We start from the raw sequence: 57,671 nt of genomic DNA, 5'->3' as shown, positions 1-57,671 counted from the left end.
TCATCACAAAAGCTCGTGCCAAATGGCATGAGCGTGATGAATGTAGAATGATATAGATTATATAACTTGTAGTATTTTATGCTACAAGTATTGTGATTTAACAAATTAATGTCCATCTTATATAAGGATGTGAGATGATGAGTGTTTTAACAGAAAGTGTTTTAAGAAGTAAACTGAGAAATGAAAATTTAACAGAATATGTTGTGGAAAAAGGAGCAATAATAACTCCGTCAGCAAGACAATATTTACAAGATAAAAATATAAAATTAGTTTATAAAGAAGAACAAACTAAAGAAAGTAATCAGAATATTCAAAGGGAAGAAAAAATATTTAACCCTAAATATGTTCAGATAAATGGTGGAGTTTTTGAAAATAAACCGGAACATATGACTCAACTAAATGGTAATAAATTAGTAGAAAAAGATCACAGAAGGATTATACTAAGAGGAAAATTAGATAGCCTTCAAGCTAAAATATTACAAACTCAAATTCAATGTAAAAACCTAAATGAAAAAAAGGTTCTAAAGGATTTAGAAGATATTTTAGCTTATGCAAGAAAAATATTAGAAGTAGAAGTAACAGAAAAAGAATTACCAGAAGTTGCTTTGATTGGGTTAAATTCAGAAGAATTAAGAGCTGTTTCTCATAACCCTAAAAAATATTTTAACATAGACCATATAATTTTCCCAAGTTATGAAATGGGAGATATAGTTGTAGCTTTAAATGCATTAAGAGCAGAGAGTAGAGAAGTTGAAATTGATGCATTAAAAGCATTTAAAAACCAAGATGGAGAACTATCTAGAAATGATATAGCACTAGCTTTGAATAGATTAAGTAGTTGTTTTTATATAATGATGTGCAAGTATGTTTCTGGAAAGTACAAATAAGAGGTGACAATTTTGAGTACAGTAGATTTAAATGTTAATTATATTATAGATGAAGTAATTAAAAGACTACAAGGTGGAGAAGAAGATAACACAGTGCTTGTAGAAGCTTCTGGCCGTCATGTTCATCTTTCACAAGAAGATGTAGAGACTCTTTTTGGAAAAGGTTATCAACTGACTAATAAAAGAGAACTATCTCAACCAGGCCAATATTTATGTGAAGAAAAGGTTACTCTTATAGGACCTAAAGGAACATTACAAAATGTTTCTGTTTTAGGACCAGTAAGAGGAAAGACTCAAGTAGAATTATCAAAAAGTGATGCTGTTTCTATAGGAGTAAATGCTCCCGTTAGAATGTCAGGAGATATTAAAGGCACTCCTTCTATAATTCTTGCTACACCAAAATCAGTATTGAGAATAGAAGAAGGTGTTATTGCAGCTAAAAGACACATACACATAACACCAGAAGATGCAGCAAAGTTTGGGGTAAAAGATCAAGAGGAAATTAAAATTAAAGTAGGCGGAGAAAGAGGATTAATGTTTGAAAATGTTGCTGTTAGAGTAAGTAGTAAATTTAGAACAGCTATACATCTTGACTATGACGAAGCAAATGCTTGTGGTTTCACAAAAGGACTTCGTGCAACAATAGTTAAGTAGAAAGGATTAATTTATGAAAGGCTTAAACGAAGTAGATAATCTAATTAAAGCCGTTGAAAAGACCATTAAAAAGCCGGTAAAAGTAAAAAGAGACGATGAACTTTATGTTGGTGTAGATTTAGGTACAGCTTATATTGTAATAGTTGTGCTGGATAAAGAAAGAAATCCTGTTGCATGTGAAATGGAGTTTGCACAGGTAGTTAGAGATGGTCTTGTGGTTGACTTTATTGGAGCTACTAATATAGTTAGAAAATTAAAGAAAAAGATAGAAGATAAACTAGGAATTGAACTTACAAAAGCTGCTATAGCTGTTCCGCCGGGAACCAGTGAAAGAGATGTTAAAACTCATAGTTATGTAGTTGAAGGTGCAGGCATGGATGTTGTATCTGTGGAAGATGAACCTACAGCAGCAAATGCGGTATTACAAATAGACAATGGAGTTGTAGTTGATGTTGGTGGTGGAACAACTGGACTTTCCATATTTGAAAATGGAAAAGTTATATACACTGCTGATGAACCTACAGGTGGAACTCAATTATCTTTAGTTATATCAGGAGCTTACAGAATTCCATTTGAGGAAGCTGAAAATAGAAAGAAGGATCCTGAAAATTATAGAGATATATTTCCTATGGTAACACCAGTAATTCAAAAGATAGCTTCTATTGTTAGCTCTCATATAAGAGGATTTAATGTGGAGAAAATTTATTTAGTTGGTGGAACTTGCTGCTTAAAGGGAATTGAAGACATTATTCAAAAGGAAACAGGTATAGAAACAGTGAAACCAATTAATCCTTTCTTAGTTACTCCTTTGGGTATTGCAATTAACTGCGTTAAATAAGGGAGGTATGTTGATGTATAGTGAAGAATTAGTTGAACTTATAACAAAAGAAGTTATGAATAGACTGAAAATATTATTAGAAGAAAATAATAAATCAAAGAAGAAATTATTAATTCTTGAACATTCAAAAGACTTATGTCCTATATTATCTGGAGCTTTAAATGACAATAATTTCACCATAGATTGTTTAGACAATATGGGTGATATTGAAAGTTATGAAGGAATAATATTACAAAATATTTCCAATAGTGAATTAGCTAATCTTTCTTTAACGATTCAAGGGTCAATGAAAGAAAAAGTAGCAATTGAAGCAGCTTTAAAAGGCTTAAACCTATATGCTATGGAAAAAGGGGTAGAATATAAAAAATATGCTGCCACTGCTAATAGAGTTTTATTCAATACATTTAAAGATCATGAAGAAAAACTAAAAAGCTATGGGGTTAATTTTGTAGGACTAAAAGACCTTTTATCTACTTTAAAAAGTGAGAATGTCAATGTTTCTCCAAAGAGTGAAAGAAATGATGAATCAGAAGTTTCAGTTCAAATTAAAGATGAAGCAAATAAATCAATTAAGAAAAAACTAATATCTGAAACAGATTTAAGAAATTTATATAAAGATGGAGTAAGGGAAGTAGTAATTCCTAAGAAATCTATAGTGACACCACTAGCCAAAGATTTTGCTAGAATAAATAAATTACTAATAAAATTTGAGAGTTAAGGAAATTTATTAGGAGAGGAAAGGTATTTAATTATGATTATTGGAGAAGTAGTAGGAAATCTATGGGCTACGAGAAAAGATGAAAATCTTAGTGGATTTAAATTTTTAGTTGTAAGAAAACTAGATTCTAAAGGCGAAAAGACAGACAATACAATTGTGGCTGTAGATAGCGTTGGCGCAGGAATAGGTGATCAAGTGCTTATTGTTTCTGGTAGCTCTGCAAGATATGTAATTGGAGATAAGAAAGCACCAATAGATGCAACAATAGTAGGAATAGTAGATTCACTAGAATTAGTATAAACTAATTACATTAACATAAATACACATTACATGGAGTTGATTTTATGAATAAATCTTTAGGACTAATGGAATTTAATAGTATTGCAAGAGGAATAGAAGTGGCAGATATTATGTTTAAGGCATCTAATGTTGAGGTTGTGACATTAAGGCATATATGCCCAGGGAAATTTATGATTATACTTTGTGGTGATGTAGAAGAAGTAAAAGAAGCTATTGAAACATCAAAGGAAATAGTAAATAAAAATATTGTAGCAAGCTTTGTAATTGCTAATGCTCATAAAGAGCTAATAAATGGACTGAAGAAAAGACCTCCTATTGATAATTTTGATGCTGTGGGCGTTATGGAAACTGCTAATGTTACCTCTTCATTAATTTCCTTAGACCTTGCATTAAAATCAGCTTCCATTAAACTAGTAAAACTGGTTATTGGTAATGGTATTGGTGGAAAATCTTATTTTGTAGTTACAGGCTCTGTAAGCAGTGTAGAAGAAGCTATTAAGATAGCTGAATCTATAATTGAACCTAAAAAGATAATTCATAAGACAATTATTCCGTCTCCTAGTAAAATTCTTTTAGAAAATCTATAAAAATTATATAAGGAAAGAGGATGGCTATATGGATATAAATGAAATTATAATGTACATTATGGTAATATTCATGGTTGTAGGAGCTGTGGACAAAATCCTAGGAAATAAATTTGGATATGGAGAGCAGTTCGAAGAAGGACTTATGGCTATGGGAGCTTTAACTTTAGCAATGGTAGGAATTATATCATTAGCTCCAGTTTTGGCAAACTTATTAAAGCCAGTAGTTGTTCCACTTTATAAAGCTCTTGGAGCAGATCCATCAATGTTTGCTACAACATTACTTGCTTGTGATATGGGTGGATATCAATTAGCACAGCAATTAGCAGAAGCAAAAGAAGTTGCACCTTTTGCAGGATTAATATTAGGTTCTATGATGGGACCAACAATAGTATTTACTATACCTGTTGCATTAGGAATTATAAAAAAAGAAGATCATAAATTTTTAGCTAGAGGTGTACTTGCAGGTATAATAACAATTCCAATAGGATCTTTTGTTGGAGGGCTATTAGCTGGATTATCTCCATTAGTAGTTCTTATGAACTTAACACCTATAATAATAGTTGCAATTCTTATTGCTATAGGATTAAAATTAATGCCAGAAAAAATGATAAAAGGTTTTACATACTTTGGAAAGTTTGTAACAGCTGTTATTACTGTAGGATTAGCTGCTATAATAATTGAAACAATAACTGGTATAGTTGTGATTCCAGGAATGGCTCCACTTTCAGAAGGAATAAAAGTAGTTGGAGACATTGCGATAGTTCTTGCGGGAGCATATCCATTAGTGCACTTTATAACTAAAGTGTTTAAAAAGCCATTAATGAAATTAGGTTCATTATTAGGCATAGGGGAAGTAGCAGCTGCTGGTATGATAGCTTCATTAGCTAATAGTATTCCTATGTTTGGTATGATGAAAGATATGGATAATAGAGGAAAGATAATAAACGTTGCTTTTGCTGTAAGTGCTGCCTTTGTATTTGGGGATCATTTAGGCTTTGCAGCAGGTGTTAATAAAGATATGATTGCACCTATGATAGTTGCTAAATTAATAGGTGGTGCTTCAGCAGTAGCTTTAGCTTGCCTTATGACACCAAAAAATGAAGTAAGTAAATAAGATGTTTTAAAGGAGATGTTATATTATGGAGAACATAAATGAACAAGCAATTGAAGAGATAATAAGAAGAATAATAACAGAGAAACTAGGTCAAGTGGCACCTGAATTTGAGAAACATGTAGATCCAAGTGGCATAATGTCAATAAAAACTAGCACTGTAAAACCAGAAAAATTCGATACTGGTAAAGAAGGTGACAAGGTTTACTTAAAAGATGTAGTAACACTTGAAGAAAGTCCAAGACTAGGCTGTGGTGTTATGGAAATGGATCAAACTAGTTTTGCTTGGACATTAAAATATGATGAAGTGGATTATATAATTGATGGAACTTTAGAAATTGATATAGATGGAAGAAAAGTTGTTGGTAATAAAGGTGATTTAATTTTCATTCCTAGAAATTCTTCAATTAATTTCACAGTTCCAAATCATGCTAGATTTGTATATGTAACTTACCCAGCAAACTGGGCAGAACTTGAGTAAAATAAAACTTATTTTAAATAATATAAAAATGCTTATAGACTATGTCTATAGGCATTTTTATATCTATAGGAAATTTTAAAAACTAGAGATAGAAGTAATTTATAACTTTTATCTTAACACTTATTATTAATGATTATAATTTTATTGTAGTTTTTTATTAGTTGTTATCCTATGGTTATTTTAATTAATAATAAAATACAATATAAGATTATTTTAAGTTGTCATCGTTATCTTCTAATATTTCACTATGTTTACGAATAGGCTCACTTTGAGCTTCTGCTATATTATTTTCTAATTCTTTATTTTTAGAGATATTTTCTTCAAGTTCCTCATTATATTGTTTACTTAAAATTTCTTCATTACAGCAACTTCCAGAGTTATTATTAGTTTTTATAGGATATTTTAAAATATGATTTTCATTATTAGGAGACTCATATTTTTTAATATCAGGTATCATTATGTGTTCTTTTGCCTTTTTAAAAACATTACTTTCAACACTAACTTTTGAAGTATTATCAGGACTATTAACATCCATTTGTTCTTGAAGTTTATTATCACAACATTGTAGATCTTCTTCGTCAAAAGATTTAATTATTATATTTTTACCATTATTAAATTTTTCATCAATGCAATCACAAAGTTTTTTATTATGCATTTCAGAAAGTTTATCTGAAACTACTTTTGCTACTGCTGCCACACCAATAACTGTAAGTGCGGTTTTCATAACCTTTCCAAATTTGCTATTCATTATTTTCACTCCTTTAAAAGTCATTACACTATGCTATTAGTAGTTTGTATACTTTTCTATTTTTTATGTAATAAAATATTTTTATACACCTACTTTATTTATAATTATCCTATAGACTATTATTGTTAGTTTTACCTTTTATACCTATCAATAGTATTACCAAAATATATAATCTTAATAATGAATAATTAATTTTCTATTATAGAAATAAAATATATTAAATTTTTTCTTTCTGTATTATCTAAATACTCTAATGTGAGTTTTTTCCCTTTTAAAGCTCCAGCTACCATAAGGTGACAAAGAGCTATGCCACTATCGATTTTATTAATATGATCAAGGGTTTTTGCTATTTTGCCTCGTTTAATTCTATACATATGAATGGCATTATCCTTTTTAAAAAACCTCCAAGGTTGACTGTTAATAGCAGATGGTGCATGTCTTACTGCATTCATTATTTCTAGCCAATCTTCAGTTAGGTTGCAATCTATAATTTCACTTAGAGCTTTTCGTTTTGCGCTAGAAGCTAATTTTGAAGATATATCAGTTTCTCTATTAGGATTAAAGCCTATAGTATCAATTAAGTTATCTTCTAACTTCTTTGGTGTAACATCTCCGTAATGAAGGGGATAACCAAAGGAAATAACTATAACTGCTACATGATTATTGGGTATTTTAATTACATTATTAAGAAGTTCTTTTTTTATAAATCCTCCAATCCAACAAGTACCCAAATTTAAAGCAGTTAATTTGAGTACTAGGTGCTCTAAACTATAGCCTATGTTTTCCATATAGCCTGGTTTTTCTTCAGAGGTAACAACTAAATAATGAGGGGCCTTAATCTTACCGTAGCTTCCAATTATACCTTTTGATATGTCTTGAAATTTTTTGCCCTCTTCTACAATATGAATTTTCATATCTATGTCTGATAATTTAGGGAGAATATGAGTATATTCTTCAACTTCTTTTAGTATAGAAGGTGCTAGGGGCTCTAGCTTATATTTTCTAATAGAGCATCTTTTATAAATTGCATCGAACAAATTATTATCAATCACAGTATTACTCTCCTTTTATAAGCTTTAATTTTTTCATAATATCTTCTAAATGAAGAATATAGCTTTGAATACTACTTATGTTATTGCTGTATTTAAAATTATTTTGAAGTATATCATTAAAGTATATAAGCTCTAGTTCATTTAGAGATTTTTTAAATTTAATCTTACTTTCTCCATCTAAAGAATTGTATCTAAGTAAAATTTCATCATTAAATTCACTGATATTATTATTTAATCTTTCAGCCTTTTTTATATAGTTTTTCCTTCCGAAGAAAAAGAATACTATACAAATCAAAATATAGAATATTGTTATATACATAAAAAGTTCCTTTCATTAGGTATTTATGAGAAGAAAATAAGAATTAGTTATTATATAGCTTCTAACGTTCTCTATTTAAATATATTTCTTATCATAATTGATTATGGTGCATATTAATAAATATACAATACTTAAAGTAAATTTTATCATAATCGTTAAAAAGTATAAAGCCGTATTATTTACAAATATTACAAAGCAAATAAACATATAAAAGAAAAATATATTAGAATATATTATCATAAATAAATCATTAACTATTATATCTGTAGGTATAATTCGATAAAGAAGAATAATAATGCTATAATAAAGCTTTTTAAGTAAAAGATTTTATAAATCTAGTAAAATAGAAACTAATAATTAATAATTTATTAACAATATATTTAAAAAAAGGATATTATAATCATATATAGAAATATTTATAATAAGAGAGTACTTGGAGGTGTTTATATGAGTAAACTATATTATTGTGTTGATTGTAAGAGATTGGTTAAAAATTCAGAAAAGTGTGATTATTGTAATGGCAGTTTTTTAAAAGCAATAACAAATGGAACACCAGTAAATGTAATAGGAACTAAACAAAAAGGAAAAGTGTTAAAAGTAGAAGATAGTACTGTAAAATTGATTGTTATAGATGAAGCTAAAAATAAACTTATAAAAGAGTATAAAGCAGAACAATTAAGAAAGGTACTATAATAAGATATTTTGCATATAATATAAAAAAAGAAGTATTTGTAGCTTGTATTTAACTTATGCATAGACTGTAACAGCTATGACAATTTGTTAAATTAAGAGCTATGAATACTTTTTTTATTATGTCTTGAGCTGTAGAATGATATCTATAATTTTAAAATAAGAATTGTCATAAAATTTGATAAATTGTTATTAAAGTATTAGAATGATTTAGGGGTTAGTACAGAGGAGGGGAGATATGAAAAAAATTAATGGAATAATTTATGCTATGCTTTCTTCAGTAGGTTTTGGCCTTATGCCTATATTTACAAAGATTGCTTATAATAATGGGTTAAATCCTATAACAGTGGTTACTCTTAGATTTTTAGTAGCTAGCATTTTATTACTAGGGTATTTTATTATTTGTAAAGTGAACTTTAAGATTAATAAAAAGCAGCTTATAATACTTATGATTATTGGTGTAACAGGGTATTCTACCACGGCTTTAACTTTATTTTTATCATATAATTATATTACAGTAGGTTTAGCTACTACTATGCATTTTATATATCCAGCTTTAGTAACTTTATTGTCTTTTATAATTTATAAGGAAAAGTTAAATAAACATAAAATAATATCCTTATTATTATCTTTAATAGGAATATATATATTAGTGGGCATGGATATAGGTGGGATAAGTCTTAAAGGAAGTTTCTTGGCATTATTTTCAGGATTAAGCTATGCAGCTTGTGTTGTTAGTATGGCAAGCAAAGCTTTAGAGGACTTAGATAATAAAGTTATAACCTTCTATCTTGCGTTATTTTCAGCAATTGCAATGATTTTATATGGAGGAGTAAAGGGAGAGCTTATAACAACTTTGAATATATATTCTACCTTAGCGGTATTAGGAGTGTCCGTAATCTCTACAATAGTAGCTATTATATTATTTCTTCATGGTGTTAAGATAATAGGAACTTCAAATGCAGCTATATTGAGTACTTTTGAACCTATTGTTGGAGTAATTATGGGAATTATAATATTTAAAGAAACTTTAACTATAGAACTCTTTGTTGGAGGAATATTTATAATAGCATCAGTTATAATACTTTCACGTTCGGTAAAGGATAACTCAATGGAAGGAAAGGAAGAAAGCTTAGAAGAAGTAGGTATAACAAAATCACATATCGAGAATTAACTAAATAACTAATAATTTTTAAGTTGAAAACAAAATAAAATAGATGTTTATAACAGCCCAATATAAACATCTATTTTATTTTGTCATGAAATTGTCATAGTTTTTGTTTACAGTAAACTAAAGAGCATTTTTATTGCAACAGCTAAAGACATGGTTACAAATATAGGCTTTATTATTTTAGAGCCTTTATTAATGGCAAGTTTTGTACCTGCTTGTGCACCCAATATCATAAATATTGCTACTACTGATCCAATCTTATAATCAATAGAGTTACTTATAGCGAAAGTAATTAGTGCGGAGATATTACTTGCAAAGTTTAAACATTTGCTATTAGCAGAAGCATGTAAAAAATCAAATTTATAAATTTTTATTAATCCAAATACTAAAAAAGAACCTGTACCTGGACCGAAAAATCCATCATAAAAACCAAGTAAAAATGCAAAGCATATACCAATTATTATATTTTTCTTTGTAAGACCAGAAAAATTATCTTCACTACCTATATTTTTTGAAAACAATGTGTATATTCCTATGCCTAAAACTAAAGCTAATACTAAGGGATAAAGGAATTCTTGATCAATTAATAATACGGTTTTAACGCCTAATACAGAACCTATTAAAGTAAATGGTACAAGGAACTTTAATAGCTTAAAGTTAATAAAACCAGATTTCCCGAACTTATAAGCACTAGTAAAAGAACCGGTAGTAGAAGCAAATTTATTAGTTCCAAGGCTAAGATGTGGAGATACTCCTGCCATTAAGTAGGCTGGCAGACTTATAAGTCCTCCACCACCTGCTATAGCATCAATAAAGGCAGCGGCAAAACAAGCAATAGATAAAAAAATTAATTTAGCTAACATATTAACACCCCTAACAATATATAATCCATGTAATATTATAAAGGGTATCTATGATATTTAGAAGGGGATTTCTAAAATACTATCATATTAGCTAGTTATTTTCTTGCATATGTCTAAAATAAATATTTTTCACATTAGTATTATACATAAAGAAGTTAAAATTATAATTAAATAAAGATTATCATTTGAATTTATTAATATTTATAAGGAGAGATAAAATGAGCAATAATAATGAACATATAATAAGCTTTAAAGAAATATTCAAAACTACAATAATAGATTTATTAGTTATGTTAGGAATTTCAGCTTTCAGTACTGTTATATTAGACTTTATACTAAGAATATTTGGGTATTTTATTGCGGAAAAAATTCAAACTATATTGGTATTATACTTAATTACATATATAATATATAATGTTGTAATGACATTAAAAAAGGATGGAATGACTTTTGGACAAAAAGCTTCAAAGTTAAAATTAGTAAAAAGTGAAGAAGAGAACAATAATTTACAATCAATCGTTGATAATGAAGAGTAATTATTAATAAATTATAAGAGAATTCAAGAAGAAATCAGCTTTAGCAAAACTAATTTTTAAAGTGTCCATTGATAATTCCTAATTTCTTAAGTTATGTATTAAAGAATAGGAGAAGATACTAGTGAGAAAAAGAAAAGAATATGAATTTTTAATAGAAACTACAGAATTTCCAGGTAAGGGCGTTGCCTTTCATGAAGGAGAGAAAGTAGCTATAAAAAATACATTACCAGGACAAAAGGTAAGAGCAAAAGTTACTAAGAAAAACTCTAATGGAGTAGAAGCTAAACTAATAGAAGTTTTAGAGGATGTAGATTATAAAATAACTCCTCATTGTGAAATATCTAATCAATGTGGTGGATGTAGCCATGCATTTTTATCTTATGAAAAACAACTAGAACTTAAAAGTGAACAGATATTAAAGCTTTTAGATAATGCAGGTATAACTGAATATGAATTTCTAGGGATTGAAGGGAGTCCAAAGGAACTAGAGTATAGAAATAAGATGGAGTTTACCTTTGGAGATATGGAAAAAGGCGGAGAACTTACTTTAGGAATGCATGTTAAAAATCAAAATTTTAGTATAATAACAGTAGATAGATGTAAAATTGTAGATGAAGACTTTAGAGCTATATTATATACAACTCTAGAACACTTTAAGAAAACAGATCTTCCATATTATAAAGTCTTAAAGCATGAGGGATATCTAAGAAACCTAGTGATAAGAAAGGCAATAAATACAGAGGAAATTCTTGTAAATATAGTAACTACAACTCAGAGAGAATATGATTTTACACCTTACATAGAAGAGTTGAAATCTTTAAAACTCACAGGAAAAATCACAGGAATAATACATACATTAAATGATTCTTTATCCGATGTAGTTCAAGCAGATAAAGTGGAAATACTTTATGGAAGACCATATATAATAGAAAATTTATTAGGATTAAACTTTAAAATAAATCCATTTGCCTTTTTCCAAACTAATACAAAAGGTGCTGAAAGACTTTATAGTATAGTAAGAGATTTCTTAGGAGATTCAGACTCAAAAGTAGTATTTGATTTATACTGTGGAACTGGTACTATAGGGCAAATTGTAGCTCCAAATGCTAAAAAGGTAATAGGTATAGAGCTGATAGAAGAAGCAGTGGAAGCAGCAAAAGAAAATGCTAAATTAAATAATTTAAACAACTGTGAATTTATAGCTGGAGACGTAGCAAAAGTAATACAAAATATAACTGCAAAACCAGACATAATAATTCTAGACCCACCAAGAGCAGGAGTACACCCAGTAGCACTAGACTATGTAATAAAGTTTAATGCAAAGGAAATAATATATGTATCCTGTAACCCAAAAACTTTAGCAACAGATCTACAAGTGCTAACAGCAAATGGATATAAAGTGGAAAAAGTTAAGTTGAAAGATATGTTCCCACATACGCCGCATTGTGAGGCTGTTGTGAAGCTGAGCAAGTAATTATAACTAAATAATAAACCTCTGTTTTTATAAAAAAGATTTGATTTTAGAGCTCACAGGCTATGCCTGTGAGCTTTTTGCTTATTCAAAAAAGAATATAAAAAGATTGGGAAAAGGAAGAAGAAAAGAGTTTGAATTCATCGATTATGAATAATTAAGCTTGAAAAAAAGAAGAGAAAAAACAGGAGGAAACCTCTTGAGTCAGAGAAGAAATATAGAAATGAAGATAGCGAGACTTTTGAAGAGCAGAATTAATTGAACAGAAAAAGAAATAATTCTATTCAGAGGAGTTCATTGAAATGTTAAAACAAGAAATAAGTAAGGTATAAAGTCCTAATTGCTATATAAATAGTGATTAGGGCTTTTTGACATACTAAATAATTTAGGCTTAACTATTCAGCCATATTTTACGATATATTATATTGAATGGATTTTTTTATTAATATTAATTTACAATTTAATTTAATGAGTTAAAAATTTAAAATATAAAAAAACTTTGATTTTATTGGAATTGTGCTATAATTTTCAATAAAAGGAATTAATATAGGTTATATTGTATTTTTTACCTATCAATTAATTAATATAATTTATATGTTTTTTATTAACTCAAGTATGAAATAGAAACAAATTAACTTTGATTATTAATTTTTTAATTAATATAAAATTTTTTATTAGCCGAATTAAGGGGGACATAGTTATGAAATCTAAGAAATTAAAATTATCGTTGTTATTGGGTGCTTATGCATTGTGTTCAATGTTATTAACAAGGCCTGTCAAGGCAGATGTTGGAGTTGTTAAGGGTGCTACACCTATTAATCAAGGTATGGCTATTCACGCAGACGATTTTACAATATACAATGATAAAATTGCTGCATCTTTTGCAGTAGGAACAAATAACTACTGGAACATGACAAATGGAAGTATCCTTGATGTTGCTATTATGAAAGATGGCAAATTTGGTGTTGATTTAGTAAATGATATTGAATTTCTAAACAATTACTGGACATCTACAGGAGCATTTAATGGTGAAAATCTACAAAAAAATCCAAAGGAAAATATTACATACAAAATAGAAGAGAATAAGGTTGTTGTTACTGCTAAAACAAGATATTGGACGGCAGGACATAAATTACCTTTAAATGTCACAATTGAGTATACATTAGAAGATGATAAAAATTACATTGGTTTAAAAACAATTGTTGAAAATCCAAAAGGAAATGATGTTTATGAAAACATGTATGGAGGATATTCAATTAGTACTTTAGCTGCTAGCACTTTTGGACCTTTTGGATATTATCCGGACAAAAAAATAACTGGTATCGGAATTGGTGCTGATAAAGATGTTAATGAAAGATTTGGAAATTACGTTGTAACTTATGATAAAAATTATGCTGTTTCCGTTCAATTAGATGGGGCAAATACATATAAAGGGTCAAGTGGATATAAGGATGTCTATGCAAATAATACAATTGAACCAGGAAAGAGCTGTATTTATACAGGTGAAATTTTAGTCTCAGATAAAGGTGAAACAACACCTATTATTGAACGCTTCATAGAAAAAGATCCAACAATTCAATCAGCGAATGTAAACGGTGTAGTTAAGGATTCGAAAGGAAATTCTGTAAAAGATGCATTTGTAGTAATTAGTAAAAAAGGTTCTTATAAGGAAACTGTAAAATCTCATGGTAAAGAACAACTTAAAAAAGATATTATGCAGCCATTTGCTTGGAAAATAACAGATGAAAATGGTCATTTTGAATTTGATTTACCAAAAGATGAATATGAGGTTCATGTTGAAGCTAAGGGATATACACCGTCAGATATTAAGAAGTTAAACCTAACAGAAAATTCAACCTTAGATTTTATGGTTAAAGATGGAGCTCAAGCTTCTCTTAAAGCTGTTGATGAAAATGGAAATCCAGTTGATTTCAAGGTAACTGTATCAGGAATTACATCAACATTTAAAACACTTGGGGGAAATGTATTCTTTACAGATCCAAAAACACATGAAGCTAAATTTGAGGTATCAGCTCCTGAGAATCCTGTAACCTTTACAATTACACGTGCCAGTGATTATGAATCACTTCCAGCTACAATAACAAAAACAATAAAGCCGGGTGAAACGCTTAATGAAGAAGTTGTACTTCCTACATTAATAAAAACAAATTCAAGAAATTGGTATAGTATGGACAACCATCAACATGCAGATTTTGGTGATGGTGCAACACCAGTTAAAGAACTATATAAAGCTCAAGTTGCAGCAGGTTTAAATTATAACCTTGTTTCTGATCATGATGCAGTAGTAAATGATCCTCTTATGGCTGAATTAGCCAAAGAAGGTAACAGACGATTTATTCCAAGTATTGAAGTTTCTCCAGGTTGGGGTCATTGGGGTATTTTAGGTGCTGATTATACAAAGGATCCGATTTCCCCAGATTTAACTCCAGCAGAAATAATTAAAGCTGGACATGATATGGGTGCTCTTGTAGTTGTTAATCATCCATATACAGAATATGGTTTCTTCTATAATAGAGATAGCGTTAAAGGTGGATATGATGAAGGTACTGAAGATTTCGATTTACTTGAATTACAATCTACAATTGATTTAACTGATAGTACTAACATGGATAAAAGAGCATTAGATTCTGCAATGGGATATTGGAATAAAGGTATTAAAAAATACTTAAGTGCAGGTTCAGACCAACACGATGTAACTTCAGGATTATACCCAGGAATTATCAGATTATATGCTTATATTGAAGGGGAAAATACAACTGAAAAGTATCTTCAAACAATAAAAGATGGTCATAGTTATGTAACAATGGGACCTATATTTACACCAAAAGCAAACACAATGTTTGGTACAACACAAAAAGTCAAAGCAGGTAAAAAATACACACTAAATACAGAAATCCAAGCTGTTAATGGATTAAATCATATTGATGTTTACAGCGAAGGTAAGATTATTGCATCAAAAGATTTTGATAATACACAAGATGCTGTTAACTATAAACTAGATGTAAAACCAACAAAAAATACATGGTATAGTTTTGTTGCAACTGATGGAAAAGGTCACTATGCAGTTACAAATCCTATTTGGGTAGAGATTGCGGATGATACTAAAAAACCAGAGTCAAATGAAAATCAGGGTCAAAAGAAAAACCAAGGCCAGCAGAAAAAACAGGATCAGCAGAAAAACCAAGGCCAGCAGAAAAAACAGGGTCAAATAAAGAGATAAAAGTGACTATAGTTGGAAAAGGGGACTTTTCAATACTGCTACAAATACATGCGGAATATTACTAGCAGGTTCTATAATATCATTACTAGGTGCAGGTGTATTTGTATTTAAAAAGCGTCATGAGCAAATTTAAGTTATCCTTTAAAAAGTTATCATTAGTAAAAGTCTTAAGTCTAGGAATTATAGTCCTAGGCTTAGGATGTATTTCTTGGTCATTAATTAATATATGGTCATAGCCAAAAAATTCTTATGATGGAGGACTGATAATATAGAGTATTCATCTGAGTTAGACTTTTACGATAAAAGTACAGTTATTTATAAGCCTGAGAATGGAGATAACTTTGGAACTCTTACAATGCCAACTCTAAAGCGAAAATTTCCCATTATACAGGGAATTGGTGATAAGGAGTTAAAAAAGGTATAGGCCACTTTCTTGAAAGTGCACTACCTGGCGAAGAAGACAACTGTGTTCTTTCAGCACATCGAGATACTGTATTTAGCCAAATGGGTGAACTCAAAATAGGAGATTCATTGATTGTGCAAACGTCAGCTGGAATATTTATTTATGAGGTGAGTGAAACTCGAATAGTCAAGAAAGATGATAAAACGGTAATTGTGCCGGCAGATAATGCGAAACTTACTATGACCACTTGTTATCCATTTTATTTTATTGGAGATGCTCCAGAGTGTTATATAGTTTTCGCAAACTTAGTGAAGAATAAAAAAAGCAGCATCTTAGGATGCTGCTTTTTTTATGGAATTTTGTGGCAAAAATGAAAACTTTGCGTATAGAGCCAACTGATATATTATTTCGAGATAAGATCGTATATGATTTAGATAGTCATGATTTTAAGTTTGTAAAAGATAATAGTGAAATGAAAGATATATTCAATTTATTAAAAAATGTTGAACCTCATTGCATCAATGGATACATTGCGGATAAGGAAATAACGTTAGGCATAAATTGGGTATTAGAAAAAAATCTAAATCAAAAACATGAAGCTTCAGAACCCATATATATTTCATATGAAGAAATATTAACATATATTGATGAAACTGCTCATAATATTATAAGTAGATTATCAGATGGTGTAATATTTCCAAAAAATATTTTGAATTTAGAGTAGAAGATATTGTATTTAAGGGACGGTTCATTTTAATTCTTATCCTTTTGGAAGAATTAAAATGGACCCTCTTTTAGGTATAATAAAATAAGTAACCTAAGAGGAGTAGGTTTAAAATTTAGAAGGAGAATTTCAAATGATGAAAAAAGAAATTACTAACTTAATATAGTATAGAAAATATGAAAAGCTATAATTTAAATAATAAGAAAAAAGTATGTATTGACATAAATGAATAGCCAAACTTGTCTTCTGATGGTTATGACAAAGGTATTTCCAAGGCATTTACATTAGTAGCAGAAAAAAATGTTAATATATAAAAATGTAGATTTAAGGGTTATTATAAGCATTATATAATATAAAATAAATACTATTTCTAGCAAAGATGCAGTAGATATATATAATTTTCTATATATGACAATCAATATTTAAGGTTAGCAAAAAGGCTTACCAATGGTAGGTCTTATTTTTATGCGTAAAATTAATCATAATGAGAGTTATTTTATGAAATTAAAAAAGAAAAGGTTATTAATCAAGCTTTTTATCTTAGTTAGTGGCATTTTATTTAGCATTTATTTTTCAACAATTATGTATTTCCTATTAATAAAGCGAATGTTAGCTTTAGCAATTTTAAATTTATATAAAACCATAATAGTAAAAGAAAAAATGCTTATTGTTATTTATGCCTAGAGGGGTTTGTAGATATGACTATATCTATTATGCAGATAATAATGGCTTTGCTAGTTAATATATCTAAAAATTTGATATAAATATCAGTCGATAAAATGTAATTTGATTCTGCTTAATAACTAATATAAATAAAAACTCGATGAAAATTTTTATAAAAAAGTGTTGACAGATTTAGTTATTAGGAATATTATAAAAGTACACCCACACCCGGTGGGGGTATGGAGGTGAAAAGGTGAACAAAGAAAAAGAAGAAGCGGTAAAGGCTCTAAAAATATCTAGAGGTCAAATTGAAGCTACTATTAAAATGATAGAGGAAGAGCGATATTGTGTAGATGTGTCAAATCAAATAATCGCTGCACAATCACTTTTAAAAAAAGCTAATTTGATGATTTTAAGACAGCATATGGACCACTGTGTTATGGAAGCTTTTCAGCACGATAATGCAGGTGAGAAAATAGATGAAATTATAGAGCTTTTATCAAAAGTAATTGGTAAATAAAATACTTTATTATTAAATTAAGGAGGAAAAAAATATGGCAAATAAAGTATTAAAAATAGAAGGCATGACCTGTGCATCTTGTGCAAAGGCTGTAGAAAGAGCTACTAAAAAGCTAAAAGGTGTAACAGAATCAAATGTTAACTTTGCTACAGAAAAATTAAATATAAGTTTTGATGAAACAAAGATTTCTGTAGCAGATATTCAAGAAACTGTTAAGAAAGCAGGATATAAGGCTATTACTGATTCCACAAATAAAATCTTAAAGATAGAAGGAATGACCTGTGCATCCTGTGCAAAAGCAGTAGAAAGGGCAACTAAAAAGCTTAATGGAGTTACAGAAGCAAATGTTAATTATGCAACTGAGAAGTTAAGCATAAGCTATGAGCCTTCAAAGATAAAGGTTTCAGATATAAAGAAAGCAATAGAAAAAGCAGGTTATAAAGCAAGAGAAGAAGAAACTACGGTAGATATAGATAAAGAAAGAAAAGAAAAAGAAATGAAACTTTTATGGAGAAAGTTCATTATATCTACAATATTTACAGTACCATTACTATATGTATCTATGGGGCATATGGTAGGGCTTCCTCTTCCAGACTTCATTAATCCCAATATTAATTCAATAGCATTTGCTTTAACTCAATTATTACTTACATTACCTGTAATAATTGCTGGAAATAGATTCTATACGGTTGGATTTAAGGCATTGTTTAAAAGAAGCCCCAATATGGATTCTCTTATTGCAATAGGTACATCTGCAGCATTCCTTTATGGTGTGTTTGCTACAGTTAAAATTTTTGGTGGACACCATGAGTATGCTCATGATTTATATTTTGAGTCAGCAGCTGTAATCATTGCTTTAATAACACTTGGTAAATATTTAGAGGCAGTTTCTAAGGGAAAGACTTCCGAAGCTATAAAGAAGTTAATGGGACTTGCCCCTAAAACAGCTATAGTCATAAGAAACGGAAAAGAAGTAGAAATTACTATTGAAGAAGTAGAAGTAGGCGATGTAATAGTAGTTAAACCAGGAGAAAAGATGCCAGTAGATGGAGAAGTTGTAGAGGGTACTACTTCTGTAGATGAGTCAATGCTAACAGGGGAAAGTATTCCAGTAGAAAAGAATGTTGGCGATAAGATTATTGGTGCAAGTATAAATAAAAACGGTACTATAAAATATAAGGCTACTAAAGTTGGCAAAGATACAGCTTTAGCACAAATTATAAAGCTTGTAGAAGATGCTCAGGGATCTAAAGCTCCAATTGCAAAACTTGCAGATATTATTTCAGGGTACTTTGTTCCAATAGTTATTACCTTAGCAGTTATTTCAGGTTTAGCATGGTACTTCATTGGTGGAGAATCAGAAATATTCTCACTTACAATATTTATATCTGTACTAGTTATTGCTTGTCCTTGTGCTCTAGGTCTAGCAACACCAACAGCTATTATGGTTGGTACAGGTAAAGGTGCTGAACATGGTGTTTTAATAAAGAGTGGTGCTGCACTAGAAACTGCTCACAAAATAAAGACAATAGTATTTGATAAAACAGGTACTATTACAGAAGGTAAACCAAAGGTTACAGATGTAGTTGTTACAAATGGTATAACAGAAAATGATTTATTGCAATTAGCTGCATCAGCAGAAAAAGGATCAGAACATCCACTTGGTGAAGCAATTGTAAAAGGCGCTGAAGAAAAAGGATTAGAGTTTAAGAAGCTTGATTTCTTTAAAGCTATCCCAGGTCATGGAATTGAAGTTAAAATAGATGGCAAAGATATCTTACTTGGAAACAGAAAACTTATGGTGGAAAGCAAGATATCATTAGAAAATCTAGAAGCAACTTCTAATAAATTAGCAGGAGAAGGAAAAACTCCAATGTATATAGCTATAAACAATAAGATGGCTGGAATCATTGCTGTTGCTGATACTGTTAAGGAAAACAGTAAAAAGGCAATAGAAAAGCTTCATGAAATGGGAATTGAAGTAGCAATGATAACTGGTGATAATAAAAGAACTGCTGAAGCTATAGCTAAACAAGTTGGAATAGATAGAATTCTAGCAGAAGTTCTACCACAAGATAAGGCAAATGAAGTTAAAAAACTTCAAGCTGAAGGTAAAAAAGTTGCAATGGTTGGTGATGGTATAAACGATGCTCCAGCATTAGCACAAGCAGACATTGGTATAGCTATAGGTTCAGGAACAGACGTTGCTATGGAATCTGCAGATATAGTTCTTATGAGAAGTGATTTAATGGATGTTCCTACAGCTATACAGTTAAGTAAAAATACTATTAAAAATATTAAAGAAAATCTATTCTGGGCATTTGGATATAATACATTGGGAATACCAATAGCTATGGGAGTTCTTCATATCTTTGGAGGACCACTATTAAATCCTATGATAGCAGGAGCAGCAATGAGTCTTAGTTCTGTATCAGTATTAATGAATGCTTTAAGACTAAAAAGATTTAAGCCAGTTAAATAATAAGTTAAAAATAATTTATAAATACCATAATAGATTAAATAAAAAATCACATTTGAAAGGGGAAAAATAAAATGAAAAAGAAAATATTAGTTGAAGGTATGAAGTGTGAAAATTGTGCTAAACATGTAAAAAAAGCAGTAACTAATGTAGAGGGCGTAACTAATGTGGATATAAATCTATCAGATAAATATGTTCTACTTGACACAGTGGCTGATGTAAGTGATGAAGCTATAAAAAATGCCATTAATACTGAAAAGTATAACGTAATTGGAATAGAAACATTATAAGTAAATAGAAGAGATTTGATAATTAAATTTTAAAATATACCCTATAAAACGCTTAAAAAAGGCTATGTTGAATTAAGAAGATGATTTCTGTATTGTGCAGGAATCATCTTTTTTTATTATACATAAAACACCTTATAAATATAAAATATGTAAAAAACAATATATTACAAAATATTACATAAAATCTGTGTATAATAGTAATTATGAATAATAAAGATGTAGGTGAGAGAGTTTTATGAAAATTTATGTAGCGAAAATTTTAGATATTAGTGAATCAGAATTAAATAATTTAACTAGATACATTGATGTAGAGAAAAAATATAAGATAAATAAGTTTATAAATAAAAAAGATAAAATTAGATCTTTAATTTCAGAGATTTTAATTAGAAATATAATTTTTGAAAACTTAAATATAAACAATAAAGATATAATATTTGAAAAAAATGAACAGGGAAAACCATATTTAAAAGGCTATTCGGATTTTAATTTTAACTTTTCTCATTCAGGTGATTTTGTAGTATGTGCTGTTGATGATAAGCCTATAGGAATTGATATTGAAAAAATAGAATCTATTGATTATAAGGGGATAGCTCAAAGTTTCTTTTCTAAAGATGAATATAATTTTATATTAAAAGGAGATTTACAAACTCAACTAGATAAATTTTATGAAATATGGACCTTGAAAGAAAGTTATATTAAAGCAGATGGAAGAGGCTTAACAATACCTTTAAAATCATTTTCTATTAATATAGATGAATACGAAAATATTGAGCTGATTACAAAAAATGAACTAAAGAAATGTAATTTTAGAAAATTTAATATTGAATCAGAATATAAAATGGCAGTATGTTCATTAAACAAAGAAATTCCCAATAACATAATAACAATAAATCAAAAATGTTTAATTGATAGTTATTTTAAAGGTATTTAAAATTGTAAGGGACGGTTCATAATTTATTTTACAAATTATATTTTAATATCTTATAAAAGTTGAGATGAATCCTTCTCTAAAAAATATAAGCTAGCAGTAAATTTATTAAGGTTTTATCTAGCGTTAGCAATTAACGAATAAGATATAATTATAATACTAAGTAATTTAGAATAGATGCCTAGGATAAATCAATTATCTTGATGATATGATAATTGAGAAACTTAAAGATAATGAATATATTAGGTGTATAAATTTAAAAAAGATAATTTACACATTTAGACAAATATAAATTATTAAAGAATGTAAAGGGGATTATATTATGCTTAGTAACTCAATTTATAGCATGTCACCAAAATATAAATTTATTTATGAGGAAAGAAATGTTGAATTACCTAACTATTTGAATAGAGAAATTAAAAATAATTGGAATGAATTGATTAATTCCGGAAAAAAATATACAAATGGAGAATTATATACTATATCAAGTATAAAATTTGAAAATGACAATTGTCTAATTTTTAGAATTTTAAAAACTGATTATGCACACTATTTATATACTGTAAAACAAGATTTTCAAGGAGAATATATATGTAGATCCATTGCAACTAGTGCTCTTTTTATTACAAATGATAATTATTATGTTTTAGGAAAAATGTCAAGTGATACTTCTTTACCAGGTAACATTAAGTTTATTGGGGGAGCTATTAGTAAAGAGAACTTTATAGAAAATGAACTTCAGCCCATAGAATGTATAAAAAGAGAAGTTAAAGAAGAAATAGGATTAGATTTAGATGATAAATCTAAAGTTGAAAGTGTAAACTCAAGTTATTTCATAACAATAAAAAATTTATCTTTTATAAATATATGTTTCAAAATAAAACTAAATTGTCTTCAAAAGAAATTATTAAATTATTTGATGAACATAATGAAAATTTATACAATCAAAATATGGAGCAAGAATTGGATTCTATTGTTTTAGTAAAAAATGATAGAGAGCGTCTAAATAATTTTTTTGCTGATAATAAAGGCATAACTATGGATTATCTAGAGGAATTATTCTTAGTTGAGATGGGAATTAACGAAGTACGAAATTTTTCTGATGAAGATAATCTTCGATAATGCAATATGAGAGAGATGGTTCATGATTTATTTTATATTTTGAAATAATCTTTTATGTTAAAAATCAAAATACACACTAAAAATTTCTAAGAAATTAGTGTGTATTTTGATTTTTTTATAATTTAGGCAATTTGCTCCCGATAATTTGTTTTACCTGAGCAGGTAGATTATCCAGTTCTTCTTTTGTTAGTTCTGCAGTTTCTATCATTGGATGAATAATCATTTTAACATCTGCAGGTTTAATTCTATTACCGTTTTGTTCCATTAGTTTATATGATCCTTGAATTGTAACTGGTACAATTGGTACCTTTGCTTTAGTAGCTAATTTAAAGCTTCCTGCTTTAAATTCTCTCATTATATCACCTTTACTTCTTGTACCTTCTGGGAAAATAACAAGAGAATACCCTCCTTTTAATATTTGTACACCTTCTATGATTGCTTGTGCTGACTTTCTCAAATTACTTCTATCCATAAATACACAGTTCATGTATTTCATCCATGTACGAATCAAGGGAACTTTTTCCATCTCAACTTTAGCAATATATCCTTTAGGTTTATCAATATAACTCATAAATAGTGCAATGTCAAAGTTACTTTGATGATTACTCATAAAAACTACAGGTATATGCTCAGGTATGTTTTCTTGTCCAATTACTGTGACCTTTGCACCACTCATCTTTACATGAGACATTGCCCACTTAGATGTAACTTTGTGAACATAATCTATTTTATCTTCTATTTTACCTTGCTTTTCTAAAGATTTCACCTTATACATTTGAGGAGTTTTCCCAAGCAAACTTGTTGCAAAATGCGTGTACCAAGCGATTGTTCTTAGCATAATAAGCCTCCATAATTAATTTAATATATTTTTATTATAGTACAAAGTTACATATAGTGAAAGAGATTGAAAATTAGATGGTAGGTTTTATATTAGGGACGGTTCATTTAAAATATTAAATTTCTAAGTTATCATTGAAAAACATGTTTAGGGTTTTGGACAATGTCAATAATTATAAAAAACTATAGTAATTGGAGGATTTAAGGTGGCTAGAATAGCTAGAGTATTAAGTGAGAGTGGAATATATCATGTTATGACTAGAAGTTTTCCTGATAAACCTTTGTTTTATGATGATGAAGATAAAGAAAAAATGCTTCAAATCTTAAGAAAATTGCAGATTGAAGAAAATTTTAAAGTTTACGCTTATTGTTTAATGGATACTCATACCCATTTTTTGATAGATATTAATGGCGGAGACTTAAGTAAAATGATGAAAAAATTTAACTTAAGATATGGAGGATATCTTAGAAAGTGTAAGAAACATAAAGGACCAGTATTTAGAGATAGATATAAAAGCAAACCTATAAATAGTGATGCATACTTAATAGAAGTTTCTAAATATATACATAGAAATCCAGTAGATATAAAAGAATATAAAGAAAAGCCAGAAGAGTACACATATTCAAGTCTATCATTGTATCTAGGACTAGAAAAAAACAGATTTAATCTTTGTAATGAAGAATATATAATGAGTTTCTTTGGTAGGAGAAAAAGAAGAGCAAGAGAGAACTATTATAAAACTATGTTTAATGTAGAAAAAGAAAAACTTAAAGAAATGGAATTTGAAAATGATAAGTCAGAATATAGAAGCGAAAAAGTTATTTTACTTAGAAATTGCTCAGAAAGGGAAATAAGCAATTTTGTCTGTGAGAAGACAGGAATTGAACATATAGAGTTAAAATTAAAGCATAGGAGAGAAAGTAGAAAAGCAAAGGCTATGTATGTAGTGCTTTTAACTCAGTTTAGTGGTAAAAGTCAAAAAGAGATATGTAAAACACTAGAGAATATAACACAATCTAATGTATCTATACTTTGTAAATATGGAGTAGAATTGATAATTAAAGATAAATTTTACAAAACTATACTAGATGAATTAATAGATTTAAATACTCAGAAAATAGCATGATAGTTTAAAATAAAATTTTTTATACATTAGTTGAATATATGTATATGTAATAGGACAAGCTAAAAATAAAATAAAAATCTCAATCAATAAGATAGAAATAACTCATTAAAATATATTATTCTTTCCAAATTATCATCTTTAAGGGACGGTTCATAATTATATTAAGTTTATGGATGTATTTTATGCCATTTTTAAAGAACAATTCATAATTATATTCAATTTAGAATTATGTTTAGGTAAATTGTGGTATTTTTATAGGAATAAAATGAACCGTCCCTTAAATAAAGAGTTTAACAAAAATGAACTTTTTGTTGATTTTCTGTATATGGGGTATATTAAGCATTATATTTTATGTTAATATAATAATATATTAAATTTAATTTCATAAGGATAGAAAAATTGTAGTTTTATTTTGTAAGCAATCATGTTTTAAAAAATCAAAAATAATAATCAGAATATTTAGTTAATTTATGGAAACATATATGTAATACATTATAAAAAGCATTTAATTAGGTAATTTAGTAATAATAGTTTGACTAGATGATTTTATTAGGTTAAATAATGAAAATAAGGGAGGACTTATAATTAAAATAAACGATTATAGGCTTTCATATAAGTTTATTCCAATAATCCTAATGACTTTACTGTTATTTTTGAGATTTCCTTTTATATTTGCAGTTACTTTTGAAATATTATCTTTAGATACTAGTATAGTGAATAGCATTTTTACGAACGGTACTTATTTATTAACTTCTATTTTGATAATAGATGAAAGAAAAAATTTATCGCAATTTAATTTTACATTTTTTTCAGTGATATTATTTACTATAATGCCTATAATAGGCTTTTAGTTACCTTTTTACTAATAATTATTAAAAAATACAATATAATCTACAATATAATTTTCTTGATTGTATAACTTTAATTATGGCAATATTCTTATTAATATTATTAATTAATCACAAATTCTCATTACCAAAGAAAAGCTTAAAGAAAGTAATTATTGAATTAATAATTTCTATTATATTAGGGATTGTATTTAGTTTTTAATAACTGGATTCAAGTCCGTTGATAAATTAGGATATATAAAAATTTCTCAATTGTTACCAGTAACTTTGTTTCAGTTTAACTATGCTGCAATTAGTGAAGAGCCACTTTTTAGAGGATTTATTTGGGGTTATTTACGAAAGTTTCAGCGGAAAGAATCATGGATTTTAATATTTCAATCCTCACTATTTATGTTAGATCATATTTATTATTTAGGTAGTTATTCTATATTTGTTTTTATAAGGACATTTATTGTTGCCTTTGTTTTAGAAATAATTGTTTGTAAATCTCGCTCTATAGCAAATAGTATGGTTGCTCACAGCATTATCAATTCATTTTTCAGTTTATAGAGCATTTATAAGCATATAATTGTGAAGAAGAAAATTAATTATCATAAAAGATTAATTTAGTATTTTTTATATTAGTTGCATTAATTATTCAAATATTAAAATTTAGTAAATAGTAAGTATATTTACGAATTAAAGGGGGGCTTTTATTATGATATTATTAAATCCAGTAGTTATTTCTGTTATGGTTATGATAGTTCTATGTCTTTTTAAGCTCAATGTAATAATAGCTATTTTAATTTCTGCAATTGTTGCAGGATTATCATCAGGAATGACTGTAGGTGGGGCTATGGAGGTCCTAATAAATGGAATGGGAGGAAACTCAGAAACAGCTTTGAGTTATATTTTATTGGGAGCTTTAGCTGTTGCGGTAAATAAGACAGGATTAGCAACTATACTAGCAAAGAAAATAGCTAATATAGTTAAAGATAAAAAGATAGCTTTTGTTTTATTAATAGCTTTTATAAGCTGTTTCTCACAAAACTTAATACCAGTTCATATAGCATTTATTCCTATTTTAATTCCCTCATTGATAATGTTAATGAATAAGTTAAAGATTGATAGAAGAGGAGTTGCTTGTGCTTTAACCTTTGGACTAAAGGCACCATATATAACTTTGCCAATTGGATTTGGGCTTATATTCCATAATATTATAAGAGATCAAATGATATCAAATGGGCTAAATGTTACAAATAACATGATTGCAAAAGTTATGTGGGTTCCGGGACTAGGAATGTTTTTAGGTCTATTAATAGCTGTATTTATTTCTTACAGAAAACCAAGAGAATATAAAGATATTTCTATACAAGAATTAGTACCAGAAACAGAAGATATAAAAATGACTTCTAAGCATTGGTTTGCTCTTTTAGCAGCAATATCTGCTTTTGTTGTTCAAATTGTTACAGAATCACTTCCATTAGGAGGATTATGTGCTTTAATTGTATTATTTATAACTAGAGCAATTAAATGGAGTGAAATTGATGATCTTATGGATGGTGGCATTAGAATGATGGGATTCATAGGTTTTGTAATGTTAGTAGCTGCAGGATACGGGAATGTATTAAGGGAAACTGGAGCAGTTGAGGCGCTAGTAGCAGCAGTCGCAGGCATGGTTGGAGGAAGTAAATTATTAGGCGCATTATTGATGCTTTTAGTTGGTCTGTTAGTTACTATGGGGATAGGAAGTTCTTTTGGAACTATTCCAATTATAGCAGCTATATACTGTCCACTAGGAGTAAGTTTAGGATTTAGTATACCAGCTATAATTATTTTGATAGGTGTTGCAGGTGCTCTAGGGGATGCTGGCTCACCTGCATCAGATAGTACTCTTGGACCGACATCAGGGCTAAATGTAGACGGTCAACATGATCATATTTGGGATACCTGTGTACCTACATTCTTACATTATAATATACCTCTACTAATCTTTGGGACTATAGCAGCAATGATATTGTAAATTTACTTATATAATCAAAAAATGTCTTTAATATAGAAAATTTATCAGAAAAACGTGATTTATTCACGTTTTTTTGATATAAAAAAATATTATGTGCACTTTAGCTGCTAAAATTGACAAAATATTTTAAATCTTTATACTTAAATTAAGAATAATTTTAAAGTTTTTATGCCAAAAAGGTTATATGCAAAAAAGTTTTCAACATTAATTTGTCTGAAAAGTCATATGCTTTAATGGAGTTGACCAAAGATAATTTTATGACTTTACTTTAGGTATTTTCAAAAAAAGAGGGGGATATTATAAAGAATTTGTTATCTAAGGAGGAATTTATGATTAAAAAATTAGATCAAATAATTGAAAAGGCAAAGCTTGGAGAGAGAAAAACCCTTGCAATTGCGGTTGCACAGGATAAAGTTGTTTTGGAAGCAGCAGTACAAGCTGTTAGAGAAAATATAGTTAATGTTATATTAGTTGGGGATAAGGAAAAAATTCAAGAAATTGCTGCAGAAGGTGACTTAGATTTAACTGGATCTGAAATTGTTGATGAAAAAGATATTAAAAAAGCAGCTGCGAAATCAGTAGAGTTAGTTTCAACAGGAAAGGCACATTTCTTAATGAAGGGTATGTTAGGTACCTCTGATTTGTTAAAGGCAGTTTTAAATAAGGAAGCAGGATTAAAAACAAGTAATTTATTATCTCATGTTATGGTCTATGATGTTCCTAGTTATCATAAATTACTGTTTTTAACTGACGGAGGAATGGTGCCATACCCAGAACTTCAAGATAAGGTTGGAATAATTAATAATTCAGTAAAAATTGCCCATGCTTTAGATATAGAATGTCCAAATGTGGGAGTCATTTGTGCAGTTGAAGTTGTAAATCCTAGTATGCAAGCAACATTAGATGCAGCAGCGTTAGCTTCGATGAATAAAAGAGGACAAATAAAAGGATGCATAATTGATGGACCATTAGCTTTAGATAATGCTATTTCTAGGGAGGCAGCAAAACATAAAGGAATTGTTAGTGATGTAGCAGGAGAAGCAGACATATTGCTTGTTCCTAATATTGAAGCAGGAAATTTTTTAGGAAAGTCATTAACTTATTTTGCAAAAGCTGAAAGTGCAGGAGTAATTGTAGGAGCAAAGTGTCCTGTAGTGTTAGTATCAAGAGCAGATAGTGCTAAGTCTAAATTGTATTCAATAGCTCTTGGAGCGACTTTAGTTTAATTATAAATATACACCTTATTTCATGTATTTTAAAGATAAAACTCATTATGAAAGATTAAGTTATTTAAAGCAAATTAATTAAAGATTTATTATTTTAATTAGTTTTTATAAAAGTTAAATTCTAAATAAGTAACAGATATTAGGGGAATATGGAGGGGAAGATATGAATAAAGTTATCATGACTGGAAATGAGGCAATAGCAAGAGGTGCTTATGAAGCAGGTTGCCATGTTGCTTCTGCTTATCCAGGTACACCAAGTACAGAAATTTTAGAAAACTTTGCAACTTATGAAGGTGTCTATGCTGAATGGGCTCCGAATGAAAAAGTTGGTTTTGAGGTTGCAGCTGGAGCTTCAATAGGAGGGGCTAGGGCTTTAACTACAATGAAGCATGTTGGATTAAATGTGGCTGCTGATCCATTATTTACAATGGCATATGAAGGTGTAAATGGAGGATTTGTTGTAATCACAGCAGATGATCCAGGAATGCATTCATCTCAAAATGAACAAGATAATAGATTTTATGCTCCGCATGCTAAAGTAGCAATGTTAGAGCCGTCAGATTCTCAAGAATGTTTAGATTTTATGAAAAAGGCTTATGAAATTAGTGAAGAATTTGATACCTTAGTATTATTTAGAGTTACTACAAGAATTTCTCACTCTAAAACTATTGTAGAACCAGGTAAAAAACAAGAAGTTGCAGTAAAACCTTATGAAAAAAATATAAGAAAATATATAATGACTCCAGGGCATGCTAAATTAAAACATTATGAAGTAGAAGAAAGATTAGAGAAGCTAAGAAAATATTCGAATAGCTGTGAGCTAAATAAAATTGAAATGGGAGATACTAAAATAGGAATAATAACTAGTGGTGTTTCCTATCAGTATTGTAAAGAAGTATTTGGTGATAATGCTTCATATTTAAAAATTGGAATGAGTTATCCACTACCAGATGAAATGATTAAAGAATTTTCCTCCAAGGTGGAAAACATATATGTAGTAGAAGAAAATGATCCATACTTAGAAAATGCAGCTAAAGTGTTAGGTATTAACTGTAAAGGTAAAGAAATAATACCGATTTGTGATGAGTTAAATCCAGATATAATTCGAAAAGCTATTTTAGGTGATGTTAATGAGATTAAATATTCAGTAGATGTAAGACCACCTTCAAGACCACCAGTATTATGCCCAGGATGCCCACATAGAGGAATATTCTATGCAGTATCTAAATATAAAGATGTAATAGCTGCAAATGATATAGGCTGCTATACTTTAGGTATGAATGCACCTCTTAATGTAGCAGATACAGTAATTTGTATGGGTGCTTCAATTTCCGGTGGAATAGGAATTGAAAGAGCTTCAATGATAGCTAAGAGAGAAGATAAAAAAGTATTTTCATTTATAGGAGATTCAACTTTCTTCCACTCAGGAGTTACAGGTCTTATAAATTCAGTTTACAATAATACTCCAATAGTAACTGTAATTTTAGACAATAGAATTACAGGAATGACAGGGCATCAAGAGAATCCGGGAACAGGAAAAACTCTTCAAAATAATCCTGCGCCTATGATTGATCTTGAAGATTTAGTACTTGCTTGTGGGGTTAAGAAGGAGAATATAAGAGTTGTTGATCCTTATAAATTAGAAGAAACAAAGAAAGCAGTGGAAGAAGCACATAAAAGCAAAGAGCCTTTTGTAATAATTACAAAACAACCTTGTGCATTAATAAAAGAAGTATTAAAGGCAAGAGCAGATTTGAGTTGTAGAGTAAATCAAGATACTTGTAGAAAATGCAAAATGTGCTTAAAAACAGGCTGTCCGGCTCTTAAATTCCAAAATGGTATAGTGTCAATAGATGAATCTATGTGTAATGGTTGTGAATTATGTAAGCAAGTTTGTCCGTTTAAAGCTATAGAGAAGGTTGGTGAATAATATGAAGGAAGTTAAAAGTATATTATTTATTGGTGTTGGTGGACAAGGTACTATATTAGCTTCAAAAATATTATCAGAAGGATTATTAAGACATGGCTATGATGTAAAGATGTCTGAAGTTCATGGAATGGCACAAAGAGGTGGAAGTGTTACCACTCAAGTAAGGTTTGGCGAAAAAGTATATTCACCGTTAATTGAAAAAGGAAAAGCTGATGTTATAGTTGCATTTGAAAAAAGTGAAGCTTTAAGAGCGCTTCCTTATTTAAAAGAGGGTGGACACCTTGTAGTAAATGATTATGAAATTCATCCTGTACCAGTATTAATAGGAGCTGAGAATTATCCAGAAAATGTAATAGGATCTTTAAAAGAAAAAGTAGAAAATCTAGTGACTTTAAATGCTGCAAAAATTGCTGAAGATCTTGGAAATATAAAAGCACAAAATGTAGTATTATTAGGTGCATTATTAAAGGCATTAAATCTTGATGAAATAGATTGGGAAGACGTAGTTTCAAGTTTAGTTCCATCAAAGGCAATAGAATTAAATAAGCAAGCTTTAAAAGCAGGTATGGAAGCTTAAGACTAAAAGCCTAGCTCTTTATAATAGAGCTAGGTTTTAAATTTAATAATATATTATCATAAGGCAAAGTTTTTACAAATTGCATTAAGGTTTTTTATAAAATCTGTTGTCTTATAACGATTAAAATATTAAGAAATTTGTACTACTGATAGAGTGCTCTTTTCAATTATAATTTCTTCAGATAGGAAATTGGTAACTAAAATTTCAACTCTATCACCTGTAGTCAATTTTGTTATAACTGATTTAAAAAAAGGCAGTCGTATTGGCGATTTAGCTACCAATTGACCAAAAAAGAAAGTACCTTCAATTATAGGTGAACCGTTTATACTAATAGTTCCATTGAGAGGGCCAGCAAAAAGAGATAGTAAAGTAATTTCATCAATACTTGGAAATAGTACTATCATATTAAGTTGTATTTCATATATTCCATCTTGAGCTATTGTTATATTTGGAAGATTTATAGCTACATCATTTGACTCTGGTAAGAAAGCATTAAAAGGAATTTGAATATACTTTCCACCAGGTTGAAAAGTTAATATAAAAGGTTCAGTAATATAGATTAAGCCTAAGGCCGGCTTAATTTTAGAAGTATGAGAATTCTTTGCAGTAGTGCAATCTAGAGATTCCTCAGAGCCTTTACGATTAAAATATTCTTTCATAATAATTGTACCTCTTAAACTTATTTATGGATTAATTTGTTTTCTATTTAAGAGAGAAGATTTTAGATTAGATATATTCAAAAGCTAGTTAATATGCTTTATTTTGTTTAAATTTAATTAAGAGATAGTATTAACAAGCTATATCATATAATTTATAATATGAAAAAAATAATATATTGATTATGTAAATAATTTATAAATCTATAATAATTTTATGATATTATAATACTAATACATATCAATTCTAAAATTAATATATATGAAAATAGTTGATACTTTTCAGAATCATAATTAGAACTAATTTGTTTTTAAAGTTATAATTTATCTCTCTTTTTAATAAATTCTAACTCTTAATCATAGGAAACCTTTAAGATACAATTAATTATAGGATTTTTCAAAATATTTGTTATAATATACATATAACTTTTAACTTATAGAAATTTGAATTTTATATTATGGCATAGATTTTATATACATAACAGGAGGAGTTTAAGATGTCAATATATGCAGCACCATCAAAGGAATTAATGATGAAGCTAAAACCTTATAAAAAATCTACAGAAGATATTAAAGTTTCTAAACCTGCTATGCTTCATGATAGATTGTTTAGAGAAGTGGTCTTTTTTAAAAAGTTTTTTAAAAAATTTAGTAGTGAACCAGAGTGCTATATGTACATAGATGAAAATGATAATATAATTGAAGATAAATTTTTATGTGAGAGATTAGGCAAATTGTTTTACTATATGGACATATATTTAAATGAGGAACCAGGAAGTGTTTTGTCAGCGCTTCAAAGTGAAGGGGAAGTAAACAAAGATAAAAATGATTATGAGAAAATGATTTTTGGACTAGAGCTACTTAAGAAAAAAGAACCAGAAAATATTGATAATGTTCTTGAGATTATGAAAAAATTACCTACACTTAGAAATAAGAATAATGAAAAGTTAAGGATTTTAAAAGATGCTATAGAAGAACAAAAACTTAAGTATGAGTACTTCAATGAAAGGATGATAGAAGTTCTTCAACCCTATTATAGAGATGCTCTAGCTGTAAACTATGAGAAAATACTTCTTATAGGTAAAGGAGCAGAGTTTTATGGCGACATTAAAAGAAAAGCGGAGAAGAGAAGAAGAAACTCTAAATTCTTATTTAACACTAAACATACAGAACATCTTATGAAAGTTCATTACACTATGGGATATTTCCAAAACCTATTGAGAGCTTATGGTAATGTGGTAAGTATGAATTACAATCAATACATAAAATTAGTTGACAATGCTGGAAAAAGAGTAGCAGAAGAAAAGATGCAACATATAAGAAAATAGAGATTTTTGGATATTTCTTATTTAATGAATATCTTTAATCTTATTTCCTTTAAAAGATATTAAAATACTTTTACTTAAAATAACCCCTAACAATAATTTGTTAGGGGTTAATAAAATATCATATGAAAATAATTCTATTACAATAAAGTTTTAATTAATTGTCTATTAAGTCAAGAGCGCAGAGTTTAAGTAACATCTATGTAAACTGCATCCTCTTCCTTAACAACTTTTATATATTCAACTTCAGGGTCTTCTGTACCTTGAACGTATAATCCTGTATCTTTAAGTTTTTGTACGTAATCAACTATTTCTTGAGTTATTTTTTCACCTGGACATAGTACTGGTATTCCTGGTGGATATGCCATTAGGAATTCTCCACTTATCATTCCTACGCTGCTAGAAAGTTTAACAGAAGTTTTTACGCTGTTAAAGGCCTCATTTGGTATTTGTATTTGTTCTGGAATCTGAGGGATATCTATAAAGTCAGCCTTCTTACTTCCTTTTCCATAATACTCAGTACTTATTTCTCTTAATGCTTTAAATAATCTTTCCATACCATCCATTGTATCGCCAAAAGAGCCAACTATTAGAACATTGTATAAGTCGGATAATTCCATTTGGATATGATATTTATTTGATAAAATCATATCAAGGTCGTATCCTGTTATCCCTAAATCTCTACAAGTTATAGTAATCTTTGTTGGATCAAAGGCATAGGCACCAGGCTTACCTAATATTTCTTCTCCAAAACAGTAGAAGCCAGGAATTTTATTGATTTCTTCACGTACATAATTGCATAATTCAATTGTTTTATCTAACAATTCTTTACCTTCTAATGCAATTTGTCTTCTTGCTGTATCTAAAGATGCCATTAAAATATATGATGGCGATGTTGTATGCATTAAGTTAAGGACTTGTTTAACTCTTGGAATACTAACACGTTTTGAACGAACTTGTAATAATGAACCTTGAGTTAATGCACCTATTATCTTATGTGTACTTTGAGCACAGATATCCGCTCCTGCTTCCATAGCGGAAACTGGAAGTTTTTCATTGAAATTTAGATGAGGACCATGTGCTTCATCCACAATAAGTGGTATGTCATAAGAGTGAACAATATCAGCTATTTTTTTTATATCTGTAGCAACACCATAATAGGTCGGATTTATTATTAAAACCGCTTTAGCGTCTGGATTTTCTTTTAATGTATTTTCAACAGTTTCAGGAGAAACTCCATTTGCTATACCTAACTTTTTATCTAATTCTGGTTGCATGTACACTGGAATAGCACCAGCTAAAATTATTCCTCCTGTAATTGACTTATGTACATTTCTAGGAATAATAATTTTATCTCCAGCTCCTACTACTGAAAGTATCATAGCTTGAATTGCTCCTGAAGTTCCATGAACAGAGAAAAAACAAGCATCAGAACCATAAGCGTCAGCAGCAAGCTCTTGAGCCTTTTTTATTGGGCCAGTTGGATGATGATAACTATCCACTAGTTTAAATACTGTAACATCAATTTTAAAAGGATTTTCACCCATAAAATCTTTAAACTCTTTATCAACACCTACACCTTTTTTATGACCTGGTACGTGAAAAGGTAAAGTGTCTCTGTTAACATACTCCATTAGGGCATCAAATAATGGAGTTTCATTTTGATTTAACTTATACAATGCAGTATCCCTTCTTTCTACAATAATTTCCTTGTATTATAAGATTAAATCTTATTATTCGTTCAATTTCATTTAAAACAAATTAATTATAAGACAATAATATGTTAAATGCAATAGATTTTAAGGCTTTGTGCCAGCGAAATACAGATAATAATAGAAATTCCCAATATTTAAATATTTTAAAAGTTATATTAAATTTGATATAATATTTAAATACTGAAATTTAATGAAACAAATATAATTATTTTAATTTGTTTCTATATTACTAATATGTTTATTAGGACGGTGGATTATGAGTATAGAAAGTTATTTATTAGAAAAATTATCTAAAGTATTGTTTTTAGAAATAAAAGAAGGAAGTAAAATTAATAATTTTACTTTTGAAGAAAATACTTATTTACCAGTGAGAAGCGAAGCAATTGTAGAAAAAACTAAAGTTGGAGATAATCTTAAAGATATACCTATAAATTTATTTATAGAAGGTATGTTTTATGTATTAGGTAGTGATAAGAATTTTAAATTTAATAAAACTTATAAAAATTTAATAAAAAGCATTCCAGATAGTTTAAAGCTTATAAAAAGTATAATATTTAGAGATCTTAAAGAAGAAAAGTACGAAGATGCATATGTGTTAATAAGAGGGCTTATATCCATAGAAAATACAAAAGACAACTATAGTAAGGCCCTACTATTAGTAGATGAAATAAGAAAGAAAAATTCATTATTTAAAGAAGAAGAATTAAATTTGATAGAAGAAGCAAAGAATATATCATATTTTGCAACTCCATATCTATATGAAGCTATTATTAAAAGAGAAAATAAGGAATTAGAAGAAGCCTTATTTTCTATTAATCAATACATTGCATTAGATGGAGAAAAGACTGATGATGTAATAGAATTTAAAGCATCATTAGAGATGGTTACAAGCTATGATAAAGCAAAAGAAATGGTATATGAATCTCCAAAAGAAGCATTAGAAATATTATTACCATTATTAGAACAATTAGGAGATAGTGCAGAAATATATTATTATATAGCAATAGCTTATAGAGTACTTGAGAACTATGAGAAGGCAATATATTATTTAAATGATTCAATAGCTATAAGTAGTGATTATGTAGAAGTTATAAATGAATTTGGAATTAATTATGCATGTCTAGGAAATTATGAAGTAGCTATAAAGTACTTTAGAAGTGCTTTTGAAGCTACAAAGTCAGTAAATATGTACAAATTTAATAATGTGTTATTTAAACATAGGAGATAACGCTCAAGCTAAGATTCATTTTGATATAGCCAAGAACTTGATCCTAATGATGAAGTGTTGAAAGATATAGAAAAAATACTTAAATGATTAAGAATAAAGAATTATTGTTATTTTTATGAGGAAAAGTTAGAATAGTTTTAAAAAGCGATCATGGTAACTTTTCTTAAAAAACTATTTTAAGAATTAATTTCAATCATAATTGCCGATTGAACATTGGTTTAAATAGCTTTGATTTAGAATAAATTTATTTATTTAATAGATTTTAATGAAATAATGTCTAAAGTTCTTGCAAATATTTTGTAAAAAAGTAGCATTTTCTATATAAATTTAAAGTAGATAGTGGTAAAATGGCTGTAAGGGTCTAAAAAAAATATTGATTTATTATTAAAATGTTGTAAAATGATAAATGGATTTGAACTTAATAAAAGGCTTAGGAAGTGAAATTATGCAAACAGATAAGAGAATAGTTTTAGTAGATATCTTATTTATAGTTTTATCATTATATATAGCCTTACTTTTAAAATTTGATTTTAATATCACTCGTAATTATATGGTATTTTTTCAACTATCAGTAGTACCAGTAATTGTATTTACAGTCTTCTTTAATAAGTTGTTTAAATTATATGATAATATATGGAAGTATGCTTCTATAGAGGAGCTATTTTCTATAGTATATTCTATAACTTTAACCAATATTGTATTCATATTTTATAGTTACTTTATCAGTTATACATTTTTAAGAAGTCCTTACTATAGATTTCCTATGACTGTGCATATAATATTTTGGCTATTAAGTGTACTTAGCTTAGGTGGATTTAGATTCTTGTTAAGGATTATGGAAAATAAAGATAATACAAAGTTAAAATACAAAAATATGATAAATGTACTTGTTATTGGAGCTGGTGATGCAGGTGCTTTAATAATTAAAGAAATTAAAAAGCATGCTGATTTAAACTACAATATAATTGGTTTTATTGATGATGATAGTGAAAAAAAAGGAAAGCGTATAAATGGTATTAAAATATTAGGCGGTAGGAAAGATATAATTAAGATATGTCAAGACTATGATGTTAAAGAAATAATATTAACAATGCCCTCAGCAGACTTAAAAACTAAAACAGAAATACTTAATATATGCAAACAAACAAAGTGTAAGCTTAAAACAGTTCCAGGCATATATGAATTAATTGATGGTAATATTAATATTTCTCAACTTAGAGATGTTAATATAGAAGACCTTCTAGGAAGAGATCCTATAAAACTTAACAATGAAAATATAGATAAATATATTAAGGATAAAATTATATTAGTAACTGGTGGTGGTGGATCCATTGGTTCAGAACTATGCAGACAAATAGCGAAGTTCAATCCTAAATTACTCTTAATATTAGATATTTATGAAAATAATGCTTATGATTTAGAAATGGAATTCAACAGAAATAATCCACAGCTTAAAAAGAAAGTAATTATAGCTTCTGTAAGAGATATAAAAAGATTAAGAGATGTTTTTGAAACTTATAAACCAGATGTAGTTTTTCATGCAGCTGCACATAAGCATGTACCTCTTATGGAAAATAACCCAATGGAGGCAATAAAAAACAATATTATTGGTACTTATAATGTGGTAAAATGTAGTGATGAATTTAAAGTTAAAAGATTTGTTCAAATAAGTACTGATAAAGCTGTTAATCCTACAAATGTAATGGGAGCTACAAAAAGATTTTGTGAGCTTATTATACAAGCTTTTGATAAGCAGAGCGAAACAGAATATGTGGCTGTTAGATTTGGAAACGTACTTGGAAGTAATGGTTCCGTTATACCACTATTTAAAAACCAGATTTCTAATGGAGGACCTGTAACAGTTACTCATCCTGAAATAAACAGATTTTTTATGACAATACCTGAAGCAGCACAATTAGTTATACAAGCTGGTGGTATGGCTAAAGGTGGAGAGATTTTTGTGCTTGATATGGGAAAACCAGTTAAAATGGTAGATCTGGCTAGAGATTTAATAAGTCTTTCTGGATATAAACCGGATGTAGATATAAAAATAGAATATATAGGTTTAAGACCAGGAGAAAAATTATACGAAGAGTTATTAATGGATGAAGTTGCGCTAACATCTACAGAGCATAATAAAATTTTTGTAGAAAAGCCAATAGGTACTGATATTGAATATATCGAAAAATCTATTGAGGAGTTTAGAGCATTACAAAATAATAGTAAAGAAGAAATTATAAAATTGTTGGAAGAAAAAGTGCCAACATATAAAAGAAAACAAAATTAAGTTGTAAACTAAGGAGAGAATAATTATGAAGATTAGTTTATTAGATTTGCATGCTCAATATAGAACTATAGAAAATGAAGTAAATGAGGCAATAAAAAATGTATTAGAGTCTTCAACATTTATAATGGGACCTAATGTAAAGGAATTAGAAAGTGAAATAGCTAAGTTTACAGGTGTTAAACATGGAATAGCTGTAGCTAATGGTACAGATGCGTTAATGCTTACATTAAAAGCATTAGATATTAAAGAGGGAGATGAAGTTATTACAACTCCATTTACATTCTTTGCTTCAGCTGAAACTACATCTGTTGTAGGTGCAACACCTGTATTTGCTGATATAAAAGAGGATACATTATGTATAGATCCAGATAGTATTGAAAAATATATAACTGAGAGAACAAAAGCTATTATACCAGTTCACATTTTTGGACAAATGTGTGATATGGATAGAATAATGGAAATTGCTAATAAGCATAACCTATATGTTATAGAAGATGCTTGTCAAGCTATAGGAGCAGAGTATAAAGGAAAAAGAGCAGGATCAATAGGGCATGCGTCATGCTATTCATTCTTCCCAACTAAGAACTTAGGTGCTTATGGAGATGCAGGAATGATTGTTACAAATAATGATGAGATAGCTGATAAAATTAGATTACTAAGAGCCCATGGCAGCAAGGTTAAATATTATCATACAGCTATAGGACACAACTCTAGACTTGATGAAATGCAAGCAGCTATTTTAAGAGTAAAATTAAAATATATAGAAAAATGGAATAGTGAAAGAAATAAAAAGGCTCATATATATAATGAGCTATTAAAGGATTTAGATTTAGTAACTCCGACTGAAAAAGAAGAGAATTACCATGTATATCATATGTATGTTGTTCAATCTCCTAAGAGAGATGAAATAATAGCACATTTAAAAGCAAATGGAGTTTCAACAGGAATCTATTATCCAGTACCTGTTCATGTTCAAGAGGTATATAAGCATTTAGGACATACTGAAGGAGACTTCCCAGTATCAGAGGATGTTTGCACTAAGACTTTTGCATTACCATTATATCCTGAAATAACATTAGAACAACAACAATATGTAGTTGATAAGATAAAAGAATTCTTTGATAAATAAAAAGTTACAACAAAAGTAGTCTAATTTTAAATTAGGAGGAAATAAAATGTCAGAGCAATTAAGAGAAGAATTATTACTAAAATTAAAGAATAGAACTGCTAAATTAGGAGTGGTTGGACTTGGATATGTAGGATTACCATTAGCAGTTGAAAAAGCTAAAGCTGGTTATGAAGTAATTGGATTTGATGTTCAAGATAAAAAAGTTAAAATGGTGAATGAAGGACGTAACTACATAGGAGACGTTGTTGATTCAGATTTAGAAAAACTAGTAAAAGAAGGAAAATTAAAGGCAACAACTGATTTTAGTTTTGTGGCTAATGTTGATACAGTTTGCATAGCTGTTCCAACACCGTTAGATCTATATAAACAGCCAGATCTATCATATGTAGTAAGCTCAACTAAAGATGTTGCTAAATACCTACATAAAGGAATGTTAGTAGTTCTTGAAAGTACAACTTATCCAGGAACAACTGAAGAAGTTATAAAGCCAATACTTGAAGAAACAGGATTAAAATGTGGAGAAGACTTTTTCCTAGCATTTTCACCTGAAAGAGTTGACCCAGGTAATAAGGATTTCAACACTAAAAATACTCCTAAAGTTGTTGGTGGATGTACACCAGAATGTACTGAAATTGCTGCCCAATTATACAGAAATGTTTTAGAGGGAGAAATAATGGAAGTTTCATCACCAGCAGTTGCTGAGATGGAAAAAATTCTTGAGAATACATTTAGAAACATAAATATAGCATTAGCAAATGAGATGGCTATACTATGCAAAAGAATGGGAATAGATGTTTGGGAAGTTATAGATGCAGCTAAAACTAAGCCATATGGATTTATGGCGTTTTACCCAGGTCCAGGATTAGGTGGACATTGCATACCTCTTGATCCATTTTATCTAGAGTGGAAGGCAAAAGAGTATGACTATCATACAAAATTAATAGAAACTTCAGGTGCAATTAATGATTATATGCCAGAGTTTGTTATTGAAAATATAATGAATTTATTAAATGGTGATAAAAAAGCATTAAATGGTTCAAAAGTATTACTTATGGGAGCAGCTTATAAAAAGGATATAGATGATATGAGAGAATCTCCAACTCTTAAAGTTATAGAACTATTAGAGAAAAAAGGAGCAGAAGTTATTGTAAATGATCCATATATACCATCATTTAAACATAAAGGAAAAGAGTATGTTTCTGTAGTATGGGAAAATGAAATTGAAAATGCTGACATAGTAGTTATTACTACTGACCATAGCTGCTACGACTACGAAAGTATAGTTGAAAAAGCAAATTTATTATATGACACAAGAAATGCAACTAAAAATGTTAAAAATAATAGAGAAAAGATAAATAAACTATAATTCTTTTAAATTATAATATTTAGGCATCTTCAAGTTTTCTTTCAGATGCTTAGCTAGCTTTGAGTTAGTATGTAAAACTATGGCATGCAATAATTATACTGGGTGTAATTTTGCATGCCTAAATTGTAACTATATTTGATGAGGTGAAGATATGAATAAATTTAAATTTGCTATTATAGGATGCGGAAGAATTTCTTATAAAGGTGTTGAAGCTATAATCAATAATAAAGAGGAAGCTGTACTTGTTGCAACTTGTGACGTTTTAGAAGAAAAGGCTATAGAGAAAAAAGAAGAATACATAAAAGGTATAGGCAGTGACTGTGATGTTAAAGTTTATACTGACTATAAAGAGATGTTAAATAATGAAGACATAGATGTAGTTTATATAGCAACAGAAAGTGGATATCATCCTGAAATAGCTATATACTGCATGAATAATGGAAAGCATGTAATTTGTGAAAAGCCGATGGCACTTTCAACAAAGGATGCAGATGATATGATAGCTGCAGCGAAAAAAAATAATGTTAAACTTAGTGTAAGTCATCAAAATAGATTTAATGCTCCAATTCAAAAGCTTAGAAATGCAATAGAAAGCAATAGATTTGGTAGATTAGTAAATGGTACTGCAAGAATACTTTGGAATAGAAACATGGGATATTATCAGCAAGCACCTTGGAGAGGTACATGGGAATTAGATGGTGGTACATTAATGAATCAATGTATCCATAATATAGACTTATTACAATGGATGATGGGTGGAGAAGTAGATACTGTTTACGCTCAATGTGACACTTTCCTAAGAGATATAGATGCTGAAGATTTTGGTGCTATAGTTATAAGATTTAAAAATGGTGCTATAGGAATAGTAGAAGGAACAGCTTGTGTATTCCCTAAAAATTTAGAAGAAACATTAAGTATATTTGGTGAAAGTGGAACAGTTTGCATTGGAGGACTTGCAGTTAATGCCATAGAGACTTGGAAATTTGAAGATAATATGGAAGAAGAAGCTAACCTTCTTAAGAATCAAGAAGGTGATCCTGATACAGTTTATGGATTTGGACACACATCATTATTTAAGAACGTAATTGATGCAATAAATAATAATACTGAACCACTAATAAATGGTGAAGAAGGTAAAAAAGCTATGGAGATTATTCTTGCAGCTTATAAATCAAGACTTACTGGATTACCAGTTAAATTCCCAATGGGTGATTTCTCAACTCTAGAAATGAAAGATGTAGAAAAAATAAAAAAATAGTTTTAGAAAGTGAGAGAAACTATGAATTATATTTCAGAAAAAAGCAAGCTAGGTTCTAATGTTACTATAGGTAAATTTTCAATTATTGAAGATGATGTTACTATAGGAGATAACTGTATAATAGGACATAATGTAGTTATACATAGTGGTACAATTATAGAAAATGATGTAAGAGTTGATGATAACACCATTATAGGAAAATTACCTATGAGAGGTGTAAATAGCATATTTAAAGATGAAGAAAAACTACCTCCATCAAAAATTTCTTCTCAATGTTTAATTGGTGCTTCAGTTATAATCTATGCTGGTGCAACTATAGGAGAAAAAACTCTTATAGCAGATAGTGCTACAATAAGAGAAAATGTTTCTATAGGAGAAAAAACTATAATAGGAAGAGGTACAACAATAGAGAACTTTTGTAGTGTAGGTAGCAATTGTAAAATACAAACCAATGTATATTTAACTGCTTATTCAGAAGTTGAAGATTACGTATTTATAGCACCTTGTGTTACAACTTCAAATGATAACTATGCTGCACGTTCTAAAGAGAGATTTGGAAAATTTAAAGGGGTAACAGTTAAAAAAGGTGGAAGAATAGGTGCAGGTGCTGTAATCCTCCCAGGAAAGACAATATATGAAGATGGCTTTGTAGCAGCAGGTGCTCTTGTTACTAAAGATGTAGAAAGAGGAAAAATAGTTGCTGGAAGTCCAGCTAAAGTATTTAGAGATGTACCACAGGATCAATTATTGGAAAATCAATAATTGTTTATTGTGAATTATTAAGATTTATTCAAATCCCTTAGTAAATTTATTTTGCTAAGGGATAGTAATATAATAAGAAGATTTTAATTACATAAAGGAGGGGGAAGTATGACTAAGGTTTGTCATATTACAACTGCTCATCCTGTTTTTGATAATAGAATATTTCACAAGCAGTGTAAAACGCTAGCAAATGCAGGTTTTGAAGTATATTTAATTGCAACTCATGATAAAAAGGAAACTATTGATGGAGTAAATATCATTCCACTACCTAAAAGTAGTAGTAGAATAGAGAGAATGTTTAAGAAGAAAAAATTAGCTTATGAATTAGCATTATCAGTAAATGCAGATATATACCATTTTCATGATCCTGAGTTAATTTCATTAGGAATAAAACTAAAAAGAAAAGATAAAAAAGTCATATATGATGTTCATGAAGATGTGCCTAATCAAATTTTAGACAAGGAGTGGTTAGGACCTAAATTCATCAGAAAAATTGTATCTAAAAGTTTTAATATATTTGAAAAAAATAATGCTGAAAAATTTGATGCAGTTGTAACTGTAATACTAGAAATTGAAAAGAAATTTTATAAAAATCTTAGAACTATAGTAGTTGGAAACGTACCTTCCTTAGAAGTTATAGATAAATCAGAGCCTAAAACCCTGGAGAATGATAAGTTTAATATCATATGTGCCAGTGGACTTACAAGAATTAGAGGAATAAAAGAACTTATAGAATCTATAGGATTACTTAAAGGAGAAGCAAGATTAATTCTTTTAGGTGCTTTTGATGATAAAGCTTTTGAAGATGAATGTAGAAGTCTTGAAGGATGGAAGTATACTGATTATTTAGGTAGAGTATCTGTGAATGAAGTATATTCCTATATGAAATCCAGTGACTTAGGGATGTGTACACTTCATCCAGCGGCAAATTATGTAGTAAGCTGGCCTACTAAAGCCTTTGAATATATGGCTTGTGGGTTGCCTATGATAATTTCAGATTTTCCTTATTGGAAAAGTGTTTTTAAAGATAGTGCTACTTACGTAAATCCACAAGATCCTAATGAAATAGCTGAAAATATTAAGTTTTATATGGAAAATCCTGATTTAATTAATGAGATAGGAAATAAAAATAGAAAACTTATAGAAAAGGTTTATTCTTGGGAAGTGGAGAAATTAAAGCTTATAGAACTTTACAATAAACTAATAGAATAGTTTTTGTAAAATGTATAGGGAGATGTAGAATGAAAGTTTTAGTTATATCTCATATGTATCCTAATACTATGAATGAGATGGCAGGGATATTTGTTCATAAACAAGTAAAGGCTTTAATGAATGAGGGATGTGAAGTAAAAGTAGTATCCCCTATTCCTTTAGCTCCTTTTCCGTTAGGTTTAATAAGTAGTAAATGGAAAAAATATAGTGAGATACCTAAGAATAGAGTATTAGAAGGTGTAGAGATATGCTATCCTAGATATTTAGAGTTTCCAAAAGGAATTTTATTTTCGAAATCTGGATATTTCATGGCTATGGGTATCAAGAGAACTGTTAAGAAAATTATAAATGAATTTAAACCAGATATAATTCATTCTCATGTAGCACTGCCAGATGGTTTTGCAACTATGATGATAAATAAAGAGTTAAATATTCCTCATGTAACTACTATTCATGGTCAAGATTTTCAACAGACTATTTATAAAAGTAATGATTGTAAAGAAAAGTTATTTAGGGTATTGAATAGTTGCGATAGAATTGTAACTGTAAGTAATAAGTTGAAAAATGTTGTAAGTGAAGAAGAATTTTATGAAAAAATTGAGGTTATACATAATGGAGTGGAGATACCTAAATTTCCTTCTATAGAAGAGGGGAATAAAGAATATATTGAAATTTTAAGTGCTGGCAATCTATTAAAGATAAAAGGAATAGATTTAAATATTAGGGCTTTAAAAACCTTGATGGAAAAGCATGAAAATTTAATATATACTGTTATTGGTGATGGAGTTGAAAGAGATAATTTGGAAGCTCTGTGTGAGGAACTTAACATAAAAGAAAAAGTTAATTTTTTAGGCAGACTTTCTCATAGCGATACTATGGAACATATGAGAAAATGTGATATTTTTTCTATGCCTAGTTATAAAGAAGGGTTTGGAGTGGTATACATTGAAGCTATGTCTTTTGGAAAACCAATAATTGGAGTGAAAGGTGAAGGCATTAATGATATAATAGAAGATGGTTTTAATGGGATGCTAGCTGACCCTAAAGATGTCTATTCGTTAACAGATAAGCTAGATAAGTTAATTAGTAATAAAGACCTTAGGCAAGCCATTGGTAAGAGAGGCCAAGAAAAAGTCATAAATGAATGTACATGGATAAGTAATGCAAAAAAGAATTTAATGTTGTATAATAAGCTTTTACAAAAATAATTATGGGAAGCATTTTCATTAAATTATAATATTGTGTTGCTAATTAAGGAGTGATATATTGAATCAGACAGAGAAGACAAAGGTTTCAATAGTAATTCCCTGTAGAAATGAAGAAAAATATATAGGTGAATGTCTACAATCGATGGTAGAACAAAGCTATGGAATTGAGAATATTGAGGTATTGGTTTGTGATGGATATTCAGAGGATAATACTCAAAAAATTATAAATGAATTTAATTTAAAATACCCTCAAGTTAAATTAGTATTAAATGAAAAAAGAGTTGCTCCATCTGCTATGAATTTAGGAATTAAAAGAGCAGAAGGGGAAATAATTATAATTTTTGGTGCACATGCTTATATGGATAGAGATTATGTGAAGCTTTGTGTAGAAAAATTAAATAGTGATGAAAGTTTAGCTTGTGTTGGGGGAAAAATAATTAATATTAGTGAAAATGGTATTGCCAAAGCAATTTCATTAGCAATGGCTTCTCCTTTTGGAGTGGGTAATGCATTATTTAGATTCTCTGATAAAGAACAATATGTAGATACTGTTGCTTTTGGTGCTTATAAAAAGAAAATCTTTGATGAAATTGGATTATTTGACGAAGAGTTTGTAAGAAATCAGGATGATGAATTAAACTTTAGGGTGACTCAAAGTGGAAATAAGATTTTATTATCACCGGATATAATATCTCATTATTATACAAGAGGATCTTTCTCTAAGCTTTGGAGACAGTATTATCAATATGGATTTTGGAAGGTAAGAGTAATTCAAAAGCATAAAAGACCAGCATCAATAAGACATTTAATCCCTGTATTATTTGTAATAAGTATGATATTAGGAATAGGACTAAGTCCATTCTTTAAATTTGTAAGATATGGTTTTGCGGCAGAATTATTAGCGTATTTCTTAGGTGCCTTTACTTTTGCATTTAAAACATCAAAGGAAAATTTAAAATATGTTCCTCAAGTAATGTTAACCTTTTTTATACTACATTTAAGTTACGGAAGTGGATTTTTAGAAGGAATATTTGTTTTTTTACTATTTAAATCAAAAAAGAGTATAGAAAAGAATATTAAAACATCAAGATAGATATATTTTAGAGGAGTGAAGAATAATGTCAAAAACTGAAGTTAGAAAGACTTTTTTACCTTATGCATTACCATTAATTGGAGAAGATGATATAAATGAGGTTGTAGATGCACTAAAATCAGGATGGATTGCAAAAGGACCTAGAACTATAGAAATGGAAAAAAAATTTGCAGAATATACAGGAGCTAAGCATGCCATTGCTATGAATTCAGCTACAGCAGCATTACACATAGCTTTGGTAGCTAACGGAGTGGGCCCAGGAGATGAAATAATAACAACACCTATGACTTTTTCAGCTTCTGCAAATACTATAATACACACTGGTGCAACACCAGTTTTTGTGGATGTTGATCCAGTTACTTTCTGCATAGACCCAAATAAAATAGAAGAAAAAATTACGGAAAGAACTAAAGGTATAGTACCAGTTCATTATACAGGTCACGCTTGTGATATGGATAAAATATGGGAGATAGCAAAAAAACATAATTTATTTGTATCAGAGGACGCTGCACATGCTGTAGATACTAAATATAAAGGGAAAAGAATTGGTGCAGAAGGACAATGCGCATCTTTTAGCTTTTATGCTACTAAAAATATTTGTACTGGGGAAGGCGGTATGCTTACAACTAATGATGATGAAATAGCAGAAAAAGCTAGAATATTATCAAGTCATGGTATGAGTAAAGCAGCATGGAACAGATATGGAAAAGGTGGCTCATGGAGATATGATATAGAATATCCAGGATATAAATATAATATGTTTGACATACAAGCAGCACTAGGATTAAGACAACTTGATAAAATAGATGATATGCAAAACAGAAGAATAGAAATTGCAAAAGCATACAATGATGCTTTTGGAGATATGAAGGAAATTATAACTCCAGTAACTAAAGATTACTGTGACCATGCATGGCATTTATATGTTATTGAATTAAATCTAGATGAATTAACTATTAATAGGGATAAATTTATAGAAGAACTGGCAGAAGAAAATATAGGAACAAGTGTACATTTTATACCTGTACATTTAATGTCTTATTATAGAGAAGAATTTGGATATAAAGAGGGAGATTTCCCAGTGACAGAAAATCATTTTAATAAAATTTTATCACTACCATTATATCCAAAAATGTCTGATGAAGATATAGAAGATGTAATATATGCAGTTAAGAGAATTGTAGATAAATACAAGAAGTAATTCTTTAAAATGTCCCTTACATTTAGTAGGGGACACTTTTAAACAAGGTGTCTTTAGAAAAAATAATTAAATTTTTCTAAAAAACTAAGAGATTTTAAATTATAAAGTTGGTGTTTAAATGAGTATTATGTCACAGGTAATATATTTTTTAATATGTGCTTACATAGTAATACTTCCACTAATTAGTGAAAGTATGGGGAGATTTAGCAAAATTTCCGATGTATTATTAATATTAATAATATTACTTTATGTTATTAACATGCTTTTATTTTCAGAAAATAGAAAAAAACTTTGGGAAAATTTAAAAGATTTCTTTTTATCATTTTTAGGAATATCTATGATATTACTATCATTTATTATGATATTTTCTATTTCTTATGCTACAGAAAAAGGGCTATCAATTATGGAGACTTTTAGATTTATAACTTATATTGGGCTTATATTCATAATAAAATATGAAGCTAACAATAAGGAAAGAGTTAAAACCATAATTAGATGTTTTTTGTTGACCACAACCTTACTTTGTATTTTTGGAGTAATTCAATACTTCACTGGAGTAGGATTAAATGAGAAATTTACAGGTTTAGAAGCTAGTGGTACAGTAGTAAGAATTACCTCTACTATGCAAAATCCTAATGGATTTGGAGCATATTTAGTATTAGCTTTTTTCCCTATTATGATGTTAAGTTTTAGTACAAAAAATAATAGGCTTAGAGGATTTTATGTAATTCTATCTTTACTTGTATTAATTAATTTATTGCTTACCGCTTCTAGGAATTCAATTATAGGGCTTGTAATTGGATTTGTAGTTTTAGGAGTTCTGTATAGCTATAAATTTTTATTCTTATTTTTACTTGGGATACCTATATTTTTATTTGATAAATCTCTTCTATCAAGGTTTACAAATATTACAGAAGAAATCCTTAATGGACCTAGGATAAAATTATGGCAAATTGCGAGAATGATGATAAAAGAACATCCTATATTAGGAGTAGGAAATGGAAATTATGTATCATTATATGATGAATATGTTAAAAAATATCCTCAATATAAATATCCCGACTATCATAGATTTAGTAGTCACAACTCTTATTTAAAGGTACAAAGTGAGCTCGGTATATTTGGTATAGCATTGTTTATATCTACATTAGTAGCTTCAATTAAAACTATAATAGGAGTGTATAAGAAATCAAAAGATAAGTATTATAAATTTTTTTATATGGGATTTATGGCATCAGCCATAGGATTTTTACTTATGAATATGCTTGATAACTTATTTTTTTCACCACAAACAACAACTTATTTTTGGGTATTTATAGGATTAGGAGAGGCTATATTGTTGCAGTTTAGAAAGCATAAAGTATCTTAATAATTAAAGATTAGGCATGTAAAATAACTATTCAAAATATGGAATAAATGTTTTGCTAATAGTGAGGATATTAGTGAAATCTATAACCTTAGTATAAGCAAAATATATAAACATAGAGATTAGTTACTTAATTTATTGATGCCTTATTAAATGGAGGAAATGTTAATGCATAATAATGACATTAGGATAGATGTTTATAGTGAGATTAAAGGTAAATCTATACAATTTGCAATTAAGAGATTAATGGATATAATATTCTCTTTAATAGGTATAATTATTTTATCTCCAATATTTCTGATACTTACTATATGGATAAAACTTGATTCTAAAGGACCAGCAGTTTTTAAGCAAGTTAGAGTTGGAAAAAATGGAAGGAATTTTACAATATATAAGTTTAGAACTATGGTGGTTTCAGCAGAGACTAAAAAAGAATTAGAAATTGATCCAAGCAATATGGATAATTTTGTATTTCAAAGCAGATCAGATAATAGAGTGACTAAAGCAGGAGCTTTTTTAAGAAAAACTAGTTTAGATGAAATACCACAATTGTTTAATGTTTTATTTGGGCATATGAGCTTAATAGGTCCTAGACCAGAAATACCTGATGTAGTTAAATATTACCCAGAAAATTATTATCAAAGACTTTTGGTACTGCCTGGAATAACAGGATTAGCACAGGTAAATGGAAGAGGAGAAATTGAACTCGGAAAAACTATATATTATGATTTAACATATATAAAAAACTTTTCATTATGGTTAGATATAAAAATACTTTTTCAAACAGTGGTAAAAGTATTTAAGAGTGAAGGAGCTTTTTAGTTGGAGGATCTAATGGGTATAGAATTATTAGACTACACTATATTTTCAGGATCTAAAAAAGAATTAATTGATTATGTAGTGCAAAAAGAAAAAGTAAATATTATTTCTGGTAATCCAGAAATATTGAATTTGGGACTAACAAATGAAACTTTATTTAGAAGTTTTACTGACAATAATTCTGTAATTATACCGGATGGTATAGGTACAGTAATAGCTTCTAAACTGGTTAAAACTCCTGTAAAGGAAAAAATAGCTGGCATTGAAGTTATGGAAGAATTAATTAAGTATTGTGAAGTTGAAGAAAAACCAGTATATCTTTTAGGAACTTCACAAGAAAATTTAGATGGATGTATAAATAAATTAAAAATAAAATATCCTAAGATAGACATTATAGGTAGTCATAATGGATATTTTGATATGAATAATTGTAATCATATTGTGGAGGAAATTAAAAATAAAAGTCCTTATGCATTATTTATAGCTATGGGTGCTCCTAGGCAAGAAAATTTTATAATAAGATATATGGAAGAACTACCTTGCAGTATATTTATGGGTGTAGGGGGCAGTTTTGACGTTATTTCAGGTAAAGTTAACAGAGCACCTAAGTGGATGATAAATTTAGGTCTTGAATGGCTTTATAGGACAATAAAAGAGCCTTCAAGGATTAAGAGATTAGGTGAAATACCTAAATTCCTTCATAAAGTTGTTAAGGCATCTGAAAGGGAATAATAGATTAAAGATGTTAGTATATTTTATATCAGACAAGGCGTCAGATTCTGCTCATAGTGGAGCTATGGGCGGGTTCTGACAACGCAGTATGATGGAAAATAGGCTAACATATTGGTCTATTATTCTTTTGCAGATGCCTTAGAGCAAATAATACTATGAAAACTATAATTAAAGAGTATAATAAATATAGAGCAAAAAGGCTCTATATTTTTATTTATTAATATTAATTTTAAAAATTATATATCTAAAAATTAATTTAAGAAATTAATTCATAATGAATTAATTTCAACTATAATTGTGAATTTTGCATTGAGAATTATGCATTAATTTATAGGAGGTGTTTAAAATAAAAGTACTTCATATTATTTCAGGTAATGATAATGGAGGAGGGGCTAATCATATACTAAATCTTTGTAGTAGTGAAAATAAGTATTTTGATAATATATTAGGTTGTCTTGGAGATGGATACCTATATAATAGAGTAAAAAATACTAATATGCCCCATAAGTTTTTTAAAAAAGATATCATTAATAAGGAAATTATAGAATTTGTAAATTCTAATGAAATAGACATTGTAAATTTTCACGGAGCTCAACCTTTTTTAATCCATTATTTTATTAGAAGAAAATTAAGAGCTGCCACTACAGCTACAATTCATAGTGACTACAGATATGACTTCTTAAATAATAAAATTAAGTATTATATCTATACTCCTCTTAGTGTTTTAGGATTAAAGAGTTTTAATAATTATATTTGTGTGTCTCAAAATTTGCTAAATTTATTAGATGAAAAGCATTTTATTGGTGAAAAAACCGTTGTGAACAATGGCATTGATATAAAAAAAATATTTTCAAAAGAAGATAAAGCTAATATAAGAGAAAAGTTAAATATTATTGATGATGATTTCATTTTTGGTGTAGTGGGCAGGTTTCACCCTATAAAGAATTATATAAATATAATTAAAGCTTTTAGAAAGTTTAGTTACGAAAAACCTGATAGTAAATTAATCTTAATGGGTGACGGTGGATTAAGAGAAGATATAGAAAAGGTTATAAAAGAATTAAACTTAGAAGATAAGGTTATCTTAACAGGTTTTATTGATAATGTAACAGATTATTTGTCTGTCTGTAATTGTAGCGTAATAGCTTCCTATAGTGAAGGTGGTGCTCCTCCATTAGCTATGTTAGAATCTGCCATAGTTAAAACTCCTGTAATTTCTACTAAAGTAGGAGATTTAGAGAATATTATAAATCCATCTAATGGAATTATAATTAACTCACAAAATGAAAAGGATATTTATATAGCGATGCAGGAATGTTACGATAAAAGAAAGTATTTACAAGCTATGGGAGAAAACATATATAATTTAGTTCTAGAGAAGTTTACAGTAGAAAAATTCTGGAGTAACTATTATAGTTTTTATAAGTCTATAATAGATAATAACTAATTTGGAGTAGGTAAATGAGTAAAAGTAAAATAGTTAAAAGTTCAATTTTTGTAATGATTTTAGTTATATTGGGAAAGTTTTTAGGGATAGCTAGAGATTCTCTTATGCTAGCTAAATTTGGAGCTACTAGAGAGGCTGATATTTATGTTTGGGCTTTAGGTGTAATATACTTATTTACAAGTATAGGATATGGTTTAAGTACAACTATAATACCTTTTATAACTGAAATGAACAGTGAAGGTGAATCAAAGGAAAGAAAAGTTTTTGTAAATAATGTACTTACAGCATCTATGATTTTTACTTTAGTAATAACTATATTAGGCATTATTTTTTCAGATCAAATAGTTTATTATTTTGCAAATAGTTTTACAGTTAATAGAGAGCTAAGTATATTGACCTCTAGAATACTTAGAATAATGTTTTTATCTGTGTTATTTTTAACTCTTCAGGGGGTACTAGCAGGTACGCTTCAAGGACATCAACATTTTATTGCTCCTACAGCAATGGCAGCAGTAGCAAATTTAGTATATATAATATATTTAGTATTTTTTGTTGATAGTTTTGGAGTTATAGGTTTTGCAGTTGCTACAGTAATAGCTTTTATGTCTCAGTATTTAATAAATGTCCCTAAGTTTGTTTCTTTAGGTTATAAATATAAATTTACTCTTAATTTAAAGGATGAAAAGCTTAAAAAATTATTGGTACTTATGATACCTATAATAATAAGCACCTCTTCAATACAGCTAAACTTATTTGTTAATAAGTCCTTTGCAACTTCTCTTTATGAAGGAGCAACGGCTATATTAGAATGTGCCAACAAGTTAACTATGATGACCTATGAGGTTTTTGCAGTAGTGGTATCAATGATTATATATCCTATATTAGCATCTCATATTTCAGAAAAAAATAATGAGAAATTTAAGGAGGCATTGAATAAGGGAATTGCTATTATACTTCTTATAATGATACCAGCAACTATAGGAATTATAGTTTTAAGAGAGCCGCTTATAAGTCTAATATATGAAAGAGGAAAGTTTACTAATGAAAATGTTAAGTTAGCAGCTAATGCTCTATTATTATATTCACCAGCAATGATTGCTTATGGTATCAGGGATGTGTTAAGTAGAGGGTTTTATTCTATAAAAGATACTAAAACTCCCATGATAAATAGTTTAATAGGTATAGTCTTAAATTATTTATTTAGTTTTATTCTATACAAAAGAATGGGAGTGGAAGGATTAACTCTTTCTGCAAGCTTATCAGCAATAATTACAGCAATAATATTAAGTAGAGCTTTAAGTAAAAGGTTTGAAGGGCTAGGCATGAGTACTATAATTTTAGATGGGATAAAAATATTGATATCTTCAGTATTAATGGGAATATTAGTGTTATTTAGTAGTACATATTTAAAAGGTATTCTTACAGTTGCTAGGTTAAGTGAGGCTATAATTATACTAGCTTCTACCTTAATAGGAATTACATCTTATGCAGCATTTTGTTATCTATTAAAAATACAGGTATTTATAGATTTTCTAAATCATTTTAAAGGAAAAGCTAAAAGCTCTTAACTATTACATTATTTTTATAAAAACACACATAATAAAATTAAGGAGTGTGATTTTTATGGAATTTTATGATGTAATAAAAGAAAGAGTTAGTGTAAAAAAATATAAAAATAATGAGGTGGAAAAAGATAAGCTGCTTAAGATGATAAATTCAGCTATGAGGGCTCCATCGTGGAGAAATAAGAGCTCATATAAACTTATAATAGTAAAAGATGAAGTATTAAAAGAAAGAATATCAGAAGCTATATTAAATAGTGGAAATGAAGCAGCTAATGCAGTTATTGAGGCACCTATAGTAGTTGTATTTATAGCTAATCCAGAAGAATCTGGAGAGGTAGATAATAAAGAATTTTATTTAGTAGATGCCTCCATTGCTATGGAACATTTTGTTTTAGCTGCTACTGCTGAAGGATATGGAAGCTGTTGGGTTGCATCATTAGATGAAGATAAGATAAAAGAATCTCTTAAAATACCAAGTAATTTTAGAGTTATTGCTTTAACACCTATAGGTAAAAGTAATGAACAAGCAAAACATAATGAGGAAAAAGATATTAGTGAGTTTGTATTTTTAAATAGTTTTAATAACCCATATGCAGAAAATATTTAATAAAATAAAATGACCATATATTATTATGGTCATTTTATTTTAATAGACGATTAAGAATGAAAGACATAAATTATAGTTAAAATTTCATAGTCAAAACCTTTAGAGTTTTTTAGAATAGTTTTATTTTTAAAATTTACTAAGGATGAATTTTCACGTAAATTTGTATTCCTAATTATTAATCCTTAATTTTTAAAAGGTTAAGCTATTTTTTAGGAAATTTATTTTCTAGAGTTTTAAATTTTCATATATGATTCTTATAAAAATAATAAAATATTAGATTATAATTTTACTTTTTCACAAAAAGGTTTATAATAATATTTTGTAAAAGTACATTAATTCATATTCCTAATTATCAATCTTTTAATATTATCTTTTATTAAAGGAAAGTATTAAATATAGTATTAAAATATCAATTAAGAGTATTAATTTTTGTTTTAAATTTTAATATGATATAATTTAATTGGTTTTTTAAAAACTCCATATCAATTAGGTTATAAAATCTTTTAAAGAATAAGTAATTATAATCGGAGGTTATTATGAAAGATTTTTTTAAAAAATATAGTAAGTACATAATATTTACCCTTATAGTTTTATTAGGTTCATTTATGTACAGAATTCTTGTTGATGGCAACAAAGAGGAAAGAGCAATAATACCAAAAGAAATGGAAGGAAGAAAAGTAGTTAATTTTTGGATGATGACTGCAACAGATTCTCAATTAAGAGAAAATCAAATTAATAAATTTAATGCTAGTCAAGATGAAATTTATGTAAGATTTCAATACTTTAAAGATTTAGATTATGTTAATAGATTGAAGATTTCATTGTATTCTGATGATGGACCAGATATATTTCAATATGGTTATACAGAGTTAATTAAAAATGATAAAATTGCTAATCTAAAAGATTTAAGCCTAGACTTAAGCAAAGTTGGAGAAGATAAATTATTTTATTATGATAAAAATCCTATAGGAATAAAGTTATCTGGTAGTAATGTAAAACTAGCTTGGAATAAAGAAATATTCAAAGAATGTGGATTAGATCCAGAAAGACCTCCAAGAACTTGGGATGAGGTAATAGAGTATTCATTAAAAATAAAAGAGAAAAAACCAGATATAATACCTTTTCAATTTCCACTTGGTAAGTATGCATCAATGAAAGCTGTTATAGGTGTACCAAGTTTAGTTGATGGAAATATTTATACAAGTTTTTGGGACTATAAACAAGGAAAGTATGATTTTTCAGCTTCTAAAAGAATACTGGAAGTTTATAAAAAGATGTATGATTTAGAAATAATTCCAGAAGATTTTGCAGAAAAAGATAAAAAGCAAGTGAGAAATGATTTTTATTTTGAACAATCTGCTATGTATCTTTCTACTTTTGAAGATAAAAATAATTTTTATAATGCTCAACCGCTAAGTTTTGAAATTGGAGTAGAAGATATACCTAAATTTGATATCAATGATAAACCTGTAAGACATTATGTAGATCCTTTTACATATATAGTTGTAAATAAGGAAACTAAGGAAAAAGAAGCAGTTGAAGAGGTTTTACAATGGATAGTAAGTGATGAAGTTAATAGCGAAATAATGCAGTTAAATAAAGGGTTACCATTATTACTTGATAATAAGGATGTAAATTTAGGAGATAATCCATTAAATAAATATAACAATTCAGATAATTATATAGTTGAAAAATATGATCCAACTGTATTTATAACTTATAGTCAAACAGGGACTTTAGACGAGCTTTATGCTGCTATAACAGGAAAAAAGCCTATAGATGAAGTAATAAAGAATTTAAATAAATATTATGAAGAATTTTATAAATTTGAAGTTGAGAAAAATAAGTTTAACTTTGATTTATATACAGATAAGTAGGAAGGTGTAGTTATGGACGTTAAGAAGTTAATAAATAAATATTATAAATTAGGATTAATTTCACTTGCTTTATCGATAGTTCTAGCCCTTCCTATAATGATTCAATATGGAAAAAAGGACGCTATCATGTTTGTAGGGTCAGCATTTTTCCTTGTGCTAGAAATACTATTACTATTTAAAGATAAAAGATTATCTATTCTACTATTTATTTTATCTTTTCCAATTCTAGTAATTGCTCGTAAGTTTTGTTATTTTAACTTATTTATATTTAAAATAACTTTTGAAACCATTTATATCTCTACAGCTTTTGTTGTTAGCTTTAAAGAAATAAAGAATACCATCTTACGATTATTACAGAGTAAAGGAAGTTTAAATTCAAAATTTATAATATATACAATAATTTTTCTGATACTATCAGTAAACAGTAGCATATTTTCTCACAATGTATTAAATAGTGCTGCTAACGTTTATATAAGTATTATAATACCTATTGCTTTTATACTTGTAGTACTTGCTAATCTTTCAAAGAGTGATAAGTATTATGTTTATTATGCATTAATAGCAGGGCTAGATTTTAGTTGTTTATATGGTATAGCCCAAATGAGAGGAGTATCCTTTTCTCAGGTTAAATATCATAGGCTATATTTAACCTTCGGATATCATAATGTAAATATATTTTCTGCTGTATTGATACTTATATTACCACTTCTTTTTGAAATGATTTTATATAAGAAAACTAATATAAAGGAAAAAATATTTTTATTTATATCTTTTGGATTATTTTCTTTAGCCACTTATATGACTTATTCAAGAGGAGCGTGGCTTTGCTATTTAATATCCATTGGAATTATATTTATAAGTAAAAAATATAAATATGTAGCTTTATTAGAATTATTAGCAATACCTATAGCTTTTAAGCCTGTAATGTCTAAGATATTAACTAGAGGTTATGCAACAACAAGTTTTTTTATGAGTCAGTCAAATATGGCAAGGATTCAATCTTACTTTACTTCTTTTGTAATGATGATAGCACATCCTTTTGGTATTGGCGGAGGAAGTTATGGTGATATGTACCTAAAATATGCGGAAAAAGGATATCTTAATATGCCTGATTTGATGAGAGCAAATCTTCAAGTAGCAGATTATTCATTAGAACATGCCCATAACTTATTCCTTCAAATAGGAGTGGAATATGGGATAATAGTTATGATTTTATTTATAGTTATAATTATAAATAGATTATCTGCAACATTAAAAAATTATGAGCATAATAGAGGGATCTTTGCTGCTATAATTGTATTTATAATTATATCAGTTCTTACTGGAGGAGAATTTGACCATAAAGGAGTAATAACTCCTACATTAATATTATGGTTATTATTTGGAATGACTATATTAAATTCAAAGGAAGATGAAAAAAATATTAACAAGTTAAATGTAAAAAAATAGAATATTAATAAATTTATTTATTGAGG

Annotated in this window: 51 protein-coding genes and 2 pseudogenes; 46 read left to right on the top strand and 7 right to left on the bottom strand. The window is 28.5% G+C overall.

What is annotated here, in order from left to right; all coding sequences use genetic code 11:
* Positions 1 to 137: 137 nt before the first annotated feature.
* Genes ACY1IQ_RS14745 through ACY1IQ_RS14710 form a run of 8 tightly spaced genes read left to right on the top strand, consistent with a single transcriptional unit; the run spans position 138 to position 5,576 of the window.
* Positions 138 to 887 carry a cobalamin adenosyltransferase gene (locus ACY1IQ_RS14745; RefSeq protein WP_461614669.1) on the top strand — a complete coding sequence of 250 codons (750 nt, stop codon included), beginning with the start codon at positions 138 to 140 and terminating at the stop codon, positions 885 to 887.
* Positions 888 to 899: 12 nt separating this feature from the next.
* Positions 900 to 1,541 (top strand): ethanolamine utilization phosphate acetyltransferase EutD, encoded by a 642-nt coding sequence (eutD, locus tag ACY1IQ_RS14740; RefSeq protein ID WP_461614668.1) that lies wholly within the window; start codon positions 900 to 902, stop codon positions 1,539 to 1,541.
* Positions 1,542 to 1,554: 13 nt separating this feature from the next.
* Positions 1,555 to 2,379: an ethanolamine utilization protein EutJ gene (eutJ, locus tag ACY1IQ_RS14735; RefSeq protein ID WP_461614667.1), complete on the top strand. Its 825-nt coding sequence runs from the start codon at positions 1,555 to 1,557 to the stop codon at positions 2,377 to 2,379.
* A gap of 13 nt (positions 2,380 to 2,392) precedes the next feature.
* Positions 2,393 to 3,097, top strand: coding sequence for a hypothetical protein (locus ACY1IQ_RS14730; RefSeq protein ID WP_461614666.1), 705 nt, complete (start codon positions 2,393 to 2,395; stop codon positions 3,095 to 3,097).
* Between the two features lie 33 nt (positions 3,098 to 3,130).
* Entirely contained in the window at positions 3,131 to 3,397 is a 267-nt protein-coding gene (locus tag ACY1IQ_RS14725; RefSeq protein WP_461614665.1) for a EutN/CcmL family microcompartment protein, read from the top strand.
* A 44-nt stretch (positions 3,398 to 3,441) separates the two neighbouring features.
* Positions 3,442 to 3,984, top strand: a complete 543-nt coding sequence (locus ACY1IQ_RS14720; protein WP_461614664.1) for a BMC domain-containing protein — start codon at positions 3,442 to 3,444, stop codon at positions 3,982 to 3,984.
* A 28-nt stretch (positions 3,985 to 4,012) separates the two neighbouring features.
* The gene (eutH, locus tag ACY1IQ_RS14715) at positions 4,013 to 5,098 is read left to right on the top strand and encodes an ethanolamine utilization protein EutH (protein ID WP_461614663.1); all 1,086 of its coding nucleotides are present in this window, start codon (positions 4,013 to 4,015) and stop codon (positions 5,096 to 5,098) included.
* A gap of 25 nt (positions 5,099 to 5,123) precedes the next feature.
* A complete protein-coding gene (locus tag ACY1IQ_RS14710; protein WP_461614662.1) occupies positions 5,124 to 5,576 on the top strand; it encodes a cupin domain-containing protein in 453 nt (150 codons plus the stop codon).
* 208 nt (positions 5,577 to 5,784) lie between these two features.
* On the opposite strand, the gene ACY1IQ_RS14705 is transcribed toward ACY1IQ_RS14710, so the two are convergent.
* From ACY1IQ_RS14705 to ACY1IQ_RS14695, 3 genes are all read right to left on the bottom strand, one after another.
* Positions 5,785 to 6,324 carry a hypothetical protein gene (locus tag ACY1IQ_RS14705; RefSeq protein WP_461614661.1) on the bottom strand — a complete coding sequence of 180 codons (540 nt, stop codon included), beginning with the start codon at positions 6,322 to 6,324 and terminating at the stop codon, positions 5,785 to 5,787.
* 188 nt (positions 6,325 to 6,512) lie between these two features.
* Positions 6,513 to 7,376: a nitroreductase family protein gene (locus ACY1IQ_RS14700; protein ID WP_461614660.1), complete on the bottom strand. Its 864-nt coding sequence runs from the start codon at positions 7,374 to 7,376 to the stop codon at positions 6,513 to 6,515.
* A 4-nt stretch (positions 7,377 to 7,380) separates the two neighbouring features.
* Positions 7,381 to 7,695: a hypothetical protein gene (locus ACY1IQ_RS14695; RefSeq protein WP_461614659.1), complete on the bottom strand. Its 315-nt coding sequence runs from the start codon at positions 7,693 to 7,695 to the stop codon at positions 7,381 to 7,383.
* 447 nt (positions 7,696 to 8,142) lie between these two features.
* On the opposite strand from ACY1IQ_RS14695, the gene ACY1IQ_RS14690 reads away from it, so the two are divergent.
* Together ACY1IQ_RS14690 and ACY1IQ_RS14685 are read left to right on the top strand one after the other, a co-directional pair.
* Positions 8,143 to 8,388 carry a hypothetical protein gene (locus ACY1IQ_RS14690; RefSeq protein WP_461614658.1) on the top strand — a complete coding sequence of 82 codons (246 nt, stop codon included), beginning with the start codon at positions 8,143 to 8,145 and terminating at the stop codon, positions 8,386 to 8,388.
* 235 nt (positions 8,389 to 8,623) lie between these two features.
* Positions 8,624 to 9,559, top strand: a complete 936-nt coding sequence (locus ACY1IQ_RS14685; RefSeq protein ID WP_461614657.1) for a DMT family transporter — start codon at positions 8,624 to 8,626, stop codon at positions 9,557 to 9,559.
* 107 nt (positions 9,560 to 9,666) lie between these two features.
* Here ACY1IQ_RS14685 and ACY1IQ_RS14680 read toward each other — a convergent pair whose 3' ends face one another.
* The gene (locus ACY1IQ_RS14680; protein ID WP_461614656.1) at positions 9,667 to 10,419 is read right to left on the bottom strand and encodes a sulfite exporter TauE/SafE family protein; all 753 of its coding nucleotides are present in this window, start codon (positions 10,417 to 10,419) and stop codon (positions 9,667 to 9,669) included.
* Between the two features lie 218 nt (positions 10,420 to 10,637).
* Between ACY1IQ_RS14680 and ACY1IQ_RS14675 the strand changes: the two genes are divergently transcribed.
* The 11 genes and pseudogenes from ACY1IQ_RS14675 (at position 10,638) to ACY1IQ_RS14625 (ending at position 22,796) form a co-directional block, all read left to right on the top strand.
* Positions 10,638 to 10,955: an RDD family protein gene (locus ACY1IQ_RS14675; protein WP_461614655.1), complete on the top strand. Its 318-nt coding sequence runs from the start codon at positions 10,638 to 10,640 to the stop codon at positions 10,953 to 10,955.
* 121 nt (positions 10,956 to 11,076) lie between these two features.
* Complete coding sequence (rlmD, locus tag ACY1IQ_RS14670) at positions 11,077 to 12,429, top strand: 23S rRNA (uracil(1939)-C(5))-methyltransferase RlmD (RefSeq protein ID WP_461614654.1); 1,353 nt, start codon at positions 11,077 to 11,079, stop codon at positions 12,427 to 12,429.
* 697 nt (positions 12,430 to 13,126) lie between these two features.
* Positions 13,127 to 15,800: pseudogene (locus ACY1IQ_RS14665) on the top strand (CehA/McbA family metallohydrolase).
* Positions 15,769 to 16,444, top strand: a pseudogene (locus tag ACY1IQ_RS14660) (class D sortase). Before ACY1IQ_RS14665 ends, ACY1IQ_RS14660 begins: the two co-directional pseudogenes overlap by 32 nt.
* Entirely contained in the window at positions 16,432 to 16,794 is a 363-nt protein-coding gene (locus ACY1IQ_RS14655; protein ID WP_461614653.1) for a hypothetical protein, read from the top strand. Before ACY1IQ_RS14660 ends, ACY1IQ_RS14655 begins: the two are co-directional and overlap by 13 nt.
* Positions 16,795 to 17,710: 916 nt before the next feature.
* Positions 17,711 to 17,977, top strand: a complete 267-nt coding sequence (locus tag ACY1IQ_RS14650) for a metal-sensing transcriptional repressor (RefSeq protein WP_461614652.1) — start codon at positions 17,711 to 17,713, stop codon at positions 17,975 to 17,977.
* A gap of 34 nt (positions 17,978 to 18,011) precedes the next feature.
* Entirely contained in the window at positions 18,012 to 20,459 is a 2,448-nt protein-coding gene (locus tag ACY1IQ_RS14645) for a heavy metal translocating P-type ATPase (RefSeq protein WP_461614651.1), read from the top strand.
* A gap of 71 nt (positions 20,460 to 20,530) precedes the next feature.
* Entirely contained in the window at positions 20,531 to 20,746 is a 216-nt protein-coding gene (locus ACY1IQ_RS14640) for a heavy-metal-associated domain-containing protein (protein WP_461614650.1), read from the top strand.
* Between the two features lie 235 nt (positions 20,747 to 20,981).
* On the top strand, positions 20,982 to 21,677 hold the full coding sequence (locus ACY1IQ_RS14635; protein ID WP_461614649.1) for a 4'-phosphopantetheinyl transferase family protein: 696 nt from the start codon (positions 20,982 to 20,984) through the stop codon (positions 21,675 to 21,677).
* Between the two features lie 319 nt (positions 21,678 to 21,996).
* The gene (locus ACY1IQ_RS14630; protein WP_461614648.1) at positions 21,997 to 22,656 is read left to right on the top strand and encodes an NUDIX hydrolase; all 660 of its coding nucleotides are present in this window, start codon (positions 21,997 to 21,999) and stop codon (positions 22,654 to 22,656) included.
* Positions 22,626 to 22,796 (top strand): hypothetical protein, encoded by a 171-nt coding sequence (locus ACY1IQ_RS14625; RefSeq protein ID WP_461614647.1) that lies wholly within the window; start codon positions 22,626 to 22,628, stop codon positions 22,794 to 22,796. The genes ACY1IQ_RS14630 and ACY1IQ_RS14625 overlap by 31 nt, the downstream gene beginning before the upstream one ends.
* 115 nt (positions 22,797 to 22,911) lie before the next feature.
* Here the strand turns inward: ACY1IQ_RS14625 and ACY1IQ_RS14620 are convergent, their stop codons facing one another.
* On the bottom strand, positions 22,912 to 23,634 hold the full coding sequence (locus ACY1IQ_RS14620) for a lysophospholipid acyltransferase family protein (RefSeq protein ID WP_461614646.1): 723 nt from the start codon (positions 23,632 to 23,634) through the stop codon (positions 22,912 to 22,914).
* A gap of 205 nt (positions 23,635 to 23,839) precedes the next feature.
* Between ACY1IQ_RS14620 and ACY1IQ_RS14615 the strand changes: the two genes are divergently transcribed.
* From ACY1IQ_RS14615 to ACY1IQ_RS14590, 6 genes are all read left to right on the top strand, one after another.
* Positions 23,840 to 24,760 carry a transposase gene (locus tag ACY1IQ_RS14615; protein ID WP_461614645.1) on the top strand — a complete coding sequence of 307 codons (921 nt, stop codon included), beginning with the start codon at positions 23,840 to 23,842 and terminating at the stop codon, positions 24,758 to 24,760.
* A gap of 1,100 nt (positions 24,761 to 25,860) precedes the next feature.
* Positions 25,861 to 26,157 carry a CPBP family intramembrane glutamic endopeptidase gene (locus ACY1IQ_RS14610; RefSeq protein ID WP_461614644.1) on the top strand — a complete coding sequence of 99 codons (297 nt, stop codon included), beginning with the start codon at positions 25,861 to 25,863 and terminating at the stop codon, positions 26,155 to 26,157.
* A gap of 148 nt (positions 26,158 to 26,305) precedes the next feature.
* The gene (locus ACY1IQ_RS14605) at positions 26,306 to 27,610 is read left to right on the top strand and encodes a Na+/H+ antiporter family protein (protein ID WP_461614643.1); all 1,305 of its coding nucleotides are present in this window, start codon (positions 26,306 to 26,308) and stop codon (positions 27,608 to 27,610) included.
* A gap of 329 nt (positions 27,611 to 27,939) precedes the next feature.
* Positions 27,940 to 28,836, top strand: coding sequence for a phosphate butyryltransferase (locus tag ACY1IQ_RS14600; RefSeq protein WP_461614642.1), 897 nt, complete (start codon positions 27,940 to 27,942; stop codon positions 28,834 to 28,836).
* A 163-nt stretch (positions 28,837 to 28,999) separates the two neighbouring features.
* Positions 29,000 to 30,766 carry an indolepyruvate ferredoxin oxidoreductase subunit alpha gene (iorA, locus tag ACY1IQ_RS14595; protein ID WP_461614641.1) on the top strand — a complete coding sequence of 589 codons (1,767 nt, stop codon included), beginning with the start codon at positions 29,000 to 29,002 and terminating at the stop codon, positions 30,764 to 30,766.
* Between the two features lies 1 nt (position 30,767).
* On the top strand, positions 30,768 to 31,343 hold the full coding sequence (locus tag ACY1IQ_RS14590) for an indolepyruvate oxidoreductase subunit beta (RefSeq protein ID WP_461614640.1): 576 nt from the start codon (positions 30,768 to 30,770) through the stop codon (positions 31,341 to 31,343).
* 128 nt (positions 31,344 to 31,471) lie between these two features.
* On the opposite strand, the gene ACY1IQ_RS14585 is transcribed toward ACY1IQ_RS14590, so the two are convergent.
* Positions 31,472 to 32,002 carry a hypothetical protein gene (locus ACY1IQ_RS14585; protein WP_461614639.1) on the bottom strand — a complete coding sequence of 177 codons (531 nt, stop codon included), beginning with the start codon at positions 32,000 to 32,002 and terminating at the stop codon, positions 31,472 to 31,474.
* 494 nt (positions 32,003 to 32,496) lie between these two features.
* Between ACY1IQ_RS14585 and ACY1IQ_RS14580 the strand changes: the two genes are divergently transcribed.
* Positions 32,497 to 33,327, top strand: a complete 831-nt coding sequence (locus tag ACY1IQ_RS14580) for a hypothetical protein (protein WP_461614638.1) — start codon at positions 32,497 to 32,499, stop codon at positions 33,325 to 33,327.
* Positions 33,328 to 33,512: 185 nt separating this feature from the next.
* Here ACY1IQ_RS14580 and ACY1IQ_RS14575 read toward each other — a convergent pair whose 3' ends face one another.
* On the bottom strand, positions 33,513 to 35,003 hold the full coding sequence (locus tag ACY1IQ_RS14575) for an aminotransferase class I/II-fold pyridoxal phosphate-dependent enzyme (protein WP_461614637.1): 1,491 nt from the start codon (positions 35,001 to 35,003) through the stop codon (positions 33,513 to 33,515).
* A 292-nt stretch (positions 35,004 to 35,295) separates the two neighbouring features.
* Here ACY1IQ_RS14575 and ACY1IQ_RS14570 point away from each other — a divergent pair, with 292 nt between their 5' ends.
* The 18 genes from ACY1IQ_RS14570 (at position 35,296) to ACY1IQ_RS14485 (ending at position 57,645) form a co-directional block, all read left to right on the top strand.
* Entirely contained in the window at positions 35,296 to 36,267 is a 972-nt protein-coding gene (locus ACY1IQ_RS14570) for a tetratricopeptide repeat protein (protein WP_461614636.1), read from the top strand.
* A gap of 445 nt (positions 36,268 to 36,712) precedes the next feature.
* Positions 36,713 to 38,554, top strand: a complete 1,842-nt coding sequence (locus ACY1IQ_RS14565) for a polysaccharide biosynthesis protein (protein WP_461614635.1) — start codon at positions 36,713 to 36,715, stop codon at positions 38,552 to 38,554.
* Positions 38,555 to 38,579: 25 nt separating this feature from the next.
* Positions 38,580 to 39,683: a DegT/DnrJ/EryC1/StrS family aminotransferase gene (locus tag ACY1IQ_RS14560; RefSeq protein ID WP_461614634.1), complete on the top strand. Its 1,104-nt coding sequence runs from the start codon at positions 38,580 to 38,582 to the stop codon at positions 39,681 to 39,683.
* Positions 39,684 to 39,729: 46 nt separating this feature from the next.
* Entirely contained in the window at positions 39,730 to 41,049 is a 1,320-nt protein-coding gene (locus ACY1IQ_RS14555) for a nucleotide sugar dehydrogenase (RefSeq protein ID WP_461614633.1), read from the top strand.
* 151 nt (positions 41,050 to 41,200) lie between these two features.
* On the top strand, positions 41,201 to 42,307 hold the full coding sequence (locus tag ACY1IQ_RS14550) for a Gfo/Idh/MocA family protein (protein WP_461614632.1): 1,107 nt from the start codon (positions 41,201 to 41,203) through the stop codon (positions 42,305 to 42,307).
* A gap of 21 nt (positions 42,308 to 42,328) precedes the next feature.
* Positions 42,329 to 43,069: an acyltransferase gene (locus ACY1IQ_RS14545; protein WP_461614705.1), complete on the top strand. Its 741-nt coding sequence runs from the start codon at positions 42,329 to 42,331 to the stop codon at positions 43,067 to 43,069.
* 108 nt (positions 43,070 to 43,177) lie between these two features.
* A complete protein-coding gene (locus ACY1IQ_RS14540) occupies positions 43,178 to 44,281 on the top strand; it encodes a glycosyltransferase family 4 protein (protein WP_461614631.1) in 1,104 nt (367 codons plus the stop codon).
* Positions 44,282 to 44,310: 29 nt separating this feature from the next.
* Complete coding sequence (locus ACY1IQ_RS14535; RefSeq protein ID WP_461614630.1) at positions 44,311 to 45,489, top strand: glycosyltransferase; 1,179 nt, start codon at positions 44,311 to 44,313, stop codon at positions 45,487 to 45,489.
* A 58-nt stretch (positions 45,490 to 45,547) separates the two neighbouring features.
* Positions 45,548 to 46,582 (top strand): glycosyltransferase family 2 protein, encoded by a 1,035-nt coding sequence (locus tag ACY1IQ_RS14530; RefSeq protein WP_461614629.1) that lies wholly within the window; start codon positions 45,548 to 45,550, stop codon positions 46,580 to 46,582.
* A gap of 25 nt (positions 46,583 to 46,607) precedes the next feature.
* Positions 46,608 to 47,783 (top strand): DegT/DnrJ/EryC1/StrS family aminotransferase, encoded by a 1,176-nt coding sequence (locus ACY1IQ_RS14525; RefSeq protein WP_039631199.1) that lies wholly within the window; start codon positions 46,608 to 46,610, stop codon positions 47,781 to 47,783.
* A 118-nt stretch (positions 47,784 to 47,901) separates the two neighbouring features.
* Positions 47,902 to 49,152: an O-antigen ligase family protein gene (locus ACY1IQ_RS14520; protein WP_461614628.1), complete on the top strand. Its 1,251-nt coding sequence runs from the start codon at positions 47,902 to 47,904 to the stop codon at positions 49,150 to 49,152.
* Positions 49,153 to 49,317: 165 nt separating this feature from the next.
* Positions 49,318 to 49,971, top strand: a complete 654-nt coding sequence (locus ACY1IQ_RS14515) for a sugar transferase (protein WP_461614627.1) — start codon at positions 49,318 to 49,320, stop codon at positions 49,969 to 49,971.
* A gap of 12 nt (positions 49,972 to 49,983) precedes the next feature.
* Entirely contained in the window at positions 49,984 to 50,700 is a 717-nt protein-coding gene (locus ACY1IQ_RS14510; protein WP_461614626.1) for a WecB/TagA/CpsF family glycosyltransferase, read from the top strand.
* Positions 50,701 to 51,037: 337 nt separating this feature from the next.
* Positions 51,038 to 52,147, top strand: a complete 1,110-nt coding sequence (locus ACY1IQ_RS14505; RefSeq protein WP_461614625.1) for a glycosyltransferase — start codon at positions 51,038 to 51,040, stop codon at positions 52,145 to 52,147.
* Between the two features lie 14 nt (positions 52,148 to 52,161).
* On the top strand, positions 52,162 to 53,715 hold the full coding sequence (gene murJ, locus ACY1IQ_RS14500) for a murein biosynthesis integral membrane protein MurJ (protein WP_461614624.1): 1,554 nt from the start codon (positions 52,162 to 52,164) through the stop codon (positions 53,713 to 53,715).
* Positions 53,716 to 53,770: 55 nt separating this feature from the next.
* Positions 53,771 to 54,319 (top strand): nitroreductase family protein, encoded by a 549-nt coding sequence (locus ACY1IQ_RS14495; protein WP_461614623.1) that lies wholly within the window; start codon positions 53,771 to 53,773, stop codon positions 54,317 to 54,319.
* 536 nt (positions 54,320 to 54,855) lie between these two features.
* Positions 54,856 to 56,196, top strand: coding sequence for an ABC transporter substrate-binding protein (locus tag ACY1IQ_RS14490; protein WP_461614622.1), 1,341 nt, complete (start codon positions 54,856 to 54,858; stop codon positions 56,194 to 56,196).
* A gap of 12 nt (positions 56,197 to 56,208) precedes the next feature.
* Positions 56,209 to 57,645 (top strand): O-antigen ligase family protein, encoded by a 1,437-nt coding sequence (locus tag ACY1IQ_RS14485; protein ID WP_461614621.1) that lies wholly within the window; start codon positions 56,209 to 56,211, stop codon positions 57,643 to 57,645.
* Positions 57,646 to 57,671: the final 26 nt, after the last annotated feature.

It is taken from the genome of Clostridium sp. Marseille-QA1073 (assembly GCF_054863625.1).
Note: the sequence above shows the minus strand (reverse complement) of the source record. Positions and strands in the feature narration are given on the sequence as shown.

What these genes read in the sequence shown, in the direction of transcription:
- ACY1IQ_RS14745 (WP_461614669.1), top strand. Translation starts at nt 138, where the DNA reads ATGAGTGTTTTAACAGAAAGTGTTTTAAGAAGTAAACTGAGAAATGAA.
- eutJ (WP_461614667.1), top strand. Translation starts at nt 1,555, where the DNA reads ATGAAAGGCTTAAACGAAGTAGATAATCTAATTAAAGCCGTTGAAAAG.
- ACY1IQ_RS14730 (WP_461614666.1), top strand. Translation starts at nt 2,393, where the DNA reads ATGTATAGTGAAGAATTAGTTGAACTTATAACAAAAGAAGTTATGAAT.
- ACY1IQ_RS14725 (WP_461614665.1), top strand. Translation starts at nt 3,131, where the DNA reads ATGATTATTGGAGAAGTAGTAGGAAATCTATGGGCTACGAGAAAAGAT.
- ACY1IQ_RS14720 (WP_461614664.1), top strand. Translation starts at nt 3,442, where the DNA reads ATGAATAAATCTTTAGGACTAATGGAATTTAATAGTATTGCAAGAGGA.
- eutH (WP_461614663.1), top strand. Translation starts at nt 4,013, where the DNA reads ATGGATATAAATGAAATTATAATGTACATTATGGTAATATTCATGGTT.
- ACY1IQ_RS14710 (WP_461614662.1), top strand. Translation starts at nt 5,124, where the DNA reads ATGGAGAACATAAATGAACAAGCAATTGAAGAGATAATAAGAAGAATA.
- ACY1IQ_RS14705 (WP_461614661.1), bottom strand. Translation starts at nt 6,324, where the DNA reads ATGAATAGCAAATTTGGAAAGGTTATGAAAACCGCACTTACAGTTATT.
- ACY1IQ_RS14695 (WP_461614659.1), bottom strand. Translation starts at nt 7,695, where the DNA reads ATGTATATAACAATATTCTATATTTTGATTTGTATAGTATTCTTTTTC.
- ACY1IQ_RS14690 (WP_461614658.1), top strand. Translation starts at nt 8,143, where the DNA reads ATGAGTAAACTATATTATTGTGTTGATTGTAAGAGATTGGTTAAAAAT.
- ACY1IQ_RS14685 (WP_461614657.1), top strand. Translation starts at nt 8,624, where the DNA reads ATGAAAAAAATTAATGGAATAATTTATGCTATGCTTTCTTCAGTAGGT.
- ACY1IQ_RS14680 (WP_461614656.1), bottom strand. Translation starts at nt 10,419, where the DNA reads ATGTTAGCTAAATTAATTTTTTTATCTATTGCTTGTTTTGCCGCTGCC.
- ACY1IQ_RS14675 (WP_461614655.1), top strand. Translation starts at nt 10,638, where the DNA reads ATGAGCAATAATAATGAACATATAATAAGCTTTAAAGAAATATTCAAA.
- ACY1IQ_RS14645 (WP_461614651.1), top strand. Translation starts at nt 18,012, where the DNA reads ATGGCAAATAAAGTATTAAAAATAGAAGGCATGACCTGTGCATCTTGT.
- ACY1IQ_RS14640 (WP_461614650.1), top strand. Translation starts at nt 20,531, where the DNA reads ATGAAAAAGAAAATATTAGTTGAAGGTATGAAGTGTGAAAATTGTGCT.
- ACY1IQ_RS14635 (WP_461614649.1), top strand. Translation starts at nt 20,982, where the DNA reads ATGAAAATTTATGTAGCGAAAATTTTAGATATTAGTGAATCAGAATTA.
- ACY1IQ_RS14630 (WP_461614648.1), top strand. Translation starts at nt 21,997, where the DNA reads ATGCTTAGTAACTCAATTTATAGCATGTCACCAAAATATAAATTTATT.
- ACY1IQ_RS14625 (WP_461614647.1), top strand. Translation starts at nt 22,626, where the DNA reads ATGGAGCAAGAATTGGATTCTATTGTTTTAGTAAAAAATGATAGAGAG.
- ACY1IQ_RS14620 (WP_461614646.1), bottom strand. Translation starts at nt 23,634, where the DNA reads ATGCTAAGAACAATCGCTTGGTACACGCATTTTGCAACAAGTTTGCTT.
- ACY1IQ_RS14605 (WP_461614643.1), top strand. Translation starts at nt 26,306, where the DNA reads ATGATATTATTAAATCCAGTAGTTATTTCTGTTATGGTTATGATAGTT.
- ACY1IQ_RS14600 (WP_461614642.1), top strand. Translation starts at nt 27,940, where the DNA reads ATGATTAAAAAATTAGATCAAATAATTGAAAAGGCAAAGCTTGGAGAG.
- iorA (WP_461614641.1), top strand. Translation starts at nt 29,000, where the DNA reads ATGAATAAAGTTATCATGACTGGAAATGAGGCAATAGCAAGAGGTGCT.
- ACY1IQ_RS14590 (WP_461614640.1), top strand. Translation starts at nt 30,768, where the DNA reads ATGAAGGAAGTTAAAAGTATATTATTTATTGGTGTTGGTGGACAAGGT.
- ACY1IQ_RS14585 (WP_461614639.1), bottom strand. Translation starts at nt 32,002, where the DNA reads ATGAAAGAATATTTTAATCGTAAAGGCTCTGAGGAATCTCTAGATTGC.
- ACY1IQ_RS14580 (WP_461614638.1), top strand. Translation starts at nt 32,497, where the DNA reads ATGTCAATATATGCAGCACCATCAAAGGAATTAATGATGAAGCTAAAA.
- ACY1IQ_RS14570 (WP_461614636.1), top strand. Translation starts at nt 35,296, where the DNA reads ATGAGTATAGAAAGTTATTTATTAGAAAAATTATCTAAAGTATTGTTT.
- ACY1IQ_RS14565 (WP_461614635.1), top strand. Translation starts at nt 36,713, where the DNA reads ATGCAAACAGATAAGAGAATAGTTTTAGTAGATATCTTATTTATAGTT.
- ACY1IQ_RS14560 (WP_461614634.1), top strand. Translation starts at nt 38,580, where the DNA reads ATGAAGATTAGTTTATTAGATTTGCATGCTCAATATAGAACTATAGAA.
- ACY1IQ_RS14555 (WP_461614633.1), top strand. Translation starts at nt 39,730, where the DNA reads ATGTCAGAGCAATTAAGAGAAGAATTATTACTAAAATTAAAGAATAGA.
- ACY1IQ_RS14550 (WP_461614632.1), top strand. Translation starts at nt 41,201, where the DNA reads ATGAATAAATTTAAATTTGCTATTATAGGATGCGGAAGAATTTCTTAT.
- ACY1IQ_RS14545 (WP_461614705.1), top strand. Translation starts at nt 42,329, where the DNA reads ATGAATTATATTTCAGAAAAAAGCAAGCTAGGTTCTAATGTTACTATA.
- ACY1IQ_RS14540 (WP_461614631.1), top strand. Translation starts at nt 43,178, where the DNA reads ATGACTAAGGTTTGTCATATTACAACTGCTCATCCTGTTTTTGATAAT.
- ACY1IQ_RS14535 (WP_461614630.1), top strand. Translation starts at nt 44,311, where the DNA reads ATGAAAGTTTTAGTTATATCTCATATGTATCCTAATACTATGAATGAG.
- ACY1IQ_RS14525 (WP_039631199.1), top strand. Translation starts at nt 46,608, where the DNA reads ATGTCAAAAACTGAAGTTAGAAAGACTTTTTTACCTTATGCATTACCA.
- ACY1IQ_RS14520 (WP_461614628.1), top strand. Translation starts at nt 47,902, where the DNA reads ATGAGTATTATGTCACAGGTAATATATTTTTTAATATGTGCTTACATA.
- ACY1IQ_RS14515 (WP_461614627.1), top strand. Translation starts at nt 49,318, where the DNA reads ATGCATAATAATGACATTAGGATAGATGTTTATAGTGAGATTAAAGGT.
- ACY1IQ_RS14510 (WP_461614626.1), top strand. Translation starts at nt 49,984, where the DNA reads ATGGGTATAGAATTATTAGACTACACTATATTTTCAGGATCTAAAAAA.
- murJ (WP_461614624.1), top strand. Translation starts at nt 52,162, where the DNA reads ATGAGTAAAAGTAAAATAGTTAAAAGTTCAATTTTTGTAATGATTTTA.
- ACY1IQ_RS14495 (WP_461614623.1), top strand. Translation starts at nt 53,771, where the DNA reads ATGGAATTTTATGATGTAATAAAAGAAAGAGTTAGTGTAAAAAAATAT.
- ACY1IQ_RS14490 (WP_461614622.1), top strand. Translation starts at nt 54,856, where the DNA reads ATGAAAGATTTTTTTAAAAAATATAGTAAGTACATAATATTTACCCTT.
- ACY1IQ_RS14485 (WP_461614621.1), top strand. Translation starts at nt 56,209, where the DNA reads ATGGACGTTAAGAAGTTAATAAATAAATATTATAAATTAGGATTAATT.